The 57,671-nt window shown below is 46.3% G+C and carries 47 protein-coding genes, 2 tRNA genes and 2 pseudogenes (2 of these 51 cut by a window edge); 28 read left to right on the top strand and 23 right to left on the bottom strand.

Annotation, left to right across the window (positions count from 1 at the left end):
- Nucleotides 1-360, top strand: partial view of a helix-turn-helix domain-containing protein gene (locus H9626_RS14940; RefSeq protein WP_225230996.1) — the end only. The gene continues 795 nt to the left of window position 1, outside the view; 360 of the gene's 1,155 nt are visible here — the last part of the coding sequence; its start codon lies off the left edge, out of view; it ends in the stop codon at nt 358-360.
- 16 nt (nt 361-376) lie between these two features.
- On the opposite strand, the gene H9626_RS12830 is transcribed toward H9626_RS14940, so the two are convergent.
- Both H9626_RS12830 and rnr read right to left on the bottom strand, forming a co-directional pair.
- The gene (locus tag H9626_RS12830; RefSeq protein ID WP_178257485.1) at nt 377-1,288 is read right to left on the bottom strand and encodes a serine O-acetyltransferase; all 912 of its coding nucleotides are present in this window, start codon (nt 1,286-1,288) and stop codon (nt 377-379) included.
- A gap of 8 nt (nt 1,289-1,296) precedes the next feature.
- A complete protein-coding gene (rnr, locus tag H9626_RS12835) occupies nt 1,297-3,447 on the bottom strand; it encodes a ribonuclease R (protein WP_191710735.1) in 2,151 nt (716 codons plus the stop codon).
- 342 nt (nt 3,448-3,789) lie between these two features.
- Between rnr and H9626_RS12840 the strand changes: the two genes are divergently transcribed.
- The 4 genes from H9626_RS12840 (at nt 3,790) to H9626_RS12855 (ending at nt 8,170) form a co-directional block, all read left to right on the top strand.
- Nucleotides 3,790-5,178: an NAD(P)/FAD-dependent oxidoreductase gene (locus H9626_RS12840; RefSeq protein ID WP_191710736.1), complete on the top strand. Its 1,389-nt coding sequence runs from the start codon at nt 3,790-3,792 to the stop codon at nt 5,176-5,178.
- A gap of 107 nt (nt 5,179-5,285) precedes the next feature.
- Nucleotides 5,286-6,188 (top strand): cation diffusion facilitator family transporter, encoded by a 903-nt coding sequence (locus tag H9626_RS12845; RefSeq protein WP_191710737.1) that lies wholly within the window; start codon nt 5,286-5,288, stop codon nt 6,186-6,188.
- Nucleotides 6,189-7,199: an NAD-dependent epimerase/dehydratase family protein gene (locus tag H9626_RS12850; protein WP_191710738.1), complete on the top strand. Its 1,011-nt coding sequence runs from the start codon at nt 6,189-6,191 to the stop codon at nt 7,197-7,199.
- Nucleotides 7,190-8,170 (top strand): phosphatase PAP2 family protein, encoded by a 981-nt coding sequence (locus tag H9626_RS12855; RefSeq protein WP_178257490.1) that lies wholly within the window; start codon nt 7,190-7,192, stop codon nt 8,168-8,170. The genes H9626_RS12850 and H9626_RS12855 overlap by 10 nt, the downstream gene beginning before the upstream one ends.
- On the opposite strand, the gene H9626_RS12860 is transcribed toward H9626_RS12855, so the two are convergent.
- From H9626_RS12860 to H9626_RS12875, 4 genes are all read right to left on the bottom strand, one after another.
- Nucleotides 8,154-9,173: a DUF4249 domain-containing protein gene (locus H9626_RS12860; protein ID WP_178257491.1), complete on the bottom strand. Its 1,020-nt coding sequence runs from the start codon at nt 9,171-9,173 to the stop codon at nt 8,154-8,156. The two genes, H9626_RS12855 and H9626_RS12860, sit on opposite strands and share 17 nt — an antisense overlap.
- 6 nt (nt 9,174-9,179) lie before the next feature.
- On the bottom strand, nt 9,180-11,891 hold the full coding sequence (locus tag H9626_RS12865) for a TonB-dependent receptor (protein WP_191710739.1): 2,712 nt from the start codon (nt 11,889-11,891) through the stop codon (nt 9,180-9,182).
- Nucleotides 11,888-12,721, bottom strand: coding sequence for a FecR family protein (locus H9626_RS12870; protein ID WP_191710740.1), 834 nt, complete (start codon nt 12,719-12,721; stop codon nt 11,888-11,890). Before H9626_RS12870 ends, H9626_RS12865 begins: the two co-directional genes overlap by 4 nt.
- An 86-nt stretch (nt 12,722-12,807) precedes the next feature.
- Nucleotides 12,808-13,311 (bottom strand): RNA polymerase sigma-70 factor, encoded by a 504-nt coding sequence (locus H9626_RS12875; protein WP_178257494.1) that lies wholly within the window; start codon nt 13,309-13,311, stop codon nt 12,808-12,810.
- Nucleotides 13,312-13,808: 497 nt separating this feature from the next.
- Between H9626_RS12875 and H9626_RS12880 the strand changes: the two genes are divergently transcribed.
- The 4 genes from H9626_RS12880 (at nt 13,809) to H9626_RS12895 (ending at nt 18,538) form a co-directional block, all read left to right on the top strand.
- Entirely contained in the window at nt 13,809-14,507 is a 699-nt protein-coding gene (locus tag H9626_RS12880) for a hypothetical protein (protein ID WP_438616949.1), read from the top strand.
- Nucleotides 14,508-14,627: 120 nt separating this feature from the next.
- Nucleotides 14,628-14,984 carry a P-II family nitrogen regulator gene (locus H9626_RS12885; protein ID WP_178257496.1) on the top strand — a complete coding sequence of 119 codons (357 nt, stop codon included), beginning with the start codon at nt 14,628-14,630 and terminating at the stop codon, nt 14,982-14,984.
- Between the two features lie 46 nt (nt 14,985-15,030).
- On the top strand, nt 15,031-16,293 hold the full coding sequence (locus tag H9626_RS12890; RefSeq protein ID WP_191710741.1) for an ammonium transporter: 1,263 nt from the start codon (nt 15,031-15,033) through the stop codon (nt 16,291-16,293).
- Nucleotides 16,294-16,348: 55 nt separating this feature from the next.
- Nucleotides 16,349-18,538 (top strand): glutamine synthetase III family protein, encoded by a 2,190-nt coding sequence (locus H9626_RS12895; protein WP_191710742.1) that lies wholly within the window; start codon nt 16,349-16,351, stop codon nt 18,536-18,538.
- Nucleotides 18,539-18,746: 208 nt separating this feature from the next.
- Here H9626_RS12895 and H9626_RS12900 read toward each other — a convergent pair whose 3' ends face one another.
- The 3 genes from H9626_RS12900 to argS form a co-directional block, all read right to left on the bottom strand.
- Complete coding sequence (locus H9626_RS12900) at nt 18,747-20,567, bottom strand: LTA synthase family protein (RefSeq protein ID WP_191710743.1); 1,821 nt, start codon at nt 20,565-20,567, stop codon at nt 18,747-18,749.
- 58 nt (nt 20,568-20,625) lie between these two features.
- Nucleotides 20,626-21,249 carry a ribonuclease H1 domain-containing protein gene (locus tag H9626_RS12905; RefSeq protein WP_178257500.1) on the bottom strand — a complete coding sequence of 208 codons (624 nt, stop codon included), beginning with the start codon at nt 21,247-21,249 and terminating at the stop codon, nt 20,626-20,628.
- A gap of 100 nt (nt 21,250-21,349) precedes the next feature.
- Nucleotides 21,350-23,143 carry an arginine--tRNA ligase gene (argS, locus tag H9626_RS12910; RefSeq protein ID WP_191710744.1) on the bottom strand — a complete coding sequence of 598 codons (1,794 nt, stop codon included), beginning with the start codon at nt 23,141-23,143 and terminating at the stop codon, nt 21,350-21,352.
- 243 nt (nt 23,144-23,386) lie between these two features.
- On the opposite strand from argS, the gene H9626_RS12915 reads away from it, so the two are divergent.
- From H9626_RS12915 to H9626_RS12935, 5 genes are all read left to right on the top strand, one after another.
- Nucleotides 23,387-25,057 carry a metallophosphoesterase gene (locus H9626_RS12915; RefSeq protein WP_191710745.1) on the top strand — a complete coding sequence of 557 codons (1,671 nt, stop codon included), beginning with the start codon at nt 23,387-23,389 and terminating at the stop codon, nt 25,055-25,057.
- A gap of 355 nt (nt 25,058-25,412) precedes the next feature.
- Nucleotides 25,413-26,084, top strand: coding sequence for a succinate dehydrogenase/fumarate reductase cytochrome b subunit (locus H9626_RS12920; protein WP_191710746.1), 672 nt, complete (start codon nt 25,413-25,415; stop codon nt 26,082-26,084).
- Nucleotides 26,085-26,186: 102 nt separating this feature from the next.
- Nucleotides 26,187-28,169 carry a fumarate reductase/succinate dehydrogenase flavoprotein subunit gene (locus H9626_RS12925; protein WP_178257202.1) on the top strand — a complete coding sequence of 661 codons (1,983 nt, stop codon included), beginning with the start codon at nt 26,187-26,189 and terminating at the stop codon, nt 28,167-28,169.
- A gap of 34 nt (nt 28,170-28,203) precedes the next feature.
- Nucleotides 28,204-28,959, top strand: coding sequence for a succinate dehydrogenase/fumarate reductase iron-sulfur subunit (locus H9626_RS12930; RefSeq protein ID WP_178257203.1), 756 nt, complete (start codon nt 28,204-28,206; stop codon nt 28,957-28,959).
- 88 nt (nt 28,960-29,047) lie between these two features.
- Complete coding sequence (locus tag H9626_RS12935; RefSeq protein WP_191710747.1) at nt 29,048-30,757, top strand: helix-turn-helix transcriptional regulator; 1,710 nt, start codon at nt 29,048-29,050, stop codon at nt 30,755-30,757.
- Between the two features lie 152 nt (nt 30,758-30,909).
- Here H9626_RS12935 and murI read toward each other — a convergent pair whose 3' ends face one another.
- The 6 genes and pseudogenes from murI to H9626_RS12965 all read right to left on the bottom strand — a co-directional run bounded on the left by murI (nt 30,910) and on the right by H9626_RS12965 (nt 38,047).
- Nucleotides 30,910-31,758: a glutamate racemase gene (gene murI, locus H9626_RS12940; RefSeq protein ID WP_191710748.1), complete on the bottom strand. Its 849-nt coding sequence runs from the start codon at nt 31,756-31,758 to the stop codon at nt 30,910-30,912.
- A 108-nt stretch (nt 31,759-31,866) separates the two neighbouring features.
- Nucleotides 31,867-32,433, bottom strand: coding sequence for an OmpH/Skp family outer membrane protein (locus tag H9626_RS12945; protein ID WP_178257229.1), 567 nt, complete (start codon nt 32,431-32,433; stop codon nt 31,867-31,869).
- A gap of 116 nt (nt 32,434-32,549) precedes the next feature.
- Nucleotides 32,550-33,065, bottom strand: a complete 516-nt coding sequence (locus tag H9626_RS12950) for an OmpH/Skp family outer membrane protein (RefSeq protein WP_178257230.1) — start codon at nt 33,063-33,065, stop codon at nt 32,550-32,552.
- Between the two features lie 85 nt (nt 33,066-33,150).
- A complete protein-coding gene (locus tag H9626_RS12955) occupies nt 33,151-35,793 on the bottom strand; it encodes a BamA/OMP85 family outer membrane protein (protein WP_191710749.1) in 2,643 nt (880 codons plus the stop codon).
- Between the two features lie 15 nt (nt 35,794-35,808).
- A pseudogene (locus tag H9626_RS12960) lies at nt 35,809-36,546 on the bottom strand (isoprenyl transferase); the annotation flags it as partial.
- 13 nt (nt 36,547-36,559) lie between these two features.
- A complete protein-coding gene (locus H9626_RS12965) occupies nt 36,560-38,047 on the bottom strand; it encodes a DUF6242 domain-containing protein (protein WP_191710751.1) in 1,488 nt (495 codons plus the stop codon).
- Nucleotides 38,048-38,454: 407 nt separating this feature from the next.
- Between H9626_RS12965 and H9626_RS12970 the strand changes: the two genes are divergently transcribed.
- Complete coding sequence (locus tag H9626_RS12970) at nt 38,455-38,664, top strand: hypothetical protein (RefSeq protein WP_225230997.1); 210 nt, start codon at nt 38,455-38,457, stop codon at nt 38,662-38,664.
- Here the strand turns inward: H9626_RS12970 and ribD are convergent.
- A complete protein-coding gene (gene ribD, locus H9626_RS12975; RefSeq protein WP_191710753.1) occupies nt 38,652-39,686 on the bottom strand; it encodes a bifunctional diaminohydroxyphosphoribosylaminopyrimidine deaminase/5-amino-6-(5-phosphoribosylamino)uracil reductase RibD in 1,035 nt (344 codons plus the stop codon). The two genes, H9626_RS12970 and ribD, sit on opposite strands and share 13 nt — an antisense overlap.
- Nucleotides 39,687-39,734: 48 nt before the next feature.
- On the opposite strand from ribD, the gene prmC reads away from it, so the two are divergent.
- From prmC to H9626_RS13015, 8 genes are all read left to right on the top strand, one after another.
- On the top strand, nt 39,735-40,577 hold the full coding sequence (gene prmC, locus H9626_RS12980) for a peptide chain release factor N(5)-glutamine methyltransferase (RefSeq protein ID WP_191710754.1): 843 nt from the start codon (nt 39,735-39,737) through the stop codon (nt 40,575-40,577).
- Nucleotides 40,574-41,053 (top strand): regulatory protein RecX, encoded by a 480-nt coding sequence (locus H9626_RS12985; protein ID WP_191710755.1) that lies wholly within the window; start codon nt 40,574-40,576, stop codon nt 41,051-41,053. The genes prmC and H9626_RS12985 overlap by 4 nt, the downstream gene beginning before the upstream one ends.
- A complete protein-coding gene (locus H9626_RS12990; RefSeq protein ID WP_306666768.1) occupies nt 41,031-41,738 on the top strand; it encodes a ComF family protein in 708 nt (235 codons plus the stop codon). The genes H9626_RS12985 and H9626_RS12990 overlap by 23 nt, the downstream gene beginning before the upstream one ends.
- A 100-nt stretch (nt 41,739-41,838) precedes the next feature.
- The gene (pyrE, locus tag H9626_RS12995; protein ID WP_178257238.1) at nt 41,839-42,474 is read left to right on the top strand and encodes an orotate phosphoribosyltransferase; all 636 of its coding nucleotides are present in this window, start codon (nt 41,839-41,841) and stop codon (nt 42,472-42,474) included.
- A gap of 98 nt (nt 42,475-42,572) precedes the next feature.
- Complete coding sequence (locus tag H9626_RS13000; protein ID WP_178257239.1) at nt 42,573-43,001, top strand: SRPBCC family protein; 429 nt, start codon at nt 42,573-42,575, stop codon at nt 42,999-43,001.
- A 33-nt stretch (nt 43,002-43,034) separates the two neighbouring features.
- Nucleotides 43,035-44,375 carry an argininosuccinate lyase gene (gene argH, locus H9626_RS13005; protein ID WP_191710756.1) on the top strand — a complete coding sequence of 447 codons (1,341 nt, stop codon included), beginning with the start codon at nt 43,035-43,037 and terminating at the stop codon, nt 44,373-44,375.
- Between the two features lie 74 nt (nt 44,376-44,449).
- Nucleotides 44,450-44,522, top strand: a tRNA-Gly gene (locus tag H9626_RS13010).
- Nucleotides 44,523-44,540: 18 nt separating this feature from the next.
- Nucleotides 44,541-44,626: transfer RNA gene (locus H9626_RS13015), tRNA-Leu, on the top strand.
- 94 nt (nt 44,627-44,720) lie between these two features.
- On the opposite strand, the gene H9626_RS13020 is transcribed toward H9626_RS13015, so the two are convergent.
- The 7 genes from H9626_RS13020 to H9626_RS13050 all read right to left on the bottom strand — a co-directional run bounded on the left by H9626_RS13020 (nt 44,721) and on the right by H9626_RS13050 (nt 49,170).
- Nucleotides 44,721-45,209 carry a helix-turn-helix domain-containing protein gene (locus H9626_RS13020; RefSeq protein ID WP_191710757.1) on the bottom strand — a complete coding sequence of 163 codons (489 nt, stop codon included), beginning with the start codon at nt 45,207-45,209 and terminating at the stop codon, nt 44,721-44,723.
- Between the two features lie 80 nt (nt 45,210-45,289).
- Nucleotides 45,290-46,249 carry a hypothetical protein gene (locus tag H9626_RS13025; RefSeq protein WP_191710758.1) on the bottom strand — a complete coding sequence of 320 codons (960 nt, stop codon included), beginning with the start codon at nt 46,247-46,249 and terminating at the stop codon, nt 45,290-45,292.
- 60 nt (nt 46,250-46,309) lie between these two features.
- Nucleotides 46,310-46,783 (bottom strand): hypothetical protein, encoded by a 474-nt coding sequence (locus H9626_RS13030; protein WP_191710759.1) that lies wholly within the window; start codon nt 46,781-46,783, stop codon nt 46,310-46,312.
- Nucleotides 46,784-46,799: 16 nt separating this feature from the next.
- Nucleotides 46,800-47,111: a helix-turn-helix domain-containing protein gene (locus H9626_RS13035; RefSeq protein WP_191710760.1), complete on the bottom strand. Its 312-nt coding sequence runs from the start codon at nt 47,109-47,111 to the stop codon at nt 46,800-46,802.
- A 155-nt stretch (nt 47,112-47,266) separates the two neighbouring features.
- Nucleotides 47,267-47,998 carry a hypothetical protein gene (locus H9626_RS13040; RefSeq protein WP_191710761.1) on the bottom strand — a complete coding sequence of 244 codons (732 nt, stop codon included), beginning with the start codon at nt 47,996-47,998 and terminating at the stop codon, nt 47,267-47,269.
- A 111-nt stretch (nt 47,999-48,109) separates the two neighbouring features.
- Nucleotides 48,110-48,706 (bottom strand): ORF6N domain-containing protein, encoded by a 597-nt coding sequence (locus H9626_RS13045; protein WP_191710762.1) that lies wholly within the window; start codon nt 48,704-48,706, stop codon nt 48,110-48,112.
- An 80-nt stretch (nt 48,707-48,786) separates the two neighbouring features.
- Entirely contained in the window at nt 48,787-49,170 is a 384-nt protein-coding gene (locus H9626_RS13050; protein WP_191710763.1) for a site-specific integrase, read from the bottom strand.
- Nucleotides 49,171-49,331: 161 nt separating this feature from the next.
- On the opposite strand from H9626_RS13050, the gene H9626_RS13055 reads away from it, so the two are divergent.
- From H9626_RS13055 to H9626_RS13075, 5 genes and pseudogenes are all read left to right on the top strand, one after another.
- A complete protein-coding gene (locus H9626_RS13055; protein ID WP_191710764.1) occupies nt 49,332-50,561 on the top strand; it encodes a phage integrase SAM-like domain-containing protein in 1,230 nt (409 codons plus the stop codon).
- A gap of 35 nt (nt 50,562-50,596) precedes the next feature.
- Nucleotides 50,597-51,373, top strand: a pseudogene (locus tag H9626_RS13060) (phage integrase SAM-like domain-containing protein); the annotation flags it as partial.
- A gap of 893 nt (nt 51,374-52,266) precedes the next feature.
- Nucleotides 52,267-54,273: a dynamin family protein gene (locus tag H9626_RS13065; protein ID WP_191710765.1), complete on the top strand. Its 2,007-nt coding sequence runs from the start codon at nt 52,267-52,269 to the stop codon at nt 54,271-54,273.
- A gap of 2 nt (nt 54,274-54,275) precedes the next feature.
- Nucleotides 54,276-54,944 carry a hypothetical protein gene (locus H9626_RS13070; protein WP_191710766.1) on the top strand — a complete coding sequence of 223 codons (669 nt, stop codon included), beginning with the start codon at nt 54,276-54,278 and terminating at the stop codon, nt 54,942-54,944.
- 3 nt (nt 54,945-54,947) lie between these two features.
- Nucleotides 54,948-57,671 carry the 5' portion of an ATP-binding protein gene (locus H9626_RS13075; protein ID WP_225230998.1) on the top strand. The gene runs 483 nt beyond the window's last position, so 2,724 of the gene's 3,207 nt are visible here — the first part of the coding sequence; its start codon is at nt 54,948-54,950; its stop codon lies off the right edge, out of view.

The raw sequence follows: 57,671 nt of genomic DNA on the forward strand, positions 1-57,671 counted from the left end.
TTGAAGTACGAAAAGATTGATGAGAAATTGGCACGTTGGAAGGCTGATAAAAAGTTTCTCCACGCCGGAGTAACCATTCAAGATTTGAGTAAAGAAATCGGAATAAACCGTACTTATCTGTCTAATTTTATCAATGAAACGTACCACACCAATTTTAACACTTGGATTAATGGCTTGCGAATTGATGAAGCAAAACATCGCATTATCATGTCGCCGGAAGCGAGTCTGGCTGAGATTGCCGAGCAGGTAGGGTTTGCCGACCTTGCCCACTTTAGCAAACAATTTAAGTTGAAAGAAGGTATTTCTCCCTCGTCTTATCGGAAAGAATTGAAAGAATTAAAAGAAGCAGCTGCCGGATGAGCTGCTTCTTTGTTTTTTAAAGAGTATCTTTATTTTTACGCTGTACGATACGTGTTCCCGGCGGGACACTTTCTGTTACCCAGATGTTGCCTCCTATTGTAGCTCCTTTTCCGATGGTTATCCTGCCCAAGATGGTGGCATTGGAGTAAACTATCACATCGTCTTCCAGTATGGGATGGCGCGGGATTCCTTTAATCGGGTTACCTTGTTCGTCGAGCGGGAAACTTTTTGCTCCCAGCGTTACTCCCTGATACAATTTTACATGATTGCCAATGATACACGTAGCCCCGATAACCACACCTGTTCCGTGGTCTATCGTGAAGTGATGACCTATCTGTGCGCCCGGATGAATGTCTATTCCGGTTTCCGAATGTGCCATTTCCGTAATGATTCGTGGGATGAGCGGAACATTTAGCATATAAAGCTCATGGGCGATACGGTAATTTGTTATGGCGCGGATAACGGGATAGCAGCAGATGATTTCTCCGAAGCAAGTAGCTGCCGGGTCACCGTAATAAGCGGCTTCGACATCGGTGGCAAGGATGCGGCGCATTTCCGGCAACCGGCTGATGAACTTGGCTGCCAGTTCGGTTGCTGTTTTCCGGCAGGGAGTATCCCCGCATTCCTTGTTACCGTTTTCCACTCCAAAGCACAGCCCTGCCTGAATTTGTTCAATCAACAGGGCAAACAGTTCTTCTACATTCACTCCGATGTGATACTTCATGGTCTGGCTGTGAATGGTAGGATTTCCGAAATATCCCGGAAAAAGAATGGCTCTCGCTAAATCTACTATTTTACAGAGCGACCGTCCTGACGGGAGTGGTTCTCCGTCTTTGTACTGATGAAATAATCCTTGATAAGAGCGGCAGTCGGATAGTTCTTCTACCGCTCTTGTCACTGCTTGTGTGTAATGATGAGATGTATCCATAACCGTGTTTAGTTCTTGTCGGCCAGTGTAAAGTCGAGTTGTTTCTTCTCTAAGTTCGCACGGGCTACTTTAATTTTCACCGGGTCGCCGAGGCTGAATTTCCGGTGGCTTCTGCGTCCGATGAGGCAATAATTCTTCTCATCAAATTCATAGAAGTCGTCATCGAGGTCGCGCATCGGAATCATGCCTTCACATTTGTTTTCGTTGATTTCGGCATACAGTCCCCATTCCGTAACTCCGGAGATGACAGCATCGTATACGTTTCCGATGCGTTCGCTCATAAATTCCACTTGTTTGTATTTCACCGAAGCCCGTTCTGCGCTGGCTGCCGTTTGTTCCATAGCCGAGCTGTGTTCGCACAGCGATTCGTATTTGTCTGCCTGAGCCGTACGACCTCCTGCCAGATAGCGGGTAAGCAAACGGTGTACCATCAAGTCGGGATAACGGCGGATGGGCGAAGTGAAATGCGTATAATAGTCGAATGCCAGTCCGTAGTGTCCGATGTTATAAATGGAATACTTCGCTTTCTGCATGGCACGCAGCGAAACCGTTTCCACAAGGTTCTGTTCTTTCTTCCCTTCCACGTCGTTCAGCAGGCGGTTGATAGATTTCGATACCTCCATCTTGCTGCCTCCCGTACGGATTTTATAGCCGAAGCGTGCGATAAACTGGCTCAGGTTATCCAGCTTGTCGGGGTCGGGCAGGTCGTGGATACGATACGGGAATACTTTCGGTTTCTTGTTCTTCGGCACTTTGCCGATGTGTTCTGCTACGGTACGGTTGGCAAGCAACATAAACTCTTCAATCAGTTTGTTGGCTTCCTTCGATACCTTGAAATACACGCTCAGCGGTTTTCCTTTTTCATCGATTTCGAATTTCACCTCACAGCGGTCGAAGTTTATCGCACCGTTTTCCAAGCGGCGTTGGCGTAAGATTTGTGCCAGTTTGTTCAGTTCAAGAATCTCCTCCTTGTAATCGCCTTCGCCCGTTTCGATAATCTGTTGGGCTTCTTCGTACGTAAACCGCCGGTTCGACTTGATAACCGTGTGGCGGATGCGGTAATCCTTCACCACGGCGTTCTCATCCATGTTGAAGATAACGGAATACGCCAGCTTTTCTTCGTCGGGGCGGAGCGAACAGATGAAGTTACACAGCCGTTCGGGGAGCATCGGGATGGTACGGTCGACCAGATAGACCGAAGTGGCACGCTTTACCGCCTCCTTGTCGATGGCGCTTCCCTCTTTCACGTAATGCGACACATCGGCAATGTGTACGCCTACTTCCCACAGTCCCGGTTTGAGCAGACGGATGGAAAGCGCGTCGTCAAAGTCTTTGGCATCTTTGGGGTCGATGGTAAATGTCACCACGTCGCGGAAGTCTTCACGCTCGGCGTAGTCTTCCGGTGTGATTTCTGCCGGAATCTTTTCGGCTGCCGCTTCTACCGACTGCGGATAAGTGTACGGCAAACCATACTCGGCTAAGATGGCGTGCATCTCGGTCGTGTTGTCGCCCGCTTTACCCAGTACATCAATCACCTCGCCAAACGGATTTTTTGCTTCTTCAGGCCAGTCGGTGATTCTGACTACAGCCTTGTCGCCGTCTTTAGCCCCCTTGAGTTTGTCTTTCGGGATGAAAATGTCGTTGGCAAGCGTATTGGTCTCGGTCAGTAAGAAAGCATAGTTCTTGGTAACCTTCAGTGTGCCCACAAACGTGGTTGCAGCATGTTCCAGAATTTCGATAACCTGACCTTCCACTTTTTGTCGTTTGCGTTTGGCGCAAAGTGAGATTTTAACCCTATCGTTGTTCATCGCATGAGCCGAATTGCGTTCTGCAATAAAAATCGGTTCTCCTCCATCGTCGGGGACGAATGAATTTTTTCCATTGCTTTTGCGTTGGAATGTTCCCACCATTACCTGTCCCTTATCGTTCAGGCGGAAGCGTCCTTTTTCCACTTCCACAAGGAAATTGTCTTCTGTCATTTCTTCCACAATGTCGCGGCAGAGCATTTTCAGCGGATGGGTGGTTAGCTTTAATCCTTGAAACAACTGTTTGACAGTGAATGCCTCACCGGGCTTGTTGCGGAAATAACTAACGAGTAACTCTGTTAACTCTTTCTTTTTCATGCGTTTCCCGCCCTTTTTGTCTTTCTTCTTAGTCATGTCGTTTCTGCTTTTAAATGATTGATTTTACAAAGTAAATAAAATAAATGGAATAAGCCGTATTGTATCCGAAAATTCTACCGCTTGCGTTGGTTAAAACATGCGGTTGCGTTGAGGCTTTCTATTCGGAGCGTCATGGTGTCCTTGCGGTAGAATTTTCGGGGGCTTCAAGAGCCCTTGAAGAGGCATGACAATGCGATTTGTAATGTCGGTTTGTCAGTTTCAGAAAAAGCTGCATTATTTTGTTTAAAAACAGTGTTTCATAGCATCTTTTTTGTGGTAAAAGCAAGTGAGAAAAGCAAAAAACATCGTAATTTTGTACCGCACAAAATTAGGCTGATTATGAGTTTTAACATTGAACGAGAAAAAGGTAAAAAAAGAGTTGTTATCGTAGGAGGAGGATTCGGTGGACTGAAATTGGCAAACAAACTGTCTGATTCGAATTTTCAGGTTGTGTTAATCGACAAGTATAACTACCATCAGTTTCCTCCACTCATCTACCAAGTGGCTTCTGCCGGAGTGGAACCCAGTTCGATTTCGTTTCCTTTCCGGAAAATTTTCGGGAAGAATAAGAATGTTCATTTCCGTATGGCAGAGGCTCGGTTTATTTGGCCGGAACGTAACATTCTTCAGTCTTCTATCGGTAAGATAGAATACGACTATCTGGTATTGGCGGCAGGAACTACTTCTAATTTTTTTGGCAACAAGCGCATCGAGGAATCGGCTATTCCGATGAAAACGCTGGAAGAGGCCATCGGGTTGCGTAATGCTTTGCTGGGTAACTTTGAACGGAGCATCACCTGTGCTACCGACCAAGAACGCCATGAGTTGTTAAACATTGTCGTGGTAGGCGGTGGAGCAACGGGTGTGGAAATAGCCGGTGCTCTGGCTGAAATGAAGCATTATGTGTTCCCGAAAGATTATCCGGATATGGATATCAACGAACTGCAAATTTATTTGCTGGAGGCAGGCGACCGTTTGTTGGCGGGAATGTCGAACAAATCGTCAGAAAAGGCGGCAGAGTTTCTCCGTAAGATGGGTATCAACGTTTGCTTGGGCAAGAAGGTTATGGATTACCGAGACAATAAGGTGATACTGGAAGACGGAAGCGAAATACCTACCCGTACGTTTATCTGGGTGAGCGGTGTGCGTGCCAACAGCATCGGTAATTTGCCGGAAACGTCTATCGGACGCGGAGGACGAATCAAGGTCGATGCCTTTAACCGTGTAGAAGGATGCGATAATATTTTCTGCATAGGCGACCAGTGTATCATGCTTGATGGCGACAAGCAATATCCTAACGGTCATCCGCAGTTGGCCCAAGTAGCCATTCAGCAAGGAAACCTGCTGGCGTCAAATCTCGTCAATCTGGCGGAAGGCAAGGCTCTGAAGCCTTTCCGTTATCGGAATTTAGGTTCGATGGCTACCGTAGGACGAAATAAGGCTGTGGCAGAATTCAGCAAGTTGAAAACGCAAGGCTGGATAGCTTGGATGTTGTGGCTGGTGGTTCACCTTCGTTCGATATTGGGAGTGCGCAATAAAATCAATGTTTTGCTTAACTGGATGTGGAGCTACCTGACGTACGACCATTCGTTGCGACTTATTCTTTACGGCCGGAAGGCTAAGGTGGTAATCGAGCGTGAGAAACGTGAAGCCGAAACCCATTGGGGTAAAGAGGAAGAAAATCCTGATACGGCGGATTCTGCTCAGCCCGATAACCAAAAAAATTAAATAATATCAATAACAAATCCATTCTGCCACGAAAGAAGCAGCGCTTCTTTGGGCAGATGGAAAGTTATAATTATCTTTGCTCCATTCTTGTTTAATAAAAAATGAATATGGATAGAGCAGACACTTCTTCCCGCGAACGGGAACTTTATCGGGTAACGCTGATAGGGAGTGTGGTAAACGTGTTGCTGACGATAGGAAAGTTTGCAGCCGGCATTTGGGGGCATAGCGCCGCGATGGTAGCAGATGCTGTGCATTCATTGTCTGATCTGGTTACCGATGTTATCGTGATTGTGTTTGTCCGACTTTCGGGAAAGCCGGAAGACAAGAGCCATGATTACGGTCACGGAAAATATGAGACTTTTGCCACTTTGCTGATAGGGCTGGCATTGCTGGGCGTGGCAGTAGGTATCTGCTGGGACGGACTCAGTAAGATTATAGCCTTTTTTCACGGGGAAGCATTAGATTCTCCGGGATGGGTTGCTCTGGTTGCTGCTGTTATTTCCGTTGTGTCGAAAGAAATACTTTACCGTTACACCTGTGTCGTAGGGAAAAAACAAAACAGTCCTGCGGTAATAGCCAATGCATGGCATCATCGTAGCGACGCTTTTTCTTCCGTGGGTACAGCCGTAGGTATAGGCGGGGCTATCTTGTTGGGTGAGAACTGGCGCGTGCTCGACCCTTTGGCTGCCGTTATCGTGAGCTTTTTCATTGTCCGCGTATCTGTTCAGCAGTTAAATACTTGTATAGGAGAACTAATGGAACGTTCGCTTCCTGATACGGTAGAGCAAGAAATCATTTCGATTGTGTCATCGGTTGAGGGAGTGTCTCAGCTTCATCACCTGCGGACGCGCCGTATAGGAAACCGGTATGCGATTGATATGCATGTGCGCATGGATGGGAACATGTCTTTACGCCAAGCGCACGACAAGGCTACTTTAATAGAAAAGAAATTAAAAGAAACATACGGTGCCGGAACTTTTATCGGCATCCACGTTGAACCTGAGAAGTAAATGGAAAAGAAAATCTTGGTGACCGGAGCAAGCGGATTCATCGGCAGCTTTCTGGTAGAAGAAGGTTTGAAGCGAGGTATGAACGTATGGGCGGGCGTGCGTCGTACGAGCAGTCGGAAATATCTGTCAGACGCTCGTATCCGTTTTGCCGAATTGGATTTTACGGATACAGACAGGCTGGAGAGTCAGCTTGCCGCTCATAAGCGTGAACACGGTGGGTGGGATTATATAATCCACTGTGCCGGCGTTACGAAATGTTTGCATAAAGCAGACTTTGAGATGGGCAATTATTGGGCTACACGTAATTTTATCGAAACGTTGACACGTCAGGGGATGATACCCGAACGTTTCGTCTTTGTCAGTTCGCTGAGCGTGTTTGGGGCCATTCACGAAAAAGATTATACACCTATTTGTGAACAGGATACTCCTCAACCGAATACAGCCTACGGAATCAGTAAACTTCATACGGAGGACTATTTGAAATCATTGTCCGGATTTCCCTACGTTATATTCCGCCCTACGGGAGTGTATGGACCGCGTGAGCGTGATTATTTCCTGATGATTAAATCAATCAGTCGTCATTTTGACATCGCGGCAGGATTTAAGCGGCAAGACCTTACGTTTGTTTACGTAGCCGATTTGGTTCAGGCAGTTTATTCCGCCCTTGCGAAGGGAGTGGTATGTCGCAGCTATTTTGTCAGCGATGGTCAGGTATACAGCAGCCGTACCTTTTCAGATTTGGTACGGAAAGAGTTAGGTAACCCGTGGGTCATACGGTTTATCTGTCCGCTGGCTTTGTTGAGAGTCATTTCGTTCGTAGCCGAAAATGTTTCTCGTTTGAGCGGGAAGACCAGTACGCTGAATGGTGATAAATATAAGATAATGAAACAACGTAACTGGCGATGCGATATCACCCCTTTGGTTGAAGAGTTGGATTACCGTCCTCGGTATTCGTTGGAGAAAGGAGTTAAAGAAATCATAGCTTGGTATAAGAAAGAAGGATGGCTGTAAAAATAAACTTATTTGAGCGTGTAGAAAGTGGAAAGGGGCTGTTTGCTGTTGAAAGCATCAGTTTGATTTATAATGCCCTTACCACGATATTGATTTTCTTGTTATATACCCGTATGGAGCATCCGGGCATCATGTTGCTTGAGCGTTTGGGTATTGTGATTCTGACATTTGCTTTGATATTCATGTATCAGGCATTTCCTTGTCGGCTTACGGCGTTTGTCCGTATGGTCGTCCAGATGTCGCTGTTAGCTTATTGGTATCCCGATACCTTTGAGTTTAATCGCCTGTTTCCTAACCTTGACCATCTGTTTGCTTCTGCCGAACAAGCAATATTTCACTGCCAACCTTCCGTAGAGTTCAGCGAGTTATGTCCTTCCATGTGGTTTAGTGAGCCTTTTAACATGGGATATTTCTTTTATTACCCCATGATGCTGATAGTGGTGGTTTATTACTTTATTAATCGGTTTGAGTGGTTTGAAAAGATATGCTTCGTGCTGGTAACCTCTTTTTTTATCTACTACCTTTTCTATATCCTTGTACCGGTGGCAGGTCCTCAATTCTATTTCCCGGCAATCGGTATGGATAAAGTAAATGCCTGCATCTTTCCAGCCATCGGCGACTATTTCAATAATAATGATTATCTTATTCCCGGTCCGGGATACGAACACGGTTTCTTTTATAATCTGGTAGAAGCATCGCAAGAGGTGGGCGAGCGACCTACCGCAGCCTTTCCCAGCTCGCATGTAGGTATATCTACCATCGTAATGATTATGGCATGGCGCGTAAACCGTAAGCTGGCGTATATCCTCGCTCCTTTCTACGTATTGTTATGTTGTGCCACCGTCTATATTCAGGCACACTATCTGATTGATTCCATTGTAGGATTGGTGACGGCATTCTTCGTCTATCAGTTGGCTACGCTGATGTATAAACGGTGGTTTATCTCTCCGGTGTTCAAGATGCTGGGGTGATTTGTACGGTTACTTCTGTTTCTGAGCTGTTACATGCTCCCAAGATACCCGTACCTCCTTCTACATTACTATACACTCGAAGCGGCTCGCCGAAGCCCAGATTTCCCAGTGCTTCGTCGAGCGTGCTTCCAGCTACTTGGTTTAAGGAATATAGATAATGATAATATTCTTCGGAAAGGCTGTATAAGCGGATTAATAGTTGCGAAGACTGTTCGGCATCGCTCTTGTTTACCCATTCTTCGAACGACAGCGTATATTCCTGTCCTTCTATTTGTTTGTCGGTAAACAGAAAACTGTATCCGGTACTGATGCCGTCGAATCCGATCGAGCCGTCTAATGCGTTTGAGTTCTCAGACAATATGGGGTCGGATGATTCGATGTGTGGATGATAGTAAGTCTGGTAATATTCATCCGTCTTCAGGCAGGTAAGGGCATAGTAATTACTTTTTCCGCCTTCGTCTTTGAACGTTAGGTTATAGGTCAGGGCATAATACCGTTCCTTAACCGTATTTCCATATCCGTCTCCTACATTCCCTTCGTAATTGATGCGTTCCGTAATATCCACACATTCGGCTTTCCGGATAGGTACAATGGCGGGAACGGTTGTTTCGGCGGTTACGGTCTGATAGCCGTCGGCAGAGACTACGAGTCGGATACAATCTCCGGCTTTCGGCACGACGTGCGATTTGAATACCGAATCCGGTACTTCATTGAGCGAATCTACCGGGAGGTATTGTCCCCATTCCATTTGTTCCCGGAACTCATCGTTAACATACAAATCGACGCGAGCTTGCGGCAGGTTGGCGTAATGCTCTTCGTAAGGCTTGGTATCGGCGTAGAACCAAGTGTGTGTAACGCTCGCCATGATGGTAGAGTCGGACGAAATGGCACTGTTGACCACGATAACCGGGTCGGGACGATATTTCTCCATGTCGATGTCTTTGTAACATGCGCTCAGCAGTAGCAGAGCAGCCGGCAAAATGTATATATCTCTCTTCTTCATACTTTGTTAGAATTTAAGTGTATATGATACAGACGGAATAATAGGTATGAGGCGCAAGGTTTGGAATACGTTGGTAACATTATAGTTTTCATCCCATTTCCACCGCTTTTGGATGCTGGCAGGAGCCATGTAGCAATAAGCGTTGTAGATGCTTACATTCCAGATTCCTGTTCTTCCTTTTTTCAGGGGTTTATAAATATTGATGCCCAAGTCCAGCCTGTGGTAAGCGGGCAGGCGTACGTTGTTTCGTTTGGTATAATAATCCAGTCCGTTTTCGAAATAATAATCGGGCGGAACCAGTTCGCTGCCGGGAAATTGGACTCCCGGTGTGGTCGGGCTGATGCCTGTTCCTGCCCATCCTGTATAGCGGTCTCGTCCCAGTTCATAATAATTGTCGAACGAAACGGTTATGCGGTTGCCGGTCATGTACGTCCATGCGGCGTTTAGTTCCACTTTCTTGCTCACGCGCCAGTTGGCGGTGATATTCACTTTGTGGCGGTTGTCAAACTTGGCAGGGAACCACTCTCCCTGATTGATGTCTTCAAAGCGGCGGTTGTTCCAACTGAGGGTATAGCTGATGACACCGGTTATCTTCCCTTGTTCCTTGCGGGCTGTCAGTTCCATACCGTAAGACTTTCCTTTGCCGGCTGTCAGCTTGTTGCGCCAGTCTGATGTGGCAGAGAATATGTTGTATCCGTCTTTATAGTCCAGTACATGATTCATCCATTTGTAGAATCCTTCCACGGCAAATGAGTAGGTGGGGGTCATACTGAAATAGACTCCTGCCGACAGTTGGTCGTTCTGTAACGGTTTGAACTCTCTGCCTACCGGAATCCAGCTGTCGGTGGGCAGGTCGATATAGCTTTCGTTGAGCTGATGGACGTATTGGCTCATCCGTGCGTAAGAGGCTTTTACGCTTAGCCGAGGGCTGAGGCGGAATACGGTGTTGATTCGCGGTTCCCAGTTTGTGTACGTTTGTTGTTCCGCATGGTAGAGGCTGAACCGTAGCCCTCCGTTTACGATGAACCACGGGCAGACGTTCCACTCGTCTTCGGCATAAATCCCGGCTTCGTGGGCATACAGGATTTCTTGGTTGTCGTTAAGAAGGATGCCTCCGCCGGCCGATGAACGGGTTTCATCGTAATCCGGACGGAACTTATGATAAGTATATAGTCCGCCGAACCGGATGTGATGACTTGTTGCAGGCTGGTAGCTGAAGTCGGCACGGAAACTGACGTCATCAATTCCGTTTGCGGTAGAAGTGCGGTAGAAAGTAGACTTGTCTTTCTCTTGGTTTTTTAGGTCTCGCCGGATGTCGGAGCGGTAATGGGTGTACGAAGCATTCAGCGTTCCGTACAGTTTGGGGCTGAGCGCATACGCCCATCCGCCGAAAGCCGTCACGCTGCCCCAGTTCAGGCGGCTGATGTCTTCTTCTTTTGTCTGTTCGATTTCTTCTTTGGTTCCGCCTTTCAGGTAGTCTTTCCCCCAGTACACACCGGCAAATGCACGGCTGCGTGTGTTAAAATGGTGAGTCAGCTTGAAGTTTAAGTCGGTAAACGCATACCGTGCCACGGTTTTGCTCTTGCCTTCGCTCTTGGTGGCATTCCAGATAGCCAGCGCAGGAGCTGTCAGCACGTCGAACCACGAGCGCCGGAGGTTGAACTTGAAAGCTGTTTTTCCTTTGACAATCGGTCCTTCCAAATTCAGACTGCCCGATGTCAGTCCCAATGTGGCACTGCCGTGATATTCGTTCAGGTTTCCGTCTTTCAGTTTCACATCGACCACACTTGATATTCTCCCGCCGAAGCGTGCCGGGAATCCGGCTTTATAGAAATCCATTCCTTTAATGGCTTCTACGTTGAGTGCCGAAAACAGTCCGGCTACATGGTTCACCTGATAGATGGGACTTCCTTCAATCAGATAAAGGTTTTCATCCTTGTTTCCGCCTCTGACATACATGTCGGAAAATCCCGCCACACCGGGAGAAACGCCGGCTTGGGTTTGCATCACCTTTACGATGTCCGCCTCGCCAAACAGTACAGGCGTGCGTTTGATGTCGGAATAGTTGAATGTAACTTTGCCTATTTGAGGGCTCTGCAACTGATTTTTGTCGAGAGAGGCGTTTATAACCACTTCTTCAAGCTGTTGGTTGAGCGATAAGTTGGCAGTAAGTGTAGTGTCTCGGTGCAGATACGGCACGTGAAAATGATATGCACCATATCCGATGTACGTAATTTCCAAATCGGTCTCACCTTCGTTCAGCGTCAGACTGAAAAAACCATGCTCGTTGGTAATTGTTCCTGTCTTCAGATTGGTTTCAACCACAGATGCCCCGATAAGTGATTCGCCGGATAGCTTGTCGCGCACGAAACCGCTCACCGTAAATTTCTTCATTTTCTTTGGCTTTATGATAATGAACCGTCCTATCCGGTGATAGCTTATCGGAAGAATGGTACACAGTTTTTCGATACATGCCGTAAGGGGCGTTTGATGAAAATGGATGCTTATCGCAGGAAACTTTTCTAATTGCGACGATTCGTAAGAGAAAATAACGTCGGTTTGCTTCTCTAATTGGGCCAACACCTCGGTGATGGGTACACGGTTGGCACGCAGGTTAACCAGCGGTTCGTCCGTCGTACGGGCTTGGGCTTCCACGGTAAGGAAGCCAGCCAGTACGATTAGCATCATTTGTACGTAAAAAGTGAAGCGTTTTGTCATGGCTCTACTGATAAATGAGTGTCAAGTGTTTGGTTGATGATGTGAATTATGTCTGTTAATTGCATTTCGTTGAAGTCAGAAGTCAGAAACAGTTCCTCTTCGGGTATGCCTGTGATAGAACAGCCGTAGAGTTTTTCCAACTCGTCGACTACCTGACGCAGCGGCGTATGCCGGTAAGTAAGCCGATGAGTTTTCCATGCCAGTTCGTTACGGCTTGCAGCTTTGGTAACCCGGATATTTCCGTCTTTCTGTCCTACGGCACGCATGTCGGCGGTCAGGTCGCAATACGATTTCCCGGTGCTGAAACGAACTTTTCCCGAAGCCACGAAAGCGGTTGTACTGTCGGTAGCTGCCTCTACCTGAAACTGCGTACCCAGCACCTGTATCGTAACCGTGGGCGTTGCTACACGGAAAGGGTGGTCGGCTTCGTGGTGTACGGCAAAATAAGCCTTGCCCGACAGTTCTACACGGCGTTCATCCTTCCCAAAGCAGAGTCGGTCGTAACGCAGGCTGCTTCCGGGCGACAGCGTGATGTTGCTTTGGTCGGGTAAGAAAAGCTCTCGCGGTTTTGCGTCTGCCGTCACGATAACCCAGTCGGTGTGCAGGCGGTTCCAGTAGTAAGTCATCCCGATTAAGATTCCTGCAAAAACGGCTGCTGCTGCCACGGTGCGGTAAATCCACATCCGGCGGGAAGTCTTGCGGTCTCGGCGCAGATGAGGCAGGATTTTCTTCCACGCCTCCGACGTATTGTTTTTGTTTTCGCGGTAGAAGCGGCTGACGAAGCGCAGGCTCTCTTCTTCCGGCGTCAATGGGTCATGCTGATTTTTCATAATCTTATCTTGTTAGGTAATTTCTGTATGCCTTTTGTTGATAAGACCCGTTTTTTTGAAAAATCCCCTATCCGGAATATCAGATTTTATGAAAAAAAGAAAAGATAGATTCGGATGGCGGTATTACGCAAGGTTTTCAGTGCAGCGGCTATCTGATTTTCCACCGTTTTAATCGAAATATTCAGCTCTTCCGCTATTTCTTGGTAAGATAATCCGTCGCGCTTCGCCAGTAAGAAAATTTGTTTCCGCTTTTGAGGCAGGCGGTCAATGGCAGTCCAAAGTTGGGCATCGCGCTCCGAGCGCACGATTTGCTCTTCTTCGCTCGGTTCCTGCTCTTTGCAGTTTTCTTCGCACGCTTCTTCTGCATGAGGTGTGCGGTAGTCTAAGCAGTTGTTGCGCACCGTCCGGTAAAGATATGCCTTCAGGCTGCAAATGTTTTTCCCTTCGTTGAGTTTATCCCATGTGTCGATAAACGCCTGTTGAACGATGTCTTCGGCATCGTCGATATTCTCGGTGTAGCGCAGGGCATACATCGTAAGCGGGCGGTAATAACACCGGAAACTTGTTTCAAACTCAGCTATGCTTATCATGGTTAATCGGATAAATTGCCGACAAAAATAAGGAATACTTTTGATTCGGAAAGTAAAGGGATGAGGCTTTTCGGTGACTTTTTAGAAAATAGATTCGGAACCCTGAAAATTCTATGCGAAAGACTTGTCGGTCCATGCGGAAGAGTAAGCCAACTCATGCGGTAGTTTTGGGTAACGCATCCGCATGAGTTTTTTTGAATATGCGGTATGATATTATGATGTTAAAATAGGGATGTTTTGTTTTAATATATAACAATAATAAGTGTATTTATAACAATATGAAACTTTACCTATTTTTTTATCAAAAATACACCCAATATTTGTTTTTATAAATCAAAAAGATGTAATTTTGTGCTGTTGATAAACAAACAGAAAGTAAATACTTAAATATATATATCAAAAAGAAAAAAGCAACACAAAGACGTTATATAGTGAAGTAAAATGGGTATTAACTAAAGCTGAAAGCAATGAAAAAAGAGAGTTTGCAGAAAACGAAAATGTTGGCAGCAGTGCTGCTGCTTGCTGCTCCCGTAGTTGCAGGGGCTCAGGAACATGTAGAGGCAGATCTCGGTGCCGACCTTGTTAGCGGCTACCTCTGGCGTGGGCAAGATTTAGGTAACGTGAGCATCCAGCCGTCGGTATCGGTAAGCTATAAGGGCTTTTCGCTGGGGGCATGGGGCTCGGTAGGGCTGGATAAAGACGATACGAAGGAGATTGACCTGACTGTGGGCTATGCCGCGGGGGGCTTCAGCGTGTCGGTCACGGATTATTGGACGGACGGGGGCGCGGGGTATTTCCATTACGGGGCGCGGAACACGCGGCATGTGTTTGAGGCGCAGGTGGGCTATGACTTGGGCTTTCTGGCGGTGAACTGGTATACGAACTTTGCCGGAAACGACGGCGTTACCCGAAGCGGCGCACGGGCGTATTCTTCGTACTTCTCGGTGGCGGCGCCGTTCCGCTGGGGCGGGCTGGAGTGGTCGGCCGAGGTGGGCGCGGTGCCGTGGGAGACGGATTTCTATAATGCCACTGCCGGCGGCAGGGCTGGGGCGGGGGGCTTCGAGGTGGCAAGCGTGAGCCTTGAGGCTGCCAAGAGCCTGAAGATAACCGACAGCTATTCGCTGCCGCTGTTTGCACGGGTTATCTGGAACCCGGCGACGGAGGGGGCTTATTTCGTGTTCGGGGTGAGCCTTTAAGAGAGGGAGAGTTTTCAAGGTAACGGGCAGGGTGGCGGCACCCGCTTGAGGGAAAAAAGATGGTTAGGATAACGTTTTTATAATACAGCGGAATACAAAATACAAATACACTACACAGCAATGAAAAAAATTGAAGCTATTATTCGCAGAAGCCGTTTTGAGGATGTGAAGGAGGCGCTGCTGGCGGCCGGCATCGAATGGTTTTCTTATTATGACGTGCGGGGCGTGGGCAAGACAAGGCAGGGCCGCGTTTACCGGGGGGTGGTTTACGACACCAGCTCGATAGAGCGCATCCTCGTCTCGATCGTGGTGCGCGAGAAAAACGTGGAGAAGACCGTGCAGGCGGTGCTCAGGGCGGCGCGCACGGGCGAGATAGGCGACGGGCGCATCTTTATAACTCCGGTGGAGGATTCGATCCGCATCCGCACGGGCGAGCGCGGCGACATCGCGCTGTATAACGCCGAGCAGGAGGAGTGACGGGAGGAAGCAGTAACGAGGTATTAACGACTAAACGGAAAAAATTATGGACACAAACACAATTCTTGATACAGGAAACACCGCATGGATGATTGTTTCGACGATTCTGGTACTGTTAATGACGATTCCGGGCATCGCCCTGTTCTACGGGGGGCTGGTGCGCCAGAAAAACGTGTTGAGCGTCATCATGCAGTGTGTGGTGATAGTAGGGGTGGTGAGCATCTTATGGGTGGCTTTCGGCTACAGCTTGGTGTTCGGGACAAGCCTGACGGACAGCGGGAGCGGCTGGGGATGGCTGGCAGGAGGGTTCGACAAGGTGATGCTGCGCGGCATAACGCCCTCCACGCTCTCGGCGGGGCGCATCCCCGAACTGGTTTTCGTATTGTTCCAGTGCATGTTTGCCGTCATCACGCCGGCGCTCATACTGGGGGCTTTTGCCGAACGTGTGAAGTTCGCGGGGTTCCTCTTGTTTACCGTGCTGTGGAGCGTGCTGGTGTATATGCCGATGGCGCACTGGGTGTGGGGCGGAGGATTCCTGCAGCAGATGGGCGCCATCGACTTTGCCGGGGGCACGGTGGTGCATATCAATGCCGGCATATCGGCGCTGGTGATGGCGGTCATGGCGGGCCGGCGGAGCGGTTACAGGCCGGGGCAGCCCATGTCGCCGCATAACATCACCTTCGTGTTCATGGGCACGGCGTTCTTGTGGCTGGGGTGGTTCGGCTTCAATGCCGGAAGCGGGCTGCAGGCCGACGGCATAGCCGCCAACGCTTTCCTTGTGACGCATGTGGCCACGTGTGTGGCGGCGCTGACGTGGATGGCGGTCGACTGGATTCACAACCGGAAGCCCACCACCATCGGGGCATGTACGGGCGCGGTGTCGGGGCTGGTGGCCATTACGCCGGCGGCGGGCACGGCGGACCTCCTCGGCGCGTTCTTCATCGGGCTGATCACACCCATCGTGTGTTTCTACATGGTGGCGGTCATCAAGCCGCGCTTCAAGTATGATGACACGCTCGACGCTTTCGGCGTGCACGGCATAGGGGGCATCGTGGGGTCGGTACTTACGGGAGTGTTTGCCACGCAGGCGATAACGGGCGAAGGCGGCGTGCAGGGCGCGCTGTATGGCGACTGGCACCAGTTATGGGTACAGGTGGCCGCCACGGTGGTTTCGGTGGCGTTCAGCGGGGTGATGACTTTCATCCTCTTCAAGGTGGTCGACCGTCTGGTGGGCGTCCGCGTAGACAGGCGTGTGGAAGAAGAAGGGCTCGACATTTACGAACACGGGGAGTCGGCTTACAACCATTAGGAAAGTGTATAATATCAAACAAATACGGTAAAATCAACTAAAAAGAGAGGTATTTATGTCAGAGTTAAGATTTAATATGGTGGAAAAGGCATTCCGGGCAAAGCCTTTGGAGATAGCCGTTCCGTCGGAGCGTCCGGCCGAGTATTTCGGCAAGTATGTGTTCAACCGCGAAAAAATGTTCAAATACCTGCCTGCGCCGGTTTATGCACGGCTGGCAGACGCGATGGACAACGGCGCGGCGCTCGACCGCGAGGTGGCCGACCAAGTGGCGGAGGGCATGAAGCGCTGGGCGATGGAGCTGGGCGTGACCCACTATACGCACTGGTTCCAGCCCCTGACGGAAGGCACGGCGGAAAAGCACGATGCCTTTATAGAGCATGACGGCAAGGGGGGCATGTTGGAAGAGTTTTCAGGGAAGCTGCTGGTGCAGCAGGAGCCTGATGCTTCTTCTTTCCCCAACGGCGGGATACGGAACACGTTCGAGGCACGCGGATACAGCGCGTGGGACCCCTCGTCGCCCGTGTTCGTGGTAGACGACACGCTCTGCATCCCCACGGTGTTCATAGCCTATACGGGCGAATCGCTGGATTACAAGGCGCCGCTGCTCAAGGCGCTGAGCGCGGTAAACAAGGCGGCGGTGGAGGTTTGCCATTACTTCGACCCGGAGGTGAAGAAGGTGATGGCGTACTTGGGATGGGAACAGGAGTATTTCCTTGTCGATGCCGGACTGTATGCGGCGCGTCCCGACTTGCTGCTGACGGGGCGTACGCTGATGGGACACGAGGCTTCGAAGAACCAGCAGCTGGAAGACCATTACTTCGGCGCCATCCCCACCCGCGTGGCGGCTTTCATGAAAGACTTGGAGATACAGGCGCTTGAGCTGGGCATCCCGGTGAAGACGCGCCATAACGAGGTGGCGCCGAACCAGTTCGAGCTGGCGCCGATATTCGAGGAGTGTAACCTTGCCGTCGACCATAACATGCTGCTCATGTCGCTCATGCGCAAGGTGGCACGCACGCACGGTTTCCGCGTGTTGCTGCACGAGAAGCCGTTCAAGGGCGTGAACGGTTCGGGCAAACACAACAACTGGTCGCTGGGGACGGATACGGGCGTGCTGCTGATGGCTCCGGGAAAAACGGCAGAGGAGAACCTGCGTTTCATCACGTTCGTGGTCAACACGCTGATGGCGGTTTACCGTCATAACGGCTTGCTGAAAGCGTCTATCATGAGCGCTACCAACGCACACCGCTTGGGGGCGAACGAAGCGCCTCCCGCCATCATCTCTTCGTTCTTGGGAAAACAGTTGAGCAAGGTGCTCGACCACATGGAGGAAAGTTCTACTGACGAGCTGGTCTCGCTGGGAGGAAAACACGGCATGAAGCTGGACATTCCGCAGATTCCCGAATTGCTGATCGACAACACCGACCGTAACCGCACCTCGCCCTTCGCCTTTACCGGCAACCGCTTCGAGTTCCGTGCGGTGGGCTCGGAGGCAAACTGCGCCAGTGCGATGATAGCCCTGAACGCGGCGGTGGCGGAACAGCTCGTGGAATTCAAGAAAGAGGTAGACGGACTGGTGGAAAAGGGTGAGCCCAAGATATCGGCTATCATCCAAGTAATCCGTAAGTACATCAAGGAGTGTAAGCCCATCCGCTTCGACGGGAACGGTTACAGCGAAGAATGGAAGGCAGAGGCTGCACGCCGCGGACTGGACTGCGAGACGAGTTGTCCGCTCATCTTCGACCGCTACCTTACGCCGGAAAGCATCCGCATGTTCGAGTCGACCGGGGTAATGACGCAGAAGGAGCTGGAAGCCCGCAACGAAGTGAAGTGGGAAACTTACACGAAGAAGATCCAGATAGAGGCGCGCGTGTTGGGCGACTTGGTGATGAACCACATCGTCCCCGTGGCTACCGAATATCAGACGAAGCTGATCGATAACGTGTATAAGATGAAATCCGTCTTTGCGGAAGAGGAAGCCCGCACGCTTTCTGCCGAGAACATGGCAATCATCCGCAAGATAGCCGAACATGCCACTTACATAAAAGAACACGTGGACGCAATGGTGGAAGCCCGCAAGGTGGCAAACAAGATAGCCTCCGAGCGCGAAAAGGCCATCGCTTACCACGACACGATAGCGCCCATGCTGGAGGAGATACGTTACCACATCGACAAGCTGGAACTCATCGTAGACGACCGCATGTGGACGCTTCCTAAATATCGGGAACTGTTATTCATAAGATAAGCGCGAAACGACCTCTGATTTTTTATTGGATGTTTGATGAGGGCCGGGCTGTTGTTGAAACAGTCCGGCTTTTTCGTCGGTGCAGGGCTGAAAAACGCTACCGTTAGTGCAGCTTGACGCAAGCGGATGAACCGTCCGGTTCTATTCGGAGTGTCGTCCTTCTTTCCGAATAGAAATTTTCCGGCTCTTTTCCCGGTTTTTTTTATTGCTATCTGTTGCCTAAATCGTCGTACGAACTTTGCAGGATGGCTTTCCCCAAATCCATTCTCCGGCTGTTTGGGGCAGGAGAGTCTACAAGCGTTTTGCCCGAATTGTTATCCACCTGCGTAACTCCCGTGCTGTCGCAAAAAGCAAAGCCGTTATTGTAAGTGTAGTAAGCGAACGGGTAGACATATTCTTCGCCCAAAACGTTCCGGCTGAAGTTAAATTCGCTGTGGTCGATGCCGAGCTGTCCTAACAGCGTGGCTGCCATGTCGGTCTGGTTCATCAGCTTGTCGACAACCATCGGCTGTTTCACCGCTCCGCCTAACCAAATCATCGGCACGTGATGAACGCGCGGACTGTTGTTCGGCTCGTCGAGCGGGTAGTGGAATCCGTGGTCGGGCAGGCAGATGACGAGCAAATTCTTCCATTGCGGAAGTTGTTTCAGCCTGTCGATGAATTTCCCCAAGCAGTCGTCGGTGAATGCAAAGGCATTCAGAATCTTGTCGTCCAGCCGGTGATAGGGCACATCAAAAGGCTCGTGGCTGCTCAGCGTAAGGAAAGCCGTGTGCCAAAGGCCGTCTGCGGGACGCTTCTTTATCTCGTTATACAGATACTCGAACGTGATGTCATCGTTCACTCCCCACGGGTTCTTGCGCTCGCTCATGCTGAAATCCACATCTGCCGTAAGGCGTTGGTAACCACTTCCCAGCAGATAACTCTTCATGTTGGTGAAATTGATGTCTCCGCCGTATAAGAAATCGGTGGCATAGCCTTCCTTCACCAATTTCCCCGCAATGGAGGGAAGCGTGCGGCTCTTTGCCGGAATCTTCATGACCGACAGGGTAGGGAATCCCTGATATCCGCTAAACGTACAAACCGTCCCCCGGTCGGTGCGGAAACTGTTGGCGTAACAATTCGTGAAAAACACGCCTTCCTTCGCCAAGCGTTCCATGTTCGGACTCACTCCCGGCTCTCCGCCCAGCGGTTCCACGAACACGCCCCCGTATCCTTCCATCAGGATAATCAGGATGTTGGGGCGCTTGGTGTTCAGCAGCTCCACAACGGTTTTCCCTCCCGTAGGATACAGCCCGTTGAAAAGCGAGCGGCGTTTCGCCTCGTCGAAGAAATCAAACTCTTTGGCGTAATCCTCGGTTTTGCTTGCCGAAGCTATCAGGCTGAATGCCGGATTCACAGCCGAATGGTTCAGAAACTCATCGTTGCAGAAATACACCTGTCCGATGTTTGACGTCGATTCGGTCACGCCTCCCCGGATCACGATAAACAGCAATCCGCCGAGCAGTATCCACCCCACGCTGCCCGCCACACGGCGCTTGGTTCCGGCAAGTACCGCAGGCGTCAGTCTGTAAAGCCCCCATGCCGCCAAGATGGAGAGTACCAATACGCACAGGAGGCGGAAAATAACGAAACCTGCCGACACGCTTGCCAGTACATTCTTCGGAGAATCGAGATACAGGAAGACGGAAGCATCGAGCTTGAACCCCCAAAAAGGATAAATCGACATGTCGCCTATGAATATGATTGTAACCAGCAAGGCGATAACCGCATAATATCCTGCCAGAACCGCCCGCAGCGGAAACCGCTTAAACCAGATGCTGGCCAGAATCGCCAGCCACGGGACGACCGTCAGATAGCCCGCCGTGGCCGCATCGAGCGTGAATCCGTGGAGCATGACCCTCCCGTAATCGGCAAGCGGAACGCCTTTTGCCACCGAGCCGTTATAGAGCATGAACAATGGTTTCTGGATAAGGAAATAGCCCAATACTGCAGCAAAAAAGGCTGCCAAGTAAGCTGTTCTTTTTTTCATAAGTGTAGTAAAAGTAAGTGTTTCTATGTCTGGATGGGAAGACTGCCGGTGGATTCTGTCACTTCCGTCCGAAGTCCGCCGGAATTTCCCCCCACCGTTCTGTTTCCCATTTCAGCAATGGCGTAGAGTAAGTGTTTTCCTTCAGCCACTTCTCGGCACGTTCTATCAATCCGAAAAGCGCTTCGGTGCGGGCGGTGCGTTCGAGCTTCGTCTTGCATTTCTTCTGCTTCACCCACGCCAGCGCGTTGCGGCTGTCTGAGTAAACGGGCATCGCCGAGTGTTTCTGCTTCAGCAGCGCCAGCGCATGGACGATGGCAAGAAACTCGCCGACGTTGTTCGTGCCGTATACCGGACCGAAGCGGAATATTTCCTGCCCTGTGAGCAAATATACCCCACGGTATTCCATCGCCCCCGGATTCCCGCTGCACGCCGCGTCTACCGCCAGACAATTCATGTCGAAGCCTTCGGGCAACGCCGTGACCGGTTTCCCGCCCCCCTTCTTTTCGCCGGACAGGTAGAGGTGAGCCGGCATCTCCAGCGCCCGTTCCGCCTCTTCGCGCGTGTCGAACGACTTGAACAGCGCCCCCTTGTAATTCTTTATCTGCAGCTGGCAGTCCGTCCACGACGTGTAGACACCCGGATTCACCCCCTTCCACACCACATAATACTTCTGTTTGCCCATATAAGCCTTTCCGAAGAAAAAAACGAAGATTAAGAACGGAAGCAAGCCCTGCGGAGCCGTCCCCGTCCTTAACCTTTAACCCTTCATAAATAAATGAATCTTACATTCTCTCAGGCACTTCGATGCCCAGCAGCCCCATGGCCAGCTTCACAATCTTGCCCACATTGCAGCTCAGCGCAAGGCGGAACACCTTCAGCGCCTCGTTTTCCTCGCGCAAGATGCTGAAGTCATGGTAGAACTGGTTATACTCCTTCACCAAGTCGTAAGCATAGTTGGCAAGGATAGACGGGTTATAATCCGTGCCCGCCTGCCGCACCACCTCAGGGAAGTCGGCCAGCAGCTGCACCAGCCCTTCCTCCTTCGTGCTCAGTTCCACACCTGCGGGGACAACCTCCGGCACGGCGATGTCGCTTTCGCCCGCCTTGCGCAGGATAGAGCGGATCCGGGCATACGTGTACTGGATGAAAGGCCCCGTGTTCCCGTTGAAGTCGATCGACTCTTTGGGGTTGAAAGTCATGTTCTTGCGCGCGTCCACCTTCAGGATGAAATACTTCAGCGCTCCCAGCCCCACGATGCGGGCAATGTCGTCCGCCTCTGCCTGAGTCAGGCCGTCCAGCTTGCCCAGTTCGCTGCTCGTCTCCTTCGCCGTGTCGATCATCGCCTCCATCAGGTCGTCGGCATCCACCACCGTACCCTCGCGGCTCTTCATCTTGCCTTCGGGCAGCTCCACCATCCCGTAAGAGAAGTGCACCAAGTCTTTCCCCCACTCGAAACCCAACTTGTCGAGCAGGATAGACAATACCTGGAAGTGGTAGTTCTGCTCGTTTCCCACCACGTAAATCATCTTGTCGATGGGATAATCGGCAAAACGCTGCTCGGCTGTGCCGATGTCCTGCGTCATATATACCGAAGTGCCGTCGGCCCGGAGCAGCAACTTCTGGTCAAGCCCCTCGGCGGTGAGGTCGGCCCACACCGAGCCGTCGTCCTTGCGGTAGAACAAGCCCTTTTCCAAGCCTTCCAATACCTTCTTCTTTCCTTCCAGATACGTGTCCGATTCATAATACACCTTGTCGAAACTCACCCCCATCATGCGGTACGTCTCGTCGAACCCGGCATACACCCATCCGTTCATCCTGCTCCATAGCGCGCGCACCTCGGGGTCGCCCGCCTCCCATTTGCGCAGCATCCCGCGCGCCTCCTGCATCAGCGGTGCCTGCGCTTCGGCTTCCTCCTTGCTCATGCCCTTTTCCATCAGCCCGGCCACCTCCGCCTTGTAATGCTTGTCGAAGGCCACGTAATAATCGCCCACCAAGTGGTCACCCTTCTTGCCCGACGATTCCGGCGTCTCACCGCCGCCATACTTCAGCCACGCCAGCATCGACTTGCAGATGTGTATTCCCCTGTCGTTTACGATGTTCGTTTTCACCACCCTGTATCCGTTCGCCTCCATGATGTTTGCCAGCGCGCATCCCAGCAGGTTGTTACGCACATGCCCCAGGTGTAGCGGCTTGTTGGTGTTGGGCGACGAATACTCAATCATCACCAGCGGGGCCTGCGCTTCGGGCTTCCTTATCCCCCACGCGCTGTCCGCATGGATGCGGTTTAGCATATCCACCCACACGGCGGATGCGATGGTGAGGTTCAAGAACCCCTTAATCACGTTATACGCTGCAATGGCCGGTTCGTTCCTCTCCAGATACGCGCCAATCTCCGCCGCAGTCTGTTCGGGCGCTTTCTTCGATGCTTTCAGAAACGGGAACACCACCAGCGTAAGGTGTCCCTCAAACTCTTTCTTGGTTTTTTGCAACTGTACCGTCCGGGCAGGTACATCTGCCCCATACAGTTCCTTCACGCCCTTCAGGACGGATTCGGTCAGCTTGTCTTCTATCTTCATGCGTTGTTTATATGTGTGTAGTTATTGATTTGCGTGTAACAGTCTGCCTTTCGGCTTTCGATTATCTGCAAAGGTACAAATTACTATGATTACAAGCCTGCTTCGGCTTCTATTTTTTTATTCTGTTGTCTGTCCGGCTCTTTTTGTGGAGAATACGGACACTCTTTTTAGCCAGTTTAGGGAGCTTTTTTAACCAATTTTGTATATATTTGCCGCATAACCCTCTTAATCAAGCGTATTTGTATGAATATCCGCCTATTACTTTTCGCCTGTTTATTCCTTTTTGATTCTTTCGCCGCCTCTGCGCAAAAAATAGCTTTCATATCCGATGCGCATATCCAAAACATAGAAGATTATCCCGAACTCATCCGCTCTATGGAGGCGCAAGTACAGTCTACCCGTCTGTTCAACGAAAATTATTTTGCTTTGCTTGCGGCGCTTAACGATGTTGCTCAACGGAATATTTCATTGGTGGTGCTGCCGGGCGACCTGACCGATAACGGACAATTTATCAACCAAGAGAAAATAAATCAGATACTGACCGACTACACGAAGCGGTACGGAATGAAGTTTTTTGTAACGACCGGAAACCACGACCCTGCACTTCCTTTCGGTATGGAACAGGCGGGGCATGATTTCCTGAAAGCAGACGGAAGCCGGAATACATTGACCAACCGGTGTGCCGGTTACGAACAGGAAATGGCATGTTATTCTCGGTTCGGATTTTATCCTCAGCCTGAATATCTTTATTGGGAGAGTCCTTTTACCTCGTATGTTTACGAAAATTATGCGTATGATACAGCCAAGCGAGAAGGTGGTTTTGAGAACAGACACTATGTGTTGTGTGATTCGCTGACGGCAACCGATGCCAGCTATTTGGTAGAGCCGGTGGAAGGTATTTGGCTGCTGGCGATTGACGCCGGAGTGTATTTGCCTAAAACAGTAAAAAACGGAAAACTAATCTATCAGGGCTCAAGTGTAGGCTACAATAATGTATTGCGGCATAAGCCTTTCCTGCTGTCGTGGGTGCGGAAAGTGGCATCGGAGGCACGCCGCCTGAATAAAACGCTGATTACTTTTTCACATTATCCGCTGGTTGATTTTAACGACGGCGCTTCGGAACAGATGGGCAAGGCGTGGGGGAATACGAAGTTCGACTTTCCGCGCGTTCCGACCGAGGAAGTGGGACAGGCTTTTCTTGAAGCGGGAATCCGTTTCCACATAGCAGGCCACATGCACGTAAACGATACGGGGGTGCTTGAAGGGAGAGACGGAAGTCACCTGTATAACGTACAAGTTCCCTCCATCGCTACTTACATACCTGCCTATAAAATCGTAACGGCAGAGAGTCGGCAAGAATTTGCGGTGGAAACCGTGGTGTTAGACAGTGTTCCGGGCTTCGACCGTTGTTTCAGTCTTTACCAAAAAGAACATGAAGCCGACCTCCTGAGAGGAAAAACGCCGATATGGAACGCCGAAGCCCTGAAATCCGCTAATTACCAGACCTTTTGCGATGTCCAGTTCCGTGACTTGGTCCGTACGCGCTTCATTCCCAAAGATTTCCCATCCATCGTAAAAGACAGCATTGCGGTGATGAGCGGCGAACAGCTCTTGGCATACGTTTCAGGAGAACCCTCCGAAGCGAAAACCGCTGCCGGGTGGAACGGTTACGATTTGATAGTCGACCTCTGCCGGTTGCGTTACGCCGACAGATTGGCTTTGCGGGATATCCCGTCGGAACGGTTGGCCGCATACGCGCGTTTGTTCGATGCCGTGCGCACGTCGGACATGTCTTCGGAAGTTGTTACCCGATTGCGGGAGATCGCGGAAATATTCGAACATTTCCTCCACGGAGAACCTTGTGTTAATTTCCGTATCGACTTGGAAGCCGATTCGATAACAGAATGTGAATAAGCCTGTTACTTTATTCCGGAATTATTACTGAAACATTTTTCCGTTCCTTCGAAAATTCATCCGCATGAACCGTCTCGTCCATGCGGATGAACCAGTGAGTCCATCCGTTAGTTTTGCCTTGCGCTATGGGATGAATTTTCGATGCACTTCCGCTTTAAAAAAATGCAGACAAACCGCCTTTTTTACACATTTATTATATATAGCACGTTTATCACGCCTGTTTTATTCACATTACAGAAATTTTTCCTTAATCATTTGTATTATCTATGGAAAACTTCTAATTTTGCCCATAATATCGGATTTAAAGAAGGCAAATTTTAGTTTTAACAATTAAATAATTTAAATTCAATCATTTATGTGGTTAAGTAATTCATCTATTGGAAGGAAAGTGGTGATGAGCGTAACAGGTATCGCCCTTGTCCTGTTTCTGACATTTCACATGGCGATGAACCTTGTTGCGCTGTTCTCGGCGGAAGGTTATAACATGGTTTGTGAATTTTTGGGAACGAACTGGTATGCCTTGTTGGGTACGCTGGCATTGGCTGCTCTTTTTGTAATTCACATTATCTATGCTTTCTGGCTGACGATGATGAACCGCGCAGCTCGCGGAAATGAGCGCTACGCTGTGAGTGCTAAACCTAAGACGGTAGAATGGGCTTCTCAGAACATGCTGGCTCTGGGTATTATCGTAATCTTAGGATTGGCGTTACATTTATTTAATTTCTGGTATAACATGATGTTTGCCGAATTAATCGGTAACCCCATGATGGGCGGTTTGAGCGCAACAGATGGTTACGGCTACATTATGGAAACCTTCTCTAATCCGGTATTCTTCGTACTGTACATCGTTTGGTTGTGCGCGTTGTGGTTCCATCTGACTCACGGATTCTGGAGTGCGATGCAAACTCTTGGTTGGAACAATACTATTTGGATTAACCGCTGGAAATGTATCTCTAACATTTACTCTACCATCATCGTATTAGGTTTCATGCTGGTGGCAGTAGTATTTTTCGTAAAGAATTTATAAGTTTTTGAGTATTTGAGTTTTTAAACGCGAGGCTTTTATTGACAAGCCTACTTGAAAACCAAACCAACGAACAAACTTAAAAGCTAAAAACTACAAACAATTATGACTAAGATAATCGACTCTAAAATACCTGAAGGTCCGATAGCTGAAAAATGGACTAACTATAAAGCTCATCAGAAATTGGTGAACCCGGCTAACAAACGCCGTTTGGATATCATCGTGGTAGGTACAGGTTTGGCGGGTGCTTCGGCTGCCGCTTCACTGGGCGAAATGGGATTCCGCGTATTTAACTTCTGTATTCAGGATTCTCCGCGCCGTGCACACTCTATCGCTGCACAGGGTGGTATCAATGCTGCAAAGAATTATCAAAACGATGGTGACTCGGTTTACCGTTTGTTCTACGATACTGTAAAGGGTGGCGACTACCGTGCCCGCGAAGCAAACGTTTACCGTCTTGCCGAAGTTTCAAACAATATTATCGACCAGTGCGTGGCACAGGGTGTTCCTTTCGCTCGCGAATACGGCGGCTTGCTGGCTAACCGTTCTTTCGGTGGTGCGCAGGTATCTCGTACGTTCTACGCTAAAGGTCAAACGGGACAGCAGTTGCTGTTGGGCGCATACTCGGCATTGAGCCGTCAGGTAGGCGAAGGAACAGTTAAGCTGTATACTCGTTATGAAATGGAAGAACTTGTTATCATTGACGGACGCGCACGCGGTATCATCGCCAAAAACTTGGTAACAGGTAAATTGGAACGTTTCGCTGCTCACGCCGTAGTTATCGCTACCGGTGGTTACGGAAACACTTACTTCCTTTCAACCAATGCAATGGCATGTAACTGTACGGCTGCCATGTCTTGCTACCGCAAGGGTGCTTGGTTTGCTAACCCTGCTTACGTTCAGATTCACCCGACTTGTATTCCGGTTCACGGCGACAAGCAGTCTAAACTGACATTGATGTCTGAATCTTTGCGTAACGACGGACGTATCTGGGTTCCGAAGAAGATTGAAGATGCTAAGGCATTGCAGGCAGGTACGAAGAAAGGAAGCGACATTCCGGAAGAAGACCGCGACTATTACTTGGAACGCCGTTATCCGGCATTCGGTAACTTGGTTCCGCGTGACGTTGCCAGCCGTGCAGCTAAAGAACGTTGCGACCACGGCTTCGGCGTAAATAACACTGGCTTGGCTGTATTCCTCGACTTCTCTGAAAGTATCGAACGCTTGGGTATCGACGTAGTTCGTCAGCGTTACGGTAACTTGTTTGATATGTATGAAGAAATCACCGACGTTAATCCGGGCAAATTGGCTAACGAAATCAACGGTGTGAAATATTACAACCCGATGATGATTTATCCGGCTATCCACTATACAATGGGTGGTATCTGGGTTGACTACGAACTCCAGACTTCTATCAAGGGTCTGTTCGCTATCGGTGAATGTAACTTCTCTGACCACGGTGCAAACCGTTTGGGTGCTTCGGCATTGATGCAAGGTCTTGCCGACGGTTATTTCGTATTGCCTTATACTATCCAGAACTATTTGGCAGACCAAATCACTGTACCTCGCTTCTCAACTGACTTGCCTGAATTTGCAGAAGCAGAAAAGGCTGTTCAAGACAAGATTGACCACCTGATGAATATCAAAGGAAAACGTTCTGTTGACTCTATCCACAAAGAATTGGGTCACATTATGTGGGAATATGTTGGTATGGGACGTACCGAAGCCGGATTGAAGACAGCGCTTACCAAGCTGAAAGAAATCCGTAAGGTATTCGAAACCGAATTGTTCATCCCGGGCTCAAAAGAAGGCTTGAATGTAGAACTGGATAAAGCAATCCGTTTGAACGACTTCATTACAATGGGTGAATTGATTGCTTACGATGCTTTGAACCGTAACGAATCTTGTGGTGGCCACTTCCGTGAAGAATACCAGACAGAAGAAGGCGAAGCAAAACGTGACGATGCAAATTACTTCTATGTATCTTGCTGGGAATATCAAGGCTCAGACGATAAGGCTCCGGTATTGTATAAAGAACCGTTGGTTTACGAAGCAATTAAGGTTCAGACTCGTAACTACAAGAGCTAATCAGTGAAGTTAAATTATTAAAGAACTAAGTAAAATGGATAAAAATATATCATTTACGCTAAAAGTTTGGCGTCAGAACGGACCGAAGGAAAAAGGTCATTTCGATACTTTCCAAATGAAGGATATCCCGGGTGATACCTCATTCTTGGAAATGTTGGATATTTTGAACGAACAGTTGATTGAGGAAGGAAAAGAACCGGTTGTTTTCGACCACGACTGTCGTGAAGGTATTTGTGGTATGTGTTCATTGTATATCAACGGACATCCCCACGGACCGGCTACCGGAGCTACTACTTGTCAGATTTACATGCGTCGTTTTAATGACGGTGATGTTATTACGGTTGAACCGTGGCGTTCTGCCGGATTCCCGGTTATCAAAGACTTGATGGTAGACCGTTCAGCTTACGATAAGATTATGCAGGCAGGTGGTTTCATCAGCGTACGCACAGGTGCTCCTCAAGATGCCAACGCATTGCTGATTCCGAAGCCTATCGCAGACGAAGCAATGGATGCTGCTTCTTGCATCGGTTGTGGAGCGTGTGTAGCTGCTTGTAAAAACGGTTCGGCTATGCTGTTCGTATCAGCTAAGGTAAGCCAGTTGAATCTGTTGCCTCAAGGTAAACCGGAAGCTCTCCGCCGTGCAAAAGCCATGCTTGCTAAGATGGACGAGCTGGGATTTGGTAACTGTACCAATACACGTGCTTGTGAAGCAGAATGTCCGAAATGCGTTTCAATCAGCAACATTGCTCGCTTGAACCGTGATTTCATTAAGGCAAAACTGAAAGACTAAACACTATTATGTGAATATAGTGAAAAAAGGAGGGACGCATATCTTTGTGTCCCTCTTTTTGGTTTAACTCTTAATCCAGACTACCGAAATGAGAATTATCAGTACGTTTTTCGCTGTATTTTTTGTACTCTGCCTCCATGCAGAGAAATCCATTCCTTCTTTTGCAGCGCTGCAAGGGCAGGCTCAGGAAAGGCCTGAATCAACCCTGTCTTTGTTAGATAGTTTGGAATCTGCTTCGGCACTGCCCGTTTACCGCATCGACTGTCTGCGGGCGTATGCGTATCATGCTCTTTCAAGGTATTATATGGCGATGAGTTGTGCCAAGCGTGCTTTAGAGGCAGACGAGCTTCAGAGTGATACAGCTGCTTGTAACCGCCTTTATATGTTAATGACCGAATCTGCTATACAGGCGTATAGCTTGGGAGACGCCGTGCAATTTATCACGAAGGGGAAGCATATTGCGCAGCGGCAGAAAGATCTTGCATTGCAAGCAGACATGCTGTCGGCAGAAGGTAACGTCTACCGTCAAATGGGGGTTATCAACAAAAGTTATGAATACTTGTGGAAAGCGGTCGATATGCTTGCTGATGCTTCCGGCTCACCGGCACTCTTCCAGTGTTCACACTCGCTGGGATACTTGATGATGTATTACATAAAAGATAAAAAACTGTCTGAGGCTTGGGAGGCGGGAGAACGGCGTACTGAAATTATTCACCGGCTTAAAGAAGCGAATGCCGACGAGCGCATCGTCGATCGGGAAGAAGGGTTCCTGTATAGTAAAATGGCTTATCTGGCATATCAGTTGGGTAAGTACAATACAGCCAAAACATATTGCCAGAAGTTCTACGAAACCCGCTTCTCCGGTACTCCGATTGGTAAGCTCGAAATAAACGATTACCTGTTGCGGATAGGAGATTATCGTACGATACTGCTGCATAACGAACTGTATTTCCAAAGGATAAAAGAAGATTCGCTGAATCTGCTTTTCATGCGGACGCTTTACCAAAGCGCGCAGGCATACAACGGACTCAATGAGCATAAAAATGCTTATGCCCTTATGCAGCGTTTACATGCTCTGCAAAGTAACTTGCATGTGAGCGACGAGCGCAATCAGCTTTTTAATTTAGCTGACCTCACACAGGCTATGAAGCAAAAGCATGAATTGATTCGGGCTACAGACAAGATTATTATTCGTAACCATACGATTGCTGCACTTATCATTATCTCTATTTTGTTAATTGCGTTGCTGGGCGGATTTTATTGGTCGTGGAAAGATACGCGCCGCCGGAATAAGAAAATGACGCAAATGATTTTGGAATTGAACGAGAAGCAGCAACTCGGCTCTTTTTCTAAATCTTCGGTATCTGTGGTTAATACGCCATCTTCTGCCGATGAGGTGCAAACCGAATCATCCCGGACCGGAGCGGAAACAGACCCAGAAAAACCGGATGACTATGAGGTTTTCGTGGCTTTTAACAACCGGGTGAAAGAAGAAAAATTATACCTTTATTATCAGTTGACGAGAGACGATTATGCCAAGTTTATGGGAGTAGACCGCAACCGGTTTGCCGCGCTGCTGAAAAAATATACGGGGAAGAACCTTAACGCATACCTCAATAACCTGCGTTTGGACTATTCGGTTTACTTATTCCGCACACATCCCGACTGGCCTATCAACGAAATCGCCATACAAAGCGCTTTGCCCAGTCTGTCTACTTTCTACCGCCTTTTCAAAGAACGGTACGGTATCAGCCCGAAAGTCTTTAAAGAGCAACTCGGAGAACAAAACGAGGCGTGAGCCTGCATCCGGCGTTGCTGCCGTTTCACTGCCGGAACGCTAACGGTAGCGTTCCCTATTTCATGCGGAAGAATTACCTGTTTCTATTCGGAAGACTGCCTTACGCTATGGGTAGAATTTTTTCAGCGTTTTTAGTGAGGTGGGGCAAGATTTTAGAAGGACTCTAAAGTTATGCTGCGCACGTGTACGTCCTGATGCAGAAAAAGTGAAGCCGATTCGCGGAATTTCTCTACTGACTCGGTTGTAAGAAACTCACAACGAGCATTTTTCAGACAGCATTCATCCATTTCAGGATGGCGGAAGAGGTAATCTTTTAAACTTCTGCTGACGTATTCTCCTTGTGTCACCAAGCGGATATGCGGCGGGGTAAATTGTCGTATCTTATTTAACAACAAAGGATAATGTGTACATCCCAAGATAATCGTATCAATTTCCGGGTCTTTGCATAACAGCGTATCAATGTATTTGCGTACAAAATAATCGGCTCCTTCAGAGTCGGCCTCGTTGTTTTCAACAAGTGGAACCCAAAGCGGACACGCCACTCCTGTTACCTTTATGTCGGGGAATAATTTGCGGATTTCGAGAGGATAAGACTCTGATTTGACCGTACCCGATGTGGCAAGTAAACCTACGTGGCGGGTATGGGTAATTTCGCCGATGCACTCCACCGTGGGTCGGATGACCCCCAATACACGCCGGGTAGGGTCGAGATAAGGCAAGTCATTTTGTTGGATGCTGCGTAAGGCTTTTGCCGAAGCGGTATTGCAAGCAAGAATTACCAGCGGGCAACCCAACTCGAATAACCTGCGAACGGCTTGGAGTGTGAATTCATAAACCACTTCGAACGAACGTGTACCGTAAGGAGTGCGGGCGTTATCTCCCAAGTAAAGATAATCGTACTGTGGGAGCAGTTCGCGGAATTTGCTGAGAATGGTAAGTCCGCCGTAACCGGAATCAAATACTCCGATGGGGCCTGCGGTTGGGATGGCTGAGAGAAGCATAGGAAACAATGAAAAAAAATCGGGCACAAATTACGTAAACCCTACCTGTTGGCAATGAAAGGCAGTAACGTTTCGCGTAATTTGTGCCCGAACCAGTTATAAAGATATTTATTGAGCCGGAGCGGTTGTTGAGCCTGCTGACGGAGTAGCCGGTACATACGGAGTAGCCGTCAAGCTGATTCCCAAGTTCGTTTTGATATCGTTTGTAATGTCTTTTGACTGAGCTTCGTCAACGTAAGGGATGTCGGTACGAGTCAAGTCGAAAGCATAGATATAGCCACCTGCTTTAGCTACCGTTTTGATAGCCTTGTCCAGTTTTTCATAAACCGGGTCTAACATTTTGGTATAAGCATTCTGCAATTCTTGTTGAGCTTGTTGCTGGAACTGCATACCTTTTTCGTTCAACTCTTGGAGTTCTTTCTGGCGGCGTTCCTGAATGTTTTGCGGTAACGTGCTTTGTTCTTTTTGATATTCGGCAAACTTCTTGCTGAATTCATCCGAAGCGCGTTTGATTTCTTCTTCGTATTGTTTTCTTAATGCTTCAATATCTGTTTGCGCTTTAGCAAACTCCGGCATTACTTGAATAATATCCATAGAACGGAAATGTGCAAATTTTTGTGCAAATACGCTCATCGGAGCGACCAGTAAAAGTAATAAGGCAATTTTCTTCAACATAATTATTGTTTTTAGTTATTTGTTTTTTTTAATTATTTCTTGTCTGAACCGAATGATTTTCAGGCTTTCGCTTAGCTGGCAAGTGCTTTTTGAAAACCACTTGCAAATGTATGAAATTAATTTGAATATCCTAATTTTGAGAGCACTTCATTGCTGATATCAATGCGTGGAGAAGCAAAAATCATGCTTTGTGCCGATGCGCGGTCGATAACTGCATCATATCCTTTCTGGGTAGCGATGGATTTGATGGCATTATAAATCGCGTCTTGTATCGGAGTTATCAGTTCTTGCTGCTTTTTCATCATTTCGCCTTCGGGTCCGAAATATTGTTTTCTCAGTTCGGCAGCTTCTTTCTCTTTGGCTATGATTGCTTCTTCTTTTGCTGTTTTCTGGGAGGCAGACAATGAGTTTGCATTTTTCTGATAATCTTCATACAGCGTTTTAGCTTCGTTTGCTTTTGCTTCTATCAAGTCTTGCCATTGTTCAGACAACGACTGCATTTGCTGGTTGGCTTGCTCGTATGCAGGTATTTGCTTTAAAATATATTCCATATCTACCAACGCAAATTTCTGTGCTTGAGCCGCAACGACACACGTTACAAACATCAGGGCTGAAAGAATTAATTTTTTCATAATCGTATTTAATTAAGAAAGAAGAATTAGGAACGAAAGGCAGGGTTTACCTGTCAGCCCATCCTTTCCTAATTCTTCTTCAAGTTTAAAATTCTTGTCCGATAATAAAGTGGAACTGGCTTCCGCTATATTGCATTGAACCCTTTATCTTGTCGAAACCGTATGCCCAGTCGATACCCATCATACCGATCATAGGCAGGAAGATACGTACACCCACGCCGGCTGAGCGTTTCAGCTTGAAGGGGTTGAAGTCGGATACATCGTGCCATGCGTTACCTGCTTCTACGAAACCGAGGGCATAGATGCTGGTGGAGTTTTCAAGCATCAACGGATAGCGCAACTCTGCACCCAAGCGTACGTAAGCATATCCTTCTCCTCCTCCATACTGGGTTAACGAACCGTTTTCGTAACCACGCAGAGCAATGGTTTCCGAAGCATAGTTGTAACTGTATCCGGTCATACCGTCACCTCCCACATAGAAGGTTTCGAACGGAGAGCGCTTGTGGCTGTTGAAGTGTCCTAAGATACCAAACTCGGTACGGGTCATGATAACCGGACATTTCTGAATATCCATCAGCGCCGTATAGGTCTTCATTCTGAATTTCCATTTATGGTACTCAATCCACTTATACATGCTGGCTGCCTCATCGTAGTTGTTTTGTCCGTAAGTAGCATAATCTTTGTTACTGAACAATGAGTAAGGCGGCGTAATCTGCAAAGACAGTGAGAAGTCGGAACCATAACGCGGGAATATCGGGTTATCGGTTGAGTTACGTGCCAGCGTCAGGTTCAAGCTCAGCAAGTTACTTGTACCCGTATTCATGTACTGACCGTTGTTCAGTCGGATGTACAGATAACTCCAATCTTTCATGATAAACCGCTGGTATGACAGCTCGGCAGACAACGTAAAGTAGTCGTCGGGCCAGCGCAAACGTTTACCCCAACCTACAGACAAACCGAATATTTTGATATAGCTATCCGGGTCGTAGTAAGATTCGTAATTATAATAGTTGTTATAACCATACATTCCATAACCATTATAAATATTCATATAGTTATTCATGAATGCTTGGTTATAGTATTGGTCGCTCACGTCGGTCTGTTTTGAGAAGAAAGCCGATACCGAGAATGAGTTCGGACGCTTACCGCCAAACCACGGGTCAAGGAACGAAACGCTGTACGATTGATAGTAACGTCCGTTGGTTTGTCCGCTGATGGTCAATGTTTGTCCGTCGCCTTGCGGCAGGATGCCTCGGTAGTTGTCATTCTTACGGAACAGGTTGGCGAACGAGAAGTTGGTAAACTTCAAACTCAGTTTACCGATGATACCCGTTTGTCCCCATCCGGCAGAGAATTCCACTTGGTCATTCGCTTTCGATTCCAATCCCCAGTTGATGTCTACCGTACCGTCTTGTACGTTCGGCTGTACATCGGGCTGGATATTTTCGGGATTGAAGTGTCCCATTTGGGCAATTTCACGGTAAGAACGTTCCAACGCCTCTTTACTGAACAAGTCGCCCGGTCGCGTACGGAGTTCACGGCGTACGATGTTTTCGTATAAGCGGTCGTTACCGTTGATGCGCACGTGGCTTATGCTTGCCTGCGGACCTTCGTAAATACGCATTTCCAAGTCGATAGAGTCGCCGTCAATGTTTACTTCCACAGGGTTCAGTGAGTAGAACACATAACCATGATTATAGTAGTCGTTACCGATAGCATCCTCATCGTTGGTGATACGGTCGTTCATCAACTTCTGGTTATATACATCACCTTTGCTCATGCGCAACTTCTGCGACAGCCAATCCGAAGGATATACCGTATTACCTACCCACGTAATGTCGCGGATATAATATTTCTGTCCTTCGTATATTTTCATGTAAACATTCACCGTCTTGTCATCGTATGGCGAAACACTGTCTACTACAATCTGCGCGTCGCGGTAACCCAATTCGTTATACTTTTCGATAATCTTCTGTTTATCTTCTTCGTAACGTTCTTCTATAAACTTCTTCGGGCGGAATAAATTAATCAATTTACCCTTTTCGTTTGTTTTCTTCATCACGCGCTTTAACTTCTTGTCCGTCAAAACAGCGTTGCCATCAATTGTAATTTGATGAACTTTCACTTTCGCTTTCTTATCAATGTTTACATCAACATACACCTGTTCCTTGTTGGCAGGGTCTTCACGCTCGATGATGTTTACTTCGGCATTCTTAAAGCCTTTCTCATCAAAGTGCTTTTTGATAAGAATCTTCGCACGGTCTATCAAGTTAGGTGTTACTTGCGTACCCTTCGCCATTCCTAACTTAGCCTGTAGGTCTTCGCGTTCGCTCTTTTTCACACCGTGAATTACGATATCAGTAATACGCGGACGCTGGGTAAGCTGGATGGAGAGATAAATTTTGTTTCCTATAATTTTATCCGCCATAATTTTAACGTCGGAGAACAGACCATGACGCCAATAGCGCTTCAGTGCGGCAGTAATATCATCGCCGGGGATAGAAATGGTTTGTCCCACCGCCAAGCCCGAAATACCTATCAAGACATAATCTTCATAGTTCTTTACACCGCTTACTTTGATGTCGGCTATTTCGTATTGCTTCGGCGTTCCGTTATATAGGATAGTCGGATTATAAATAGTATCGTTTAAAGCCTCTTGTGCTTCCATCCGCGAAACGGACAAGCAGCAGGCCATAATCAACAGGATAAGTGGAAAACGGTATCGCATTGTTCTTTTCTTAACTTATATTTGTTCACTGGTTTTACCGAATCGGCGTTCTCTCTTTTGATAATCACTAATGGCTTTACGTAACTCAGCCTCTTTAAAATCGGGCCAAAAAGTATCACAGAAGTAAAGCTCGGAATAAGCGCACTGCCAAAGCAGGTAATTGCTCAAGCGTATTTCCCCACCCGTACGGATTAACAAGTCCGGGTCGGGCATATAGTTGGTTGCCAAATGGCTGTCAATTGTTTTGTCAGTTATATCTTGTGGCTTTAATTTTCCTTCTGCCACATCTTTAGCTATCAGTTTCACGGCTTCGGTGATTTCCCATTTCGAGGAATAACTCAACGCAAGAGTGAGACACATTCCCGTATTGGCCGCCGTACGTTCTATACACCGGTTCAAGCGGTTTAATACGTCTTCCGGCAGTTTGTCTGTATCGCCGATGATACGGAAGCTGATATTGTTTTTCATAAAAGTTTCTTCCTCGATGGAGTCCATAAGCAAACTCATCAATGCTGCTACTTCGTCTACCGGACGATTCCAATTCTCCGTCGAGAACGTGTAAAGCGTAAGAAATTTTACGCCTAACCGTGCAGATTCTTCAGCTATGACATGCACCGTCTCGGCACCCGCCTGATGACCAAACGTACGGGCGTGACCGCGTTGCTTTGCCCAGCGTCCGTTACCATCCATAATGATGGCTATGTGGGCTGGAATGCGGTTCATGTCTATCATTTCTTTATCACACATGTTCTCTTTCCTTCTTTTATTACCATTGTTTGGGCTTAAAGCTCAAACGGTTGATGTAACCGCGACTCATGCTTCCGTCTCTCCATACCACCCAAATGCAGCTGGGGTTCAAGGCTCCTTCTGCATTCAGCTCTTGTTCCGGCGTACTGACGGTGCAAGAATATTCACTTTCAGAGTTCTGATAATAAGTAGCAAACGATTCGGTAATCAGGTTTGTTTCGGTATCATCGGCATAAATCGTTTCTTGTGGGAATACCACTTTGGTTAGCATCGGTTCCCATGTCAGTCCGTTATCCTCCGATGAATAGAAATATTGGAATGGAACGGTAAGGGTAGTACCCGAAGCCTTGCTTGCACCGCCGAATGCATAAAGTTTGCCGTCGTAAGTTATCATGGAAATATTTTCAAGATAGGGTACAGGCAGGTTTGAGGTATTGATTTTTACCCACGGTTCGTTTGTCAGGCGCGTATAAATCGGGACAATCGTATCGTTTCCTGTCTGGTTGTCTATCATCAATGTAGTGCGATGTATCTGGTCGTTATATGACAGCGCTACGGTTGATGAGAAGTTTGCTCCTTCTTCGAAGGTTACTGATTGAGTATCCTCACTCCATGTTCCGTCGGCGAGATTTATCTTGCCGTTGGTATTTCCGGCACAAGCATATAATACAGCTCCTGAGCTTTCTGTCGCTCCTGCCAACAAGCGTGTAACAGTTATATCTGTTGTTACTGTTTCAATATTCATGTCGGAAGGATTCAAGCGATACAGTTGGTTAGCTGTGGTCAGGAAATAGATATAACCTTCACACGTTACGGCAGAGTTCGGTTTTATATCCGACGGGATGCCGGATACTGTACTCCATCCGTCAGGGGTATAAGAACTCACATCGGTATATTGCATGAGTGTTGTTCCGTTATGTGTTCCGATCACAAAAACCTTTCCGTCGGCATATAAAGCCTGCTGGCCGGTTAAGTTTCCGCCATCGAACGACTGTGAGAAATTCCTCCAAACCAATGTGTCCGGGTCTAATTGGTGTACATTTACTTTTACCGTATACGGATATCCTTTTATCACGCTGTTTTCGCTGTATGTATAAACCCTGAATTTTACGGGATTCGTAAAGTCGATAGAGTCTGTACTTGTCCACACGGTATCTTCACCGTTTTTCTCGTACGCCAAGAAGCCGTAACCGCCATCATAACTTATGGTAGTGGTAACCTTGTCGGTGTGTGTACCCACAGGCAACGAGTCTTTATTTTCGATGATACGGCTTGTCTGGTCAATCGTAAACGGATAGTCCGCAAAGCTTATCGTATCAACAAAAGCACTGTCTTTGCCTTCCGAGTCTATCCCCACGCGGTCAATGTGTAATGTTCCTACGGCAAAGCTCGTAATACTACTCTCTAAGGTATAATCGATAACCACCTCATTGCTATCCAAACATGATACAAGTGAGGGAGTTGTCATCAATAAAGCCGCTATCAGCGGCAGATACTTTATTTTCATTTGCAAATCAGTCCTTTTGTTACAAGTTGCAAAAGTAGAAAGTTTTTTTTCGTTATGATACTTTTAATGGAAGTTTTATATAAAATTATGGATAAACATCGCTTTTTTATCTGCAAAACAGGATTATTTTTCCCGAATTTAGCGGAAAAAACTATTTCTTAGGGCTTGTTAAGAGCCTGTTTAAATTTTCCAATAAGTTGTTTTTACCAGCTTCCCTTTGAGTTTGTTTCCGGTCTGTTTCCCCGTTTTTACTTGTCAGATAGCCCGCTATCCTCCTCATCACACAATCGGAAATGCCTCAAAAACTCATTCCAAATCATCGCACGATAAATTCAAAACAGTTTCTAAAGCCGAGCAAAATTTAAACAAACTCTAAAATTATGTTTAACCTCGGTTCCTCAAAAGGGATGGATGAAATTTCCTTTCTTGAAAATTCAAACAGACCCTCTGCAAAGGGCGTGTTTTGGCATGATTTGAGCCTGAAAATTCTACCTGAAAGACAGGCAAGCCTTCCGAATAGAAATGGTGAACTTATCCGCATGGAATACTCCACGCTTGCGGTTGCGTTTTTCGGTGCATTTCGGCAGGAAATTTCCTGCCTGTTTTACCGTACATAATGAGAAACCGTAACTCCATCACGCAGCTCATACTCAGCCTTATATCCGGCAGGTACTTGAGGCGCTTTTACTCCGTCCCCTAAAACGCTTTGGGCATGTTCGATATAAATCTCGTCCCACAGTCCGGCATCGATGAATGACTGTGAGAGCGAAGCTCCTCCTTCTACCAGCAACGACTGTATGTTGTTCCGGAAAAGTTTATCCATGATTTGAGGCAAGATGTCACTATGGAAATCTAATGCCACGCACGAAACGTTCTTGCCCATCGGTTTCGGCTGTTCAGTGAAAACGATGGTAGGATTGCTGCCGTCGAACAGGTGGAGTGACGGGGGCAATGACAAATTGCGGTCGATTACCAAGCGAAGCGGGTTTTTGCCGTACCAATGGCGGACCGTAAGCGAAGGATTGTCGAGCAATGCCGTTCGTCTGCCTACCAAAATGGCCTGATGTTCGGCACGTTGCTTGTGTACGTAAGCCAAATTGAGCGGTGTAGACAGAATTACCGGACTTCCGTTTTCACGTATCGTGTCAATAAACCCGTCGGCAGATTGTGCCCATTTCAGCGTGATGTACGGACGTTTTTGGGTGTTAAACGTAATGAAACGCCGAATCAGCCGCCGGCATTCCGCCTCTAAAACGCCTACCGTCACATCGATGCCGGCGTTGCGCAATTTTTGGATTCCGCGACCGGATACTTGTGAAAAAGGGTCGATACACCCTACCACCACACGGGGAATCCCCTTGCTGATAATCAAGTCGGCACACGGAGGCGTTTTCCCGTAGTGCGAACAAGGTTCGAGGCTTACATAAAGCGTCGATTTTTTCAGCAGCTGTTCATCGCTGACCGAACGAATGGCATTTACCTCTGCGTGTGCCTCTCCGCAGCGGGCATGATACCCCTCACCGATAATCTTGTCGCGATATACGATAACTGCTCCCACCATCGGGTTCGGAGCCGCGTTTATCATCCCGTTTTGTGCCAGTTGTATGCATCTGCGGATATATTTTTCGTCTGTTGTCATGAGGTTATATGTTTTTATGCTTACTTTTGTACATTATTATTTTTATGTATGAATCCCCTTTATATCTATATAAAGCAAAAACTTATTGCCGCTTCGTATGCCGAAACAGAAGCGTCTGCCCTTGCCCGATGGATACTGGAAGAGGAATTCGGCTTTTCTACGCTCGAACTTTATGCCGGCAAAGATACTGATTTTCCGATGGAAAAGCGTAACCGTTTAAACGATATTCTTGTCCGGCTTGCTCGCTTTGAACCTATACAATATATAATAGGGAAAACGGAGTTTTGCGGGCTGACGCTGAAAGTTTCTTCCGATGTACTTATACCGCGACCGGAAACGGCCGAGTTGGTAGACTGGATTGTGTCCGACTGTCCGCAGTCGGGCTTGCGCGTGCTCGATATCGGTACAGGGAGCGGATGTATAGCCATTACGTTGGCGGAACGTATGGTTGAAGCCGAAGTCTCGGCATGGGACATCTCGGAAAAAGCATTGGCGGTAGCGCGCGAAAACGCTCTGCGTAACAACGTCCGCATCGCATTTTCCTGCATGGATGTATTCAACGAGCCGACTGGCACCTCCGTATTTGACATTATCGTCAGCAATCCGCCCTATATCACCGAAAGCGAACGCGCGGAGATGGAGCGAAACGTATTAGATTACGAACCTGAAACCGCATTGTTTGTGCCCGACACAGACCCGCTGCGTTTTTACCGCCGCATTGCCCACATCGGCAATCAAATGCTGAAACCCGGAGGCAAATTGTTTTTCGAGATAAATCGCGCATACGGGAGTGAAACCGCCGCTATGCTGAAATACGGAGGGTATAGCCAAGTAGAAGTGCGTTCAGACTCGTATGGTAATGCCCGCATGATTAAAGCGATAAAAAGATGAAAGAATATACCGAAAAAGAATTAAATCTGAAAGCAGAAGCCCTCTGCTCGGCGGCAGAGCGTTGCCCCGCAGACGTGGAAGCCAAGCTGAAACAGTGGGGAGCCGACGAAGAAGTGCAGGCACGCATCATGGCGCATCTGTTTAACGAACGCTATCTGGATTCCACCCGCTTCTGCCGTTTTTTTGTAAGAGACAAATATCGCTTCAACCAATGGGGGCGGATGAAAATCGTGCAGGCACTCCGGATGAAACATCTTTCAACCGACGAAATAGCTGCCGGGCTGGAAGAGATAGACGAAGAAGAATATACGGACATATTGAAACGCCTTTTAAAGCAGAAAGCAAAATCGGTAAAAGGAAATACCGAGTACGAGCGGAACACAAAACTGATTCGTTTCGCCATAGGCAGAGGATTTACGCCCGAGGAAGTGATGCGCCAAATCAAACAACCCGATGCGGATGATTACGGTTTCTGATTTGCGCGACTTTTTCTTTCCCCGTTGGTGCCCGGCATGTGGAGCAAAACTGTTGCATGTGGAAAATCCCCTCTGCCTCGGTTGCATGGCAGGATTACCGAAAGTACATTTGGGAAATACGCCGGGAAATGAAATGGAACAAATGTTTTGGGGAATTATTCCGATCGAACGCGCTTCTACGCTGTATTTATATACTAAAGGTGGCGGGGTGGCACAGATTCTTTACGCCATGAAGTATCATGGACGGAAAGATATTTGCCGGCAGATGGGGATGCTGCTTGCCGACGAGCTGTTTCCATCGGGATTTTTTCACGGCATTGACGGACTTGTGCCCGTTCCTTTACATCCCAAGCGTTTGCGCAAGCGCGGTTATAACCAAAGCGAACAGTTTGCGCAGGGCATATCGGCACGGACCGATATTCCGGTGTACCCGCATGTCATCTCCCGCGTACACAACAACCAGACACAGACGCATAAATCCGTTTATGAGCGTTGGATAAATACAGAAACCTTGTTTCGAACCACTCCGGAAACTCTCCGGCTGGCAGGCAAGCACTTGCTGCTGGTCGACGATGTGTTGACTACCGGAGCCACTCTCTCCGCCTGTGCCGAGGCACTGCTGAAAAGCGTCGACGTCCGTATCAGCATCCTTACACTGGCTTGGGCAAAACTTAATGCCTTTTAAAATCTCACCCCACTGCATAAAAATAAATGCAGGTAAATTTTCTATTCCCGTGGGATTTCCATACTTTTGCAGAAACATTTATCAGATATACAGTTAGGTTATGAAAGCATTGGAAAGATTATTCGCAGAAAAATTGCTGAAAGTAAAAGCGGTTAAAATCCAGCCGGCAAATCCTTTTACATGGGCTTCGGGTTGGAAATCACCCATTTATTGTGACAACCGTAAGACTCTCTCTTATCCGGCTCTTCGCAATTTCGTGAAATTGGAAATTTGCCGTACTATCCTTGAGAAGTTCGGAGATGTAGACGCTATTGCAGGCGTGGCAACGGGAGCTATCGCACAAGGTGCATTGGTAGCAGAAGAGTTGAACCTCCCGTTTGTTTACGTTCGTTCAAGTCCGAAAGACCACGGATTGGAAAACCTGATTGAAGGAGAACTCCGTCCGGGTATGAAAGTGGTAGTTATCGAAGACTTGATTTCTACGGGTGGAAGCAGCCTGAAAGCTGTCGAAGCAATTCGTCGCGACGGATGCGAAGTTATCGGCATGATTGCATCGTTTACTTATGGTTTCGATGTATCGGCAGAAGCCTTTAAGAGCGCTAAGGTAGAGCTGGTTACATTAACTAACTACAATGCCGTTCTGGAGGCTGCCCTGAAAACGGATTACATCAACGAAGAAGATATTCCGGTTTTGCAGGCATGGAGAAAGGATCCGGCTCACTGGACAGGAAAATAATTTTATATATTTAAAGCTAGAAAGCACGGAGGCGCGATTTTTGTTGAAAAAACGCAGCCTCCGTGCTTTTATGTAAAACCCCTAACCCTAAAAAATCAATGGCTATACAATTTGAAAGTAACGTAAAGCATATCTCTTACAGTCAGGAGCGAGTATATGGCGTGTTGTCAGACTTGAACAACATGGAGCGGATGCGCGATAAGCTGGATGAAATGAAAAGCAAACTCGAAGGCAAGATAGAGGATATGTCTTTCGATCGTGACTCGCTGTCTATCAAAGTACAAGGAATCAACCTTACGCTTCGCATCATAGAGCGTGAGCCGATGAAATGTATCAAGTTTGAGGGAGATAAAACTCCTATTCCGATGAACTTGTGGATTCAAATACTGCCCGTATCGGAAGAAGAATCGAAAATAAAAGTAACAATACGCGCCGAAGTTAATATGTTTATGAAAGCAATGGTATCGAAACCCTTGCAGGAAGGAGTGGAAAAACTGGCAGAAACGCTGGCGCGTATACCTTATTAATAACTAAATCTCGTCAATTAAAGAAGGATTACAATGGCTCAGAAACTTTGGGAAAAAAGCGTACAAGTAAACGCAGAAATCGACCGTTTCACGGTAGGACACGACAGGGAAATGGACCTCTATCTGGCTAAATACGATGTATTGGGCTCTATGGCTCACATAACGATGCTTGAGAGCATTGGACTGCTTACCTCTGAGGAATTAAAGACATTGCTGGAAGAATTGAAACATATTTATGAAACGGCAGAAAAAGGGGAGTTTGTCATTGAAGATGGTATAGAAGATGTACACTCGCAGGTAGAGTTGATGCTGACACGCAGGTTAGGGGATGTGGGTAAGAAAATTCACAGTGGGCGTTCGCGAAATGACCAAGTATTGGTTGATTTGAAACTTTTCACTCGCGCCCGCATCAAAGAAATAGCCGAAGCTGCTGAAGACCTTTTTCATGTGCTGATAGCTCAAAGTAACCGATACAAAGATGTTCTGATGCCCGGCTATACACATTTGCAGATAGCGATGCCCTCCTCATTTGGCTTGTGGTTCGGAGCCTATGCCGAAAGTTTGGTTGACGACATGATGTTTTTGCAGGCAGCTTATAAAGTTTGCAACCGTAATCCGCTTGGCTCCGCTGCCGGATACGGTTCATCATTTCCTCTGAACCGTGAAATGACTACCCGTCTGTTAGGCTTCGACTCAATGGACTACAACGTGGTTTACGCACAGATGGGACGCGGAAAAATGGAACGTAATGTAGCCTTTGCGCTGGCATCTATCGCCGGAACGCTCTCAAAGTTGGCATTCGATGCCTGTATGTTCAGTTGCCAGAACTTCGGTTTCGTAAAACTTCCGGACGAATGTACCACTGGTTCCAGTATTATGCCTCATAAGAAAAATCCCGATGTGTTTGAGTTGACTCGTGCTAAATGTAACAAAATCCAAGCACTGCCCCAACAGATCATGATGATTATGAATAATCTTCCTTCCGGATATTTTCGCGATTTGCAGATTATTAAAGAGGTATTCTTGCCTGTATTCGATGAACTGAAAGATTGTCTGCAAATGGCGGCATACATCATCGACAAGATAAAAATAAATGAACACATCCTTGACGACGACAAATACCTTTATATGTTTAGCGTGGAAGAAGTCAATCGTTTGGCCAACGAAGGAATGCCTTTCCGCGATGCGTATAAGAAGGTAGGATTAGATATTGAGAAAGGAAACTTTACACATGATAAGCAGGTACATCACACACATGAGGGCAGTATCGGCAATTTGTGTAACGACCGGATTACAGATTTAATGAGTCAGGTAATGGCAGGATTTAATTTCTCGGTTGCCGAAGCCGCAGAGAAATCATTATTAAATCGCTAATGGAATTTTTTTTAAAATAAACGGTGTAAATGTTTGGATGATATAATAAATCTCCCTACATTTGCACCCGAAACGCGGAAATAGCTCAGTTGGTAGAGCATAACCTTGCCAAGGTTAGGGTCGCGAGTTCGAGTCTCGTTTTCCGCTCTATATCTTTGAAAGGCTGCTCGAATGGTGGAATCGGTAGACACGAGGGACTTAAAATCCCTTGGCCAGTAATGGCTGTGCGGGTTCAAGTCCCGCTTCGAGTACTTGTGTAAATGAATAATCCCTTGTAAATTAATAACTTACAAGGGATTTTGTTTTATCTACTGAAACATTACTGAAACTTTTTGCTTTTACCTTTCATTTCAGCCCATTTTCAGCTAACAACTTTTGGTATTTCCTTTCATCGAAAACCTCTTTTTCTGCTTCCCAATCTTGAAATATACTTTCGGTTCTTGTGGCTTCTTTCTTTAAAAGTTCTCTTGCATCTGTATTGCCTACTGGATTGTTTTCTACTTTGGCAATTATCCACATTGCAGTTTTTAGCCTGATAGATTCATTTTCTGATGTCAAACATCCTTTCACTGCTTCCAGTGCATCTTTGTATAAACTTAGCAATCCATTTTTAAGGGTGTCTTTGGCTTCTTTCCTTTGGAAGTTGAAAAAGCACTGGAAAGTTATTTTCTGTTGCCATTGGTAAATGGTACTTCTGTTCAAGTTGAGTTTCTCCGATACTGAAGTAATGTTTTCCCCTGAAGCTAACATAATAGCTGCTTGTTCCTGAATAGGTGTCAATCCTGATTCAAGTGTAGTTTCTGTTGGATTTTGTTGCTTTTTGTCTGTTGCCATATTCAAATATACATTTTATTCCTGAAATCTGTCAGCATATAAATTCTTATGCTTTTTGATAATAATAAAGAGGGTTGAGGCTATTCTGCTTTTAATGCCTTTTCCAATTTTTCCGATAAATCCCATTCACTTTCGGGGGATTCCTGAAGTTTATCGAACAATGACTTTATTTGCCTTTTTCGACTGTCTTTATCCGCTTTGGAAAGTACACCTTCAGGGATAGCATTAATCTTATCATATAGCATCTTCTTTACTTCCTGAAGGTTTTCCCCTGCATTTATTTGAGCTTCTGCCAGTGCCAGCATTACAATATCAGCACTGCTTAAATCTTTCTTGTTTGTCGGTGTAATCAGTGATTTCATAGGAATTAATCTTTTATATTGTACATACAAATCTTCTTTAAACACATTTTCCCAATAAGGCTTCATCAAGTCTGCCAATAAAAGCCCTTTACCATGATTCAGTATTTCGGGTTTCAGGTAGTGGGCTTCCCATTTTAGGAACCCCCTTTCAGGATTCCAGCCTGATTCTTTCAGTATCTCTTTTCTTTGAAGTCCTTGCTTCTTCTTGATATTTTGGGCTGCATCATACATTTTATTGCAAACATTCTTATCTTCCCACCATCTGAAATTCCCTTTGTCTTTGGGTTTCTCATTCAGGGTTAGTTTCTCTGAAGGTATTGAGGAATGTCTTTTTATATATTCTTTCGGCTTTTTCGGAACTTGCATAATCACACCATACTCAAAGGTTTCTATCATTGCATCCCATATCGAAATATGAAGTATCTTAATTATGTGGTCTATTGCAGCTACAAAGCCTTTTTTGTCGTATGTGAAGTTGTGTCCTAGCCAATAGTACATGATACTGCCCTGAAGCCTCATCCAGTTCAAAGAAGGATTATACCATATTTCCAGTTTTTCGCATCCCTGAAGCCAGTATTTTTGCCAGCCTGAAGAATATTCGGCTTCCAGTCGGCAATGTCCGAGAAAAAGCCTATCTTTGTCAGACAAATGTTTGGTTGCTTGTATATAGTCAATCATTCATTTAATATCCTTTGAGGGTGTAGGCTGTGAAGTCCGCACCCTCTGTTATTTATATGGTTATTCTCTCAAATGATTGTTTGCATATTCCATAGCTTCCAACAAGTTGTCAGGATTCCCCATGCCTATAAAGTGGAATATCTTTATACTTATCCAGTTGTCAGGTGTATAGAAAATAAGCAAGTCTCCAGTATCTTCCACTTTCCCCTCTTGATTGGTTACTCCGATTGTGCCATAACCGATAAACAATGGGTATTCTTCTACTTTCCATATTTGGGTACGGCAAACATAAGGTTTGTATTCCTTGTATCTTGAAACTTCCTTTTGGGTGAAGCTGCCTATCATTTGCCCTACAATAGGGTGTAAAAGGTTTCTTCCTTTCCTGCTTACTTTAGTCAATTCATTATCCTTACTTATGCTCAATCTATTAGGAAGTTCGGAAAATCCTTCACTCCAGTAATAACTGCCTTTTGTCCCTTCTTTCAGTGTGTATGTCGCCACTTGGAAGTTTGCTCTTATAAATTCCTCATTCATAAAATATCCTCCCTTATTATCTTGATTGGATATAATGTGATTCCATGAAGGCTTCCAAATCCGCCCTTTTCACATAGATTTTTCTTCCGAACTGACTGAAGGGGATTCTTCTTTCATCCCGATAGGTTTGCCATGTCTTAGGAGATACACCCAGCATTTTTCTTGCTTGTGTGCTTTCTATCCATTGGTTGTTTACTTCTTCTTCAGATTTTTTTTGAAGTATATTCTTCAGTTCCTGAATTTCTGCCACTACCCCTTCCCATGCTGTTTTAGGAAGTACCACCATTGCCAAACTTTCGGCTGCTGTTTGTGTTGTAATATTTCCCATTGCTTTTAATATATCAGGCTTCCCAGTCAGAAACATTCTTTCTTTTGTCCTGATTGCAAAAGCAAAGGTATTAGGTTTCTTTCGGTGAAATGGAGAAAAATAAAAGGGTAAAATTTCAGTGTTAAAACCTACTTTTTTACCCTTAAACTCTACTATTATTCTGTTTTGCCCGATTGTGTCAAATAGGCATTAATCCAATTCCTGATATTTTGATATTTTTCTTTGCCGATTGTTCCTGAAAAGCCTTTTCCTATGTCATTTACTTTTCCTCTTATAACCAAAATATCATATATAAAAGAATAATCTTTTGTTTTATTATTTCCTAATATACCTTGTAATTTCAATGCTTTATAGAAAGAATAACAAGTTCTTCCTATTTTACCATTTTGAGTTAGTTTGGGTTGATTACTTTCCTTTTCCTTCTCATATTCAATAATATTATTTAATTCCTCATCTGTATAAGGCTCTGTAAAGAAACTATCTTCTTCTATTTCATAACAAGGTGCAATTCCTTTGTAGTATTTTATAGGCTCTTTAAAGTTCCAGTTAAATTCAAATTGATATAATCCATCTTGGTTTTTCTCTAATATTGTGTTTAAGAGTTGTTCTAAATAGAACAAAGTGTATTTGTCATTGAGGTTAAAAGATAGATTACTCCCTTTAACCTGCCCTTTATATGGATTTTGGATTGTACTTGATATTTTCAAGGAGCTTCCCTTACAACTTCTTAGGAATTTTATAAGTTCGGCTATTTGTCTATTATTTCCTTCAGGGATATAATTTTCTATATCATCAATAGGACTATAAAAAGATAAAACTTTATTTACTACTTCAGATATGGTATATCCGTAATATTCTGTTAATTTTTTAATCTGTTCATCATTCATATCAATATCCTTTCTGCTTTATATTAGTTTCACCCTTGCCGTAATCTTGTCCTATTTTAGTGCGAAGCATATAAATTCTTATGCTTTTTGCACATAATAAAGAGGGTCAGACTATTCTTCATTTTCAGTTCTCCTTTCCTGAATAGCCTTATATCCGATAGGGTTTTGAGGTTTAGAGATTTTCTTTTGCTTTGCTGCTAATTGTGACAAAGCCAAATAAATATCATCCAGTTCTTTTCGGGTATCTTCGGATAAATCACTGATTGCAGCCATAGTTTCTTCACTTACTTCTTCCAGTTCCTTCATTCGGGCTTTCAGTTCTTCCAGTTCCTTGTTATTGCTTACTTGTGGCAAACCTTGTCTGATAGCTACAAAAGCCCTCATAATTGAGATATTTACATTAATAGCTATATCACTATTTAAAACACCTGAAAGCATTGCCAGCCCTTGTTCTGTGAAAGCATAGGGCAAATACTTTGTATGTTCCCCTCTGCCTTTCTTTATGATTCCATTTTGGAATCTTAAAGCCTTCCATTCTTCTGTTGTCAGTTGAAACATAAAATCAGGTGGAAATCTTTTGATGTTTCTTTTTACTGCTTTATTAAGGTTTCCAGTAGTTACTTGATAAAGTTCTGCTAAATCCTTATCCAGCATTACTTTAGTTCCTCTTACTTCGTAAATTTTACTTTGAATGATTGCTATTTCCATATTTACTTTTCTTTTATGCTCACAAATTGTGATGTTGAAAGATTAAATTATTGTTTAGGATTCCATTTTGTGATTTCAAGTTATCTGTTCACTTTAGCCAATAATGAAGCAAGTGCTTCAGGGTTGAGGCTCTGAAGTTGTTTCAAAAGGCTGTTTTCATCTATCCTTGTGTTGTTTTGAAAAACTTGCTTCATGGTTGCATCCTGACTTGTAGTGTCAAATTTGGAAAGATAGCTTTCTGTTATTTTCAGGCTTGAATGTCCTAAAGCCTTGCTGATGTCGTACACATTGGCTTTCTTTTGTCGTGCTATGTTGGCAAAGGAATGTCGGGCTATGTGGAACAGAACCCACAAAGCAGCCGTTGGCAAACAAGTAACGATAAAACGCAACCCGTTTGAAATGAACGGTTTTTCATTATTCTGCCAAATGCCGGAAACGCAACGGAGTGCGGAATATTGAGCCATTTCAGTTACCAAGCCGTTACTGTCAGTTACCGAAGCAAGGACAGGTAACGCACGGAAAATGAAATTGTTGTACGCCCGTGCCGATTGCGCTGATACGCACCGTTCTGCAAATCAATGGACGCTTACTCATAAGTTAATTTTGCAATAAAAACAGTAAGCGTATGAAAGTAGAAAAATTCAAGGTGCTGCTCTACCTAAAAAAGAGCGGAACGGACAAGTCGGGCAAAGCCCCGATAATGGGTCGTATCACAGTGAACCGTACGATGGCGCAGTTCGGATGCAAGCTGTCGTGCAGGCCGGATTTGTGGAACGCGCGAGAAAGCCGTCTGGACGGCAAGAGCCGCGAGGCGGTGGAAACCAACGCAAAACTGGACAAGCTGCTGCTTGCGGTCAATGCGGCGTTCGACATGCTGGTGGAGCGCGGACAGGACTTTGACGCCACGGCGGTCAAGGACTTGTTTCAAGGCAGCATGGAAACGCAGATGACCCTGCTGAGGATGACCGACCGTATCTGCGAGGACTTGAAGGCGCGTATCGGGATAGACCGTGCTAAAGGCACTTACCCCGGCTATTACTACATGAGAAAGACGTTGGGCGAGTTCATCCCGTGGCAGTTCAAGACGAAGGACATCGCTTTCGGGCAGCTTACCGAACAGTTCATCCACGATTACCAGAACTATGTGATGGACGTGAAAGGCTTGGCGGTGGACACGGTGCGCCATTACCTCGCCATCCTGAAAAAGGTATGCCGCATAGCCTACAAGGAGGGATATGCCGAAAGATGCCATTTCGCCAATTTCACCCTGCCTCAAAAGACAGAGCAGACACCGAGGGCGTTGAGCCGAGAGGACTTCGAGAAAATCCGTGATGTGGAGATACCCGCATGGCGCACCACACATATACTCGTCCGCGACCTTTTCCTGTTTGCCTGCTATACGGGAACCGCCTATGCGGATGTGGTGAGCGTCACCCGTGAGAACCTCTACACGGACGACGATGGGAGCCTCTGGCTGAAATATCGCCGCAAGAAGAACGAGCTTCGGGCAAGCGTGAAGTTGCTGCCCGAAGCACTCGCCCTAATAGAGAAATACCATGACGACAACCGCCCGACGCTGTTCCCGATAATATACCATCCAAACCTCCGCCGACACATGAAATCGCTCGCCGTTCTTGCAGGGGTGAGCAGTACCTTGTGCTATCATCAGGCACGTCACTCGTTCGCCTCGCTGATTACGCTGGAAGCCGGAGTGCCGATTGAAACCATCAGCCGGATGCTGGGCCATTCCGACATCCAGACTACGCAGGTCTATGCCCGTGTCACCCCGAAGAAGCTCTTTGAGGACATGGACAAATATATAGAGGCGACCAAGGACTTGAAACTTGTTTTGTAAACAATTAAAATCAGTAATCTAAAAACATCATAACTATGCGCAGTACATTTTCCATATTACCGTATATCAACCGAAACAAGGTGAAGGCAGACGGCACGACTGCCGTCCTGTGCCGCATCACCATAGACGGCAAGAGTTCCACGATGGCGACGGGCATCTATTGCAAGCCGGAAGACTGGAACAGCAAGACGGAAGCCATCCGCACCGTCCGCGAGAACAACCGCTTGCAGGAGTTCCGCAAATCCGTAGAGCTTGCCTACGATGAAATATTGAAGAAACAGAACGTGGTGAGCGCCGAACTGCTGAAAAACACATTGGCGAAAAGGGCGGTAATCCCCACCAAGCTGTTGCAGATGGGCGAAAGGGAACGAGAACGTCTGCTCGCCCGTTCAAAGGAGATAAACTCCACGTCCACCTACCGCCATTCGGGATATTATCAGAAATATCTGAAAGAATACCTCACCTCGTTGGGCAAGGAGGACATTGAGTTCACCGACATCACGGAGGATTTCGGCAATTCCTATAAAGCCTTTCTGAAACGCTACAAGAACTTCAGTCCGTCACAGACGAACAAGTGTCTGTGCTGGCTGAGCAAGCTGGTGTACCTTGCCGTGGACTACGAGATACTCCGCGCCAATCCGTTGGAGGACATGGAATACGAGAAAAAGCCTGCACCGAAGCACAGGCACATCAGCCGTGCGGAACTGAAAAACATCCTTGAAACTCCCATGCTCGACCCCATGCAGGAATTGGGGCGCAGGGCATTCCTGTTTTCGACGTTCACAAATGTTGCACTAAATAAAATACAGATGTAAATCAGAAGGTTATCATCAAGCAAAAAGAGAATAGGTAATGGTTTAGAAACCTTTGAAGTTCACCGTTCTGCTCATTTACAATAAGTCAATCAACTGATGCAAAGGTAACGAATAAAATCCAAGCAGCTGTATAAAATGGCAGATATTTTACCACTAAATGTATTCGGTTAAGTTTTGTCTGTTTTTAAGATTGGCCATTATAAGGAGTATATTTGCCTTAGTTCATTAGTTAAGTCTACGACATACTTGTTCCGTTTGTGTGCAGTGCGTTCAGAAGTACGGATGACGATTTCTTTTTCGAATGAAACTATTAGAGGCATTAGTCGTTCGTCGCCGCTTTTAATAATTTTAGAAGCTCGCGGTATATATCGTAATCTCTGCAAAACCTTTGTATTTAAATTGAATTTTCTGTGTGAAAAGTATAACGCTCTCTTATTGAGACCTCTGCAAAAGTCCATTTTTCACCACGTAGCTTCTTAATATTCCAGTAGGGAGTTTTGAGTTTTGCAGAGGTCTAAACTTTATGAAATATGACGTGAATTAGGCGTTTTATAAAAGATATTGAATTGCGTTGTAAAATATGGCATATAGGCATACAAAAAGCACATATTGAAAAATATTTCACGACCTTTTATCATTCAATAGAATAACATTGATAATCAAGATGTTGCTAGATATAATACAATCTCTGACCAACTGACAATTATTATCAGCAAGAAAATAATGTCGATTGACAAGAGAATAACGCCTAAAAAGTCTCAAAATCCTTATATAAGAGGAGAATAGTCATCTTTAATGGGTTAACTTCACAAAAAAAAATCGCTATATTTGCCACAGTACCGGGGAGAAATCCGAGGCTTAAGATAGGTTTTTGAATTAAAAGAAATATTATGAAACAAAATCAGTTTTTGTATTACAGGCGGTCAGTGATGAAAGTTCTTGAAGAATATTATGCTGTCCGCAAAAAGAACAATGTCAAAGACAAAGGCTTGAGTGCTTCCATTGAACGTAAGGCAGCCCCTTTTGTCAATGGCTATTTTACTTTGGCAATTGTCGGAAAAATGAGTGCTGGAAAATCTACATTCATAAATGCTTTTCTTGGAAACAAAAACATCCTTCCGACAGGCCATTTCCAGACTACTTGCGTGCTGACAAAGATAGAATATTCGGAAAAGGAGTCGATTGAAATCATTTACGGCGACGGGCACAAGGAAACCATAAACGGTGACATATCGGGAAAATTAGGAAAATTGGTAGCAATCGAAGACCAATACAGTTCTCTTCCTGTCAACGATATTAACAAGTTAATCATAAAAGGCTGGAACAAGTCTAAGATATGTGACCCGAAGATAGTGAAAGGCCTGGAAGCAACATCGTGCAGGGAGATAAACAGACAACTCCTTGAACAGTACATCGACAGCCATCCAAAGTCGAAGATAGCCAAGGAGGTGACCATAAAGTACCCCTTGCAGGAAGAGTGTGAAGGCTGGCGTATTGTTGACACTCCGGGCGTTGAGGCTGTCGGAGGCATTGATATGGAGACAATGGAATTCTTGACAGCCCAAAACGAATATGGCAGCAACAACGTCGATGCGATAATTTTCTTGCACAAAGGTACGGACAACATCGAGGACAAAAGCATCAACGATTTTGTCAAGGATGTCTTCAAGTCTTTGTCAGAGGACGCAAAGAAACGAATATTCTTTGTTGTGACAAATGCTGCAGACGATACATTCCAAAACATCGAAGAGGAATATATGCGAAAAGCAAAAGCTCTGTTCGTTGAACCGTATGGAATAAAGGAAGAAAGGCTGATTCCCGTTGACAGTTTGATGGAAATACTATACCACTATGCTGTGGAAGAAGGAAAGGACGCCGTTTCTTTGATGAAAAGCCAGAATGCACCTGATTCTTCATGGAACGAAAAAGTCTGGAAAATATGTCGCTCTTTATTAAGAGACATCAGGGATACGCTTGAAGACGCAAACAAGAACATAAACAACGAGAACCTACTTGCCATGGTGAGGGATTGGTCTAACTTTGACAAACTTCGTGAAACACTGAACGAGTTTGTAAAGAGCGAGAAGACCAATGCGTACAATGATTTGATACAAACCATTAGGGAGGACATCAGGCAATGCATTGACCATAGAAAAAACGACATCACCCTGCTCCAAAAAGGATTGGAAGCTATGCAGGGTCAAGAGAAAGCACTGGGCGACGCAATGTTAGAAATGAACAATACCCTCAATACAATCCGTCGAAAATTCAGCAAAGAAACTGTTGCAGAAAGGTTCAATTTCATCGAACAAAGAATAAATAGCCAAATTCTTGCAAACGATACCACATACAAGGACATCCAAAGAGAGACAATCAACCTCTATGATTTAGCTGACGAAAAGAAAAACACTTTGTTTGCCCAGATGGCGTTGGAGTTTTACAAATTTGTCCATGTTGGAACGAGCAAGGCTTTCTTCAAAAGACCTGACTTTGAAGCAATTGAAAAACAGGCAACAGAAGCAGCAACGGGAACGAGAACAGAAACACTTACTCGCACAATTCCCGGTATATGCTGTGATGATCACGAAGAATACACGGTAAATGTGCCTAATATAGACAATAACAAAAAGCTCCAAGCATTCAAAACAATGTCGGTTCGTCATATCCGGCAAGAATATAGCAAGTTCAAGAACGACATTCAGGAAGAAGTTGAATTCTACATTAGCAAAGTGGGTGAATCTTTAGTTTCCTCCATTGAGACTCAGGAGAAACACCTAACTGAACTTAAGAATACTTATAAAGTTTCGTCACCAGAACAGTTGCAAGAAGTGATAAAAAACACAAATTATGAGATTGCAGTGTTCGAACAATTCATCAAATCCTTAGAAAAATGCTGATTATGAATAAGCCAAAATTAGATTACAATAACGTTTCGGAAGCCATTTTGCAAAAATGCAACCAATTGTTGCTCAACGTTGACGTAAACACAGTTTCCGACGCTTTTGACGCAGTAAGTGAAATCGTTGAGATTGCAATCGAAAAATATTCATTTGACGTTAGCGACTATTGGAAGGTGGAAAATACAGATGCTGACATCGAGCGTAAAATCAGGTTTACGGATATCAACGAGGGATATGAAATCTTGGTGAAGAAATGGGTTAAGCAAAATCCTTTCAAGGCTGAACTTCCAGACGTACCTATGGACACGTCTGAGCCTTATGAAGAATACGTCAAAAAACTAAGAATGAAAGCCTTTGCTATCGGGACGGCAGGAACAGTTGCAATAGGAACGGCTTATGCCATAAATTCGTCCCATGCTAAAGGCTGGTTGATTTTCGGCAACCCCATCGTTGCCATTGCAGCTGAATTAATAGGCATTGCACTTATTTATACTACGGTAAAATACAAGGAGAATGCCAAACGACAGGAAATAGAACGGCAGTTACGTGAACTTGAGGAGAAACAAAAAGATTATAAGGCACATTTAATTGAAACATTGACAGTTGCGGCTGAGTATTGGCTTAAGAATGCAGAATCATATTCTGACAACATAATAAAAACTTTCTAAGTTATGGCTGTAAGGAACAATTCAAGAACAAGAGCGGTTTTGTCAAGTCTGGACATGACAGAAAAACCGGAAATGCTACCGCAAACAGTACTACCACAAACTGAGCAACCAATGATGCAACATGAAACGGTGCAGACAGATGAGGCTTGGGCGGCACGGTATCTGGAACAAACCGAGTTGTTTGAGGACTTTGTATCTCGCAATTACCTGAACAACTTGGAAGATTGTGAAATATATCCCCTCCATCAGGAACGCACCGACACTTCCATCAGATGGTACACAATAACCAAGATTGTACTGGAGAAAGACACTTTCTTCCCCGACAAACTTTCGATGCTTTACATGTCGCTGCACAATGTGGCAAAGAATATCATCCTTGTCGTGAATAAAGATGAACAAGGTAAGATAAATCTATATTTAGGGACACGTGATTTTGATGGGATTATGAATGTTTCAGGTGAGATTCTAGATGCAGGACTTCATGGATATTTACCAGGAATCAGGTCAGAAATATACGCCGATGGCACACCGGGCAACCGTTACGAAAGACCTTTTGTTTCAAGTGTTTCGGGATTAGCCTCGCTAAGGGATGACAAGAAAGAACAATTTGTACAAAGCATTGACAAACTAATCAACGCCACATACAACATCTCAAAGTTCACCGCATTCTTCATTGCGGACAATGTCAGCAATGCGGAAGCACAACAGATGATAGCGGCTTTCAACGACATCCACAACAACCTTTCCCCATTGACTGAAACGCAACTGACAATCTCTGAAAGCGAGACTAAAGGAGTTTCGCATACAATCTCAAAGAACTTCTCAAAATCAATCTCCAAATCCCTATCACACACTATCACTAATAGCGAAGGCTTCAATAAGGGAACGAGCATTACCAAGGGGAAAAGCGGTGGTTCTTCGGCAAACGAATCTAACAATATTTTGCGGACCCTATGGAGAGGAATCGTTGGCGGAGAGACTGGGACAAGTTCTAACGAAGGATGGAATGAATCTGATGCTCACCAGACCGGAGAAAGCAAGCAACAGGCTGTAGCAGATCAAACAGGAGAAACAAACCAGGAACAAAAAGGCGAAGGAACCCAAGACGGAACAAACAAAAGCACGACCAAAGGACAAAACCGCCAAGTTACGTTCAAGAACAACCACGTAAAATGCTACTTGGAAGTTTTGGACTCAGAGATTAAGCGTTTGCGGACAGGAATACCCTTTGGGCTTTGGTCAACGGCAGCCTACTTTGTGGCTTCAGACGGAACTACAGCCGAGACTTTAGCCAACCTCTATCGCGGCTGTATCGTTGGCGAAGAGTCAAGCTCGGAATCTTATGGAATTAATGTCTGGCGTAAAAAGGAACAGACAACTTTACTTACAGAATATTTGCATAAAGGCCTGTTGCCTCGATACAATTACAAGGGAATAAACGTATCGGCAGGTTCTGTCGTTACGAGCAAGGAATTGGCAATACACCTTTCTCTCCCCCAATCGTCAGTGCAGGGCATTCTGGTCAGGGAAGAACAGTCTTTTGGCAGGAATGTCATGATAGAAGAGAAGATAACAGACAACGGTTCAATCGAGATAGGAGTGGTGAAGCATCTCGGTGAAGAATATAAAAACGAGAAAGTTCCGCTCAGCATCAACGGCCTTGCCAAGCATACTTTTGTCACAGGAACGACCGGCAGCGGAAAATCCAACACGCTGTACCTGCTGATTTCAAAACTGAAAGAACGTCAAGTCGAAAAATCTGAAGACAAGATAAAGTTCCTCATCATTGAACCCGCAAAAGGAGAATATAAAGACGTCTTCGGCTCAGAGAAAGATGTGCATGTTTATGGCAGCAATCCGCGGATAACCGACATCCTCTGCATAAATCCGTTCGAATTTCCGGAAGGAATTGATGTTTATGAACATATAGACGCTCTTGTGGAAATATTCAATGCCTGCTGGCCGATGTACGCCGCGATGCCTCAGGTCCTGAAACATTCAATCATAGAAGCATACAAGGCTTGCGGATGGAACCTGAAACGCTCCTACAATCCGAACGGCACATTCCCGACAGTTGAAGACGTACTTGACAGTCTGAAAGAATACATAAACTCTTCGGAATATTCTTCTGACACAAAAGGCGATTATAAGGGTTCACTTGAAACACGTCTTCAATCCCTTTGCGACGGGATTGTCGGCAGAATGTTCAACGGCAAGGCTATTCCAGATGAAAAGCTGTTCAACGAGAATGTCATCATTGACATTTCTAGGGTGAAGTCTTCAGAGACGAAATCGCTTCTGATGGGACTGATAGTGATGAAACTAAATGAATTCAGAACATCCGAACAAAAAGGAATGAATCTGCCTCTGCGTCATATAACCGTTTTAGAGGAAGCCCACAATCTCCTGAAAAGAACTTCCACCGTTCAATCAGCAGAATCTTCTAATATGGCAGGAATGGCAGTTGAGAAGATTGCAAACAGCATGGCTGAGATGAGAACATACGGCGAAGGATTCATCATCGCAGACCAGTCACCGTCTATGCTCGACCTTGCAGCAATCCGTAACACTAATACAAAAATAGTGATGGCCCTGCCGGAAAAAGAAGACAGGGAGGTGGCCGGCAAATCGTTAGGACTTGACGACAAACACATAGAAGAGATTTCACGCCTGAAGATCGGTGAGGCTGTTGTCTATCAAACAGGCTGGGAAGAAGCGGTGAAAACC

The sequence above is a fragment of the Phocaeicola faecium genome, from assembly GCF_014837055.1.
Classification (GTDB): Bacteria; Bacteroidota; Bacteroidia; order Bacteroidales; family Bacteroidaceae; genus Phocaeicola; species Phocaeicola gallinarum.

Excerpts from the sequence above, each read along its gene's own strand:
- H9626_RS12830 (WP_178257485.1), bottom strand. The coding sequence starts at position 1,288 with ATGGATACATCTCATCATTACACACAAGCAGTGACAAGAGCGGTAGAA.
- rnr (WP_191710735.1), bottom strand. The coding sequence starts at position 3,447 with ATGACTAAGAAGAAAGACAAAAAGGGCGGGAAACGCATGAAAAAGAAA.
- H9626_RS12840 (WP_191710736.1), top strand. The coding sequence starts at position 3,790 with ATGAGTTTTAACATTGAACGAGAAAAAGGTAAAAAAAGAGTTGTTATC.
- H9626_RS12845 (WP_191710737.1), top strand. The coding sequence starts at position 5,286 with ATGGATAGAGCAGACACTTCTTCCCGCGAACGGGAACTTTATCGGGTA.
- H9626_RS12850 (WP_191710738.1), top strand. The coding sequence starts at position 6,189 with ATGGAAAAGAAAATCTTGGTGACCGGAGCAAGCGGATTCATCGGCAGC.
- H9626_RS12855 (WP_178257490.1), top strand. The coding sequence starts at position 7,190 with ATGGCTGTAAAAATAAACTTATTTGAGCGTGTAGAAAGTGGAAAGGGG.
- H9626_RS12860 (WP_178257491.1), bottom strand. The coding sequence starts at position 9,173 with ATGAAGAAGAGAGATATATACATTTTGCCGGCTGCTCTGCTACTGCTG.
- H9626_RS12865 (WP_191710739.1), bottom strand. The coding sequence starts at position 11,891 with ATGACAAAACGCTTCACTTTTTACGTACAAATGATGCTAATCGTACTG.
- H9626_RS12870 (WP_191710740.1), bottom strand. The coding sequence starts at position 12,721 with ATGAAAAATCAGCATGACCCATTGACGCCGGAAGAAGAGAGCCTGCGC.
- H9626_RS12875 (WP_178257494.1), bottom strand. The coding sequence starts at position 13,311 with ATGATAAGCATAGCTGAGTTTGAAACAAGTTTCCGGTGTTATTACCGC.
- H9626_RS12880 (WP_438616949.1), top strand. The coding sequence starts at position 13,809 with ATGTTGGCAGCAGTGCTGCTGCTTGCTGCTCCCGTAGTTGCAGGGGCT.
- H9626_RS12885 (WP_178257496.1), top strand. The coding sequence starts at position 14,628 with ATGAAAAAAATTGAAGCTATTATTCGCAGAAGCCGTTTTGAGGATGTG.
- H9626_RS12890 (WP_191710741.1), top strand. The coding sequence starts at position 15,031 with ATGGACACAAACACAATTCTTGATACAGGAAACACCGCATGGATGATT.
- H9626_RS12895 (WP_191710742.1), top strand. The coding sequence starts at position 16,349 with ATGTCAGAGTTAAGATTTAATATGGTGGAAAAGGCATTCCGGGCAAAG.
- H9626_RS12900 (WP_191710743.1), bottom strand. The coding sequence starts at position 20,567 with ATGAAAAAAAGAACAGCTTACTTGGCAGCCTTTTTTGCTGCAGTATTG.
- H9626_RS12905 (WP_178257500.1), bottom strand. The coding sequence starts at position 21,249 with ATGGGCAAACAGAAGTATTATGTGGTGTGGAAGGGGGTGAATCCGGGT.
- argS (WP_191710744.1), bottom strand. The coding sequence starts at position 23,143 with ATGAAGATAGAAGACAAGCTGACCGAATCCGTCCTGAAGGGCGTGAAG.
- H9626_RS12915 (WP_191710745.1), top strand. The coding sequence starts at position 23,387 with ATGAATATCCGCCTATTACTTTTCGCCTGTTTATTCCTTTTTGATTCT.
- H9626_RS12920 (WP_191710746.1), top strand. The coding sequence starts at position 25,413 with ATGTGGTTAAGTAATTCATCTATTGGAAGGAAAGTGGTGATGAGCGTA.
- H9626_RS12925 (WP_178257202.1), top strand. The coding sequence starts at position 26,187 with ATGACTAAGATAATCGACTCTAAAATACCTGAAGGTCCGATAGCTGAA.
- H9626_RS12930 (WP_178257203.1), top strand. The coding sequence starts at position 28,204 with ATGGATAAAAATATATCATTTACGCTAAAAGTTTGGCGTCAGAACGGA.
- H9626_RS12935 (WP_191710747.1), top strand. The coding sequence starts at position 29,048 with ATGAGAATTATCAGTACGTTTTTCGCTGTATTTTTTGTACTCTGCCTC.
- murI (WP_191710748.1), bottom strand. The coding sequence starts at position 31,758 with ATGCTTCTCTCAGCCATCCCAACCGCAGGCCCCATCGGAGTATTTGAT.
- H9626_RS12945 (WP_178257229.1), bottom strand. The coding sequence starts at position 32,433 with ATGTTGAAGAAAATTGCCTTATTACTTTTACTGGTCGCTCCGATGAGC.
- H9626_RS12950 (WP_178257230.1), bottom strand. The coding sequence starts at position 33,065 with ATGAAAAAATTAATTCTTTCAGCCCTGATGTTTGTAACGTGTGTCGTT.
- H9626_RS12955 (WP_191710749.1), bottom strand. The coding sequence starts at position 35,793 with ATGCGATACCGTTTTCCACTTATCCTGTTGATTATGGCCTGCTGCTTG.
- H9626_RS12965 (WP_191710751.1), bottom strand. The coding sequence starts at position 38,047 with ATGAAAATAAAGTATCTGCCGCTGATAGCGGCTTTATTGATGACAACT.
- H9626_RS12970 (WP_225230997.1), top strand. The coding sequence starts at position 38,455 with ATGGATGAAATTTCCTTTCTTGAAAATTCAAACAGACCCTCTGCAAAG.
- ribD (WP_191710753.1), bottom strand. The coding sequence starts at position 39,686 with ATGACAACAGACGAAAAATATATCCGCAGATGCATACAACTGGCACAA.
- prmC (WP_191710754.1), top strand. The coding sequence starts at position 39,735 with ATGAATCCCCTTTATATCTATATAAAGCAAAAACTTATTGCCGCTTCG.
- H9626_RS12985 (WP_191710755.1), top strand. The coding sequence starts at position 40,574 with ATGAAAGAATATACCGAAAAAGAATTAAATCTGAAAGCAGAAGCCCTC.
- H9626_RS12990 (WP_306666768.1), top strand. The coding sequence starts at position 41,031 with ATGCGGATGATTACGGTTTCTGATTTGCGCGACTTTTTCTTTCCCCGT.
- pyrE (WP_178257238.1), top strand. The coding sequence starts at position 41,839 with ATGAAAGCATTGGAAAGATTATTCGCAGAAAAATTGCTGAAAGTAAAA.
- H9626_RS13000 (WP_178257239.1), top strand. The coding sequence starts at position 42,573 with ATGGCTATACAATTTGAAAGTAACGTAAAGCATATCTCTTACAGTCAG.
- argH (WP_191710756.1), top strand. The coding sequence starts at position 43,035 with ATGGCTCAGAAACTTTGGGAAAAAAGCGTACAAGTAAACGCAGAAATC.
- H9626_RS13020 (WP_191710757.1), bottom strand. The coding sequence starts at position 45,209 with ATGGCAACAGACAAAAAGCAACAAAATCCAACAGAAACTACACTTGAA.
- H9626_RS13025 (WP_191710758.1), bottom strand. The coding sequence starts at position 46,249 with ATGATTGACTATATACAAGCAACCAAACATTTGTCTGACAAAGATAGG.
- H9626_RS13030 (WP_191710759.1), bottom strand. The coding sequence starts at position 46,783 with ATGAATGAGGAATTTATAAGAGCAAACTTCCAAGTGGCGACATACACA.
- H9626_RS13035 (WP_191710760.1), bottom strand. The coding sequence starts at position 47,111 with ATGGGAAATATTACAACACAAACAGCAGCCGAAAGTTTGGCAATGGTG.
- H9626_RS13040 (WP_191710761.1), bottom strand. The coding sequence starts at position 47,998 with ATGAATGATGAACAGATTAAAAAATTAACAGAATATTACGGATATACC.
- H9626_RS13045 (WP_191710762.1), bottom strand. The coding sequence starts at position 48,706 with ATGGAAATAGCAATCATTCAAAGTAAAATTTACGAAGTAAGAGGAACT.
- H9626_RS13050 (WP_191710763.1), bottom strand. The coding sequence starts at position 49,170 with ATGGCTCAATATTCCGCACTCCGTTGCGTTTCCGGCATTTGGCAGAAT.
- H9626_RS13055 (WP_191710764.1), top strand. The coding sequence starts at position 49,332 with ATGAAAGTAGAAAAATTCAAGGTGCTGCTCTACCTAAAAAAGAGCGGA.
- H9626_RS13065 (WP_191710765.1), top strand. The coding sequence starts at position 52,267 with ATGAAACAAAATCAGTTTTTGTATTACAGGCGGTCAGTGATGAAAGTT.
- H9626_RS13070 (WP_191710766.1), top strand. The coding sequence starts at position 54,276 with ATGAATAAGCCAAAATTAGATTACAATAACGTTTCGGAAGCCATTTTG.